Origin of the sequence: Nostoc sp. NMS9, from assembly GCF_017114995.1 — a bacterium.
Classification (GTDB): Bacteria; Cyanobacteriota; Cyanobacteriia; order Cyanobacteriales; family Nostocaceae; genus Nostoc.
Genome location: NZ_JABXKL010000102.1, coordinates 1 through 42869, shown reverse-complemented (window position 1 = coordinate 42869; position 42869 = coordinate 1). Strand labels below are relative to the sequence as shown.

At 40.2% G+C, this 42869-nt stretch carries 33 protein-coding genes, 2 pseudogenes and 3 CRISPR repeat arrays; of the genes and pseudogenes, 19 read left to right on the top strand and 16 right to left on the bottom strand.

The genetic code is table 11. The features are described from left to right. The 3 genes and pseudogenes from HWQ40_RS33870 to HWQ40_RS33860 all read left to right on the top strand — a co-directional run. Nucleotides 1-528, top strand: a pseudogene (locus HWQ40_RS33870) (hypothetical protein); the annotation flags it as partial. Beyond that, complete coding sequence (locus HWQ40_RS33865; protein ID WP_292786654.1) at nt 491-769, top strand: AAA family ATPase; 279 nt, start codon at nt 491-493, stop codon at nt 767-769. The pseudogene HWQ40_RS33870 and the gene HWQ40_RS33865, both read left to right, overlap by 38 nt. Nucleotides 770-800: 31 nt before the next feature. Then, nucleotides 801-2108: a recombinase family protein gene (locus HWQ40_RS33860; protein ID WP_292786652.1), complete on the top strand. Its 1308-nt coding sequence runs from the start codon at nt 801-803 to the stop codon at nt 2106-2108. 13 nt (nt 2109-2121) lie between these two features. Here HWQ40_RS33860 and HWQ40_RS33855 read toward each other — a convergent pair whose 3' ends face one another. Beyond that, entirely contained in the window at nt 2122-3291 is a 1170-nt protein-coding gene (locus HWQ40_RS33855; RefSeq protein ID WP_292786650.1) for a hypothetical protein, read from the bottom strand. 599 nt (nt 3292-3890) lie between these two features. Between HWQ40_RS33855 and HWQ40_RS33850 the strand changes: the two genes are divergently transcribed. Both HWQ40_RS33850 and HWQ40_RS33845 read left to right on the top strand, forming a co-directional pair. Further along, complete coding sequence (locus HWQ40_RS33850) at nt 3891-5510, top strand: glycosyltransferase family 39 protein (protein WP_292786648.1); 1620 nt, start codon at nt 3891-3893, stop codon at nt 5508-5510. A gap of 129 nt (nt 5511-5639) precedes the next feature. Then, entirely contained in the window at nt 5640-6647 is a 1008-nt protein-coding gene (locus HWQ40_RS33845) for a hypothetical protein (protein WP_292786646.1), read from the top strand. Nucleotides 6648-6823: 176 nt separating this feature from the next. Here the strand turns inward: HWQ40_RS33845 and HWQ40_RS33840 are convergent, their stop codons facing one another. From HWQ40_RS33840 to HWQ40_RS33820, 5 genes are all read right to left on the bottom strand, one after another. Further along, nucleotides 6824-7105 carry an adenylate/guanylate cyclase domain-containing protein gene (locus HWQ40_RS33840; protein ID WP_292786644.1) on the bottom strand — a complete coding sequence of 94 codons (282 nt, stop codon included), beginning with the start codon at nt 7103-7105 and terminating at the stop codon, nt 6824-6826. Between the two features lie 202 nt (nt 7106-7307). Further along, nucleotides 7308-8714: a pentapeptide repeat-containing protein gene (locus tag HWQ40_RS33835; protein ID WP_292786642.1), complete on the bottom strand. Its 1407-nt coding sequence runs from the start codon at nt 8712-8714 to the stop codon at nt 7308-7310. A 10-nt stretch (nt 8715-8724) separates the two neighbouring features. Beyond that, on the bottom strand, nt 8725-9042 hold the full coding sequence (locus HWQ40_RS33830; protein WP_292786640.1) for a hypothetical protein: 318 nt from the start codon (nt 9040-9042) through the stop codon (nt 8725-8727). 217 nt (nt 9043-9259) lie between these two features. Then, nucleotides 9260-11272 carry a histidine phosphatase family protein gene (locus HWQ40_RS33825; RefSeq protein ID WP_292786638.1) on the bottom strand — a complete coding sequence of 671 codons (2013 nt, stop codon included), beginning with the start codon at nt 11270-11272 and terminating at the stop codon, nt 9260-9262. A 718-nt stretch (nt 11273-11990) separates the two neighbouring features. Beyond that, nucleotides 11991-12377 carry a hypothetical protein gene (locus HWQ40_RS33820; RefSeq protein WP_292786636.1) on the bottom strand — a complete coding sequence of 129 codons (387 nt, stop codon included), beginning with the start codon at nt 12375-12377 and terminating at the stop codon, nt 11991-11993. Between the two features lie 473 nt (nt 12378-12850). On the opposite strand from HWQ40_RS33820, the pseudogene HWQ40_RS33815 reads away from it, so the two are divergent. Further along, nucleotides 12851-14754, top strand: a pseudogene (locus HWQ40_RS33815) (chloride channel protein). 127 nt (nt 14755-14881) lie between these two features. Here the strand turns inward: HWQ40_RS33815 and HWQ40_RS33810 are convergent. Beyond that, the gene (locus HWQ40_RS33810; protein ID WP_292786633.1) at nt 14882-15295 is read right to left on the bottom strand and encodes an AbrB family transcriptional regulator; all 414 of its coding nucleotides are present in this window, start codon (nt 15293-15295) and stop codon (nt 14882-14884) included. A gap of 454 nt (nt 15296-15749) precedes the next feature. Between HWQ40_RS33810 and HWQ40_RS33805 the strand changes: the two genes are divergently transcribed. From HWQ40_RS33805 to HWQ40_RS33790, 4 genes are all read left to right on the top strand, one after another. After that, nucleotides 15750-16190 carry an Rrf2 family transcriptional regulator gene (locus HWQ40_RS33805; RefSeq protein ID WP_292786631.1) on the top strand — a complete coding sequence of 147 codons (441 nt, stop codon included), beginning with the start codon at nt 15750-15752 and terminating at the stop codon, nt 16188-16190. Between the two features lie 57 nt (nt 16191-16247). Then, on the top strand, nt 16248-17219 hold the full coding sequence (gene cbiB / locus HWQ40_RS33800) for an adenosylcobinamide-phosphate synthase CbiB (RefSeq protein ID WP_292786629.1): 972 nt from the start codon (nt 16248-16250) through the stop codon (nt 17217-17219). Nucleotides 17220-17308: 89 nt separating this feature from the next. Further along, nucleotides 17309-17845 (top strand): bifunctional pyr operon transcriptional regulator/uracil phosphoribosyltransferase PyrR, encoded by a 537-nt coding sequence (pyrR, locus tag HWQ40_RS33795; protein ID WP_292786626.1) that lies wholly within the window; start codon nt 17309-17311, stop codon nt 17843-17845. A 480-nt stretch (nt 17846-18325) separates the two neighbouring features. Further along, on the top strand, nt 18326-20908 hold the full coding sequence (locus HWQ40_RS33790; protein WP_292786624.1) for a GAF domain-containing protein: 2583 nt from the start codon (nt 18326-18328) through the stop codon (nt 20906-20908). A 42-nt stretch (nt 20909-20950) separates the two neighbouring features. On the opposite strand, the gene purN is transcribed toward HWQ40_RS33790, so the two are convergent. Continuing rightward, the gene (gene purN, locus HWQ40_RS33785) at nt 20951-21613 is read right to left on the bottom strand and encodes a phosphoribosylglycinamide formyltransferase (RefSeq protein WP_292786622.1); all 663 of its coding nucleotides are present in this window, start codon (nt 21611-21613) and stop codon (nt 20951-20953) included. Between the two features lie 24 nt (nt 21614-21637). Between purN and HWQ40_RS33780 the strand changes: the two genes are divergently transcribed. Continuing rightward, nucleotides 21638-22519: a carbohydrate ABC transporter permease gene (locus tag HWQ40_RS33780; protein WP_292786621.1), complete on the top strand. Its 882-nt coding sequence runs from the start codon at nt 21638-21640 to the stop codon at nt 22517-22519. Nucleotides 22520-22793: 274 nt separating this feature from the next. Here the strand turns inward: HWQ40_RS33780 and HWQ40_RS33775 are convergent, their stop codons facing one another. From HWQ40_RS33775 to HWQ40_RS33755, 5 genes are all read right to left on the bottom strand, one after another. Next, complete coding sequence (locus HWQ40_RS33775) at nt 22794-23360, bottom strand: thermonuclease family protein (RefSeq protein ID WP_292786620.1); 567 nt, start codon at nt 23358-23360, stop codon at nt 22794-22796. 206 nt (nt 23361-23566) lie between these two features. After that, entirely contained in the window at nt 23567-23845 is a 279-nt protein-coding gene (gene cas2 / locus HWQ40_RS33770; protein WP_292786617.1) for a CRISPR-associated endonuclease Cas2, read from the bottom strand. Next, a complete protein-coding gene (gene cas1, locus HWQ40_RS33765; protein ID WP_292786615.1) occupies nt 23846-24838 on the bottom strand; it encodes a CRISPR-associated endonuclease Cas1 in 993 nt (330 codons plus the stop codon). It lies immediately after the preceding gene. Between the two features lie 46 nt (nt 24839-24884). After that, nucleotides 24885-25148 carry a CRISPR-associated protein Csx18 gene (gene csx18, locus HWQ40_RS33760; RefSeq protein WP_292786612.1) on the bottom strand — a complete coding sequence of 88 codons (264 nt, stop codon included), beginning with the start codon at nt 25146-25148 and terminating at the stop codon, nt 24885-24887. Nucleotides 25149-25447: 299 nt separating this feature from the next. Further along, nucleotides 25448-26579: a CRISPR direct-repeat array (repeat unit 36 nt; unit sequence GTCGCTTCTCTTCGGAGAAGTGGAATTAATGGAAAC). Nucleotides 26580-26836: 257 nt separating this feature from the next. Then, nucleotides 26837-28990 carry a WYL domain-containing protein gene (locus tag HWQ40_RS33755; RefSeq protein ID WP_292786611.1) on the bottom strand — a complete coding sequence of 718 codons (2154 nt, stop codon included), beginning with the start codon at nt 28988-28990 and terminating at the stop codon, nt 26837-26839. 636 nt (nt 28991-29626) lie between these two features. Beyond that, nucleotides 29627-30242: a CRISPR direct-repeat array (repeat unit 36 nt; unit sequence GTTTCCATTAATTCCGATTTAACCCAATCGGTAGGG). A 779-nt stretch (nt 30243-31021) separates the two neighbouring features. Between HWQ40_RS33755 and HWQ40_RS33750 the strand changes: the two genes are divergently transcribed. The 7 genes from HWQ40_RS33750 to HWQ40_RS33720 all read left to right on the top strand — a co-directional run bounded on the left by HWQ40_RS33750 (nt 31022) and on the right by HWQ40_RS33720 (nt 40221). Then, the gene (locus HWQ40_RS33750; RefSeq protein ID WP_292786610.1) at nt 31022-32587 is read left to right on the top strand and encodes a type III-B CRISPR-associated protein Cas10/Cmr2; all 1566 of its coding nucleotides are present in this window, start codon (nt 31022-31024) and stop codon (nt 32585-32587) included. Continuing rightward, the gene (locus tag HWQ40_RS33745) at nt 32572-33564 is read left to right on the top strand and encodes a CRISPR-associated protein (protein WP_292786608.1); all 993 of its coding nucleotides are present in this window, start codon (nt 32572-32574) and stop codon (nt 33562-33564) included. The genes HWQ40_RS33750 and HWQ40_RS33745 overlap by 16 nt, the downstream gene beginning before the upstream one ends. A gap of 1 nt (nt 33565) precedes the next feature. Continuing rightward, a complete protein-coding gene (gene cmr4 / locus HWQ40_RS33740; RefSeq protein ID WP_292786606.1) occupies nt 33566-34402 on the top strand; it encodes a type III-B CRISPR module RAMP protein Cmr4 in 837 nt (278 codons plus the stop codon). 4 nt (nt 34403-34406) lie between these two features. Continuing rightward, nucleotides 34407-34817: a hypothetical protein gene (locus tag HWQ40_RS33735; RefSeq protein ID WP_094343327.1), complete on the top strand. Its 411-nt coding sequence runs from the start codon at nt 34407-34409 to the stop codon at nt 34815-34817. Next, nucleotides 34810-36420, top strand: a complete 1611-nt coding sequence (locus HWQ40_RS33730; protein WP_292786602.1) for a hypothetical protein — start codon at nt 34810-34812, stop codon at nt 36418-36420. Before HWQ40_RS33735 ends, HWQ40_RS33730 begins: the two co-directional genes overlap by 8 nt. A 2-nt stretch (nt 36421-36422) precedes the next feature. Next, complete coding sequence (locus HWQ40_RS33725; RefSeq protein ID WP_292786600.1) at nt 36423-38042, top strand: hypothetical protein; 1620 nt, start codon at nt 36423-36425, stop codon at nt 38040-38042. A 411-nt stretch (nt 38043-38453) separates the two neighbouring features. Then, nucleotides 38454-39156: a CRISPR direct-repeat array (repeat unit 36 nt; unit sequence GTCGCTTCTCTTCGGAGAAGTGGAATTAATGGAAAC). A gap of 723 nt (nt 39157-39879) precedes the next feature. Beyond that, nucleotides 39880-40221 carry a helix-turn-helix domain-containing protein gene (locus HWQ40_RS33720; protein ID WP_292786598.1) on the top strand — a complete coding sequence of 114 codons (342 nt, stop codon included), beginning with the start codon at nt 39880-39882 and terminating at the stop codon, nt 40219-40221. A gap of 84 nt (nt 40222-40305) precedes the next feature. Here HWQ40_RS33720 and HWQ40_RS33715 read toward each other — a convergent pair whose 3' ends face one another. The 3 genes from HWQ40_RS33715 to HWQ40_RS33705 form a co-directional block, all read right to left on the bottom strand. Continuing rightward, on the bottom strand, nt 40306-40701 hold the full coding sequence (locus HWQ40_RS33715) for a hypothetical protein (RefSeq protein ID WP_292786596.1): 396 nt from the start codon (nt 40699-40701) through the stop codon (nt 40306-40308). Between the two features lie 27 nt (nt 40702-40728). After that, on the bottom strand, nt 40729-41334 hold the full coding sequence (locus HWQ40_RS33710) for a VWA domain-containing protein (protein WP_292786594.1): 606 nt from the start codon (nt 41332-41334) through the stop codon (nt 40729-40731). Nucleotides 41335-41476: 142 nt separating this feature from the next. Next, entirely contained in the window at nt 41477-42082 is a 606-nt protein-coding gene (locus HWQ40_RS33705) for a VWA domain-containing protein (protein ID WP_292786591.1), read from the bottom strand. A 367-nt stretch (nt 42083-42449) separates the two neighbouring features. On the opposite strand from HWQ40_RS33705, the gene HWQ40_RS33700 reads away from it, so the two are divergent. Further along, nucleotides 42450-42833, top strand: coding sequence for a PAS domain-containing protein (locus HWQ40_RS33700; RefSeq protein WP_292786589.1), 384 nt, complete (start codon nt 42450-42452; stop codon nt 42831-42833). The last annotated feature ends 36 nt before the right edge of the window (nt 42834-42869 follow it).

Below are 42869 nucleotides of genomic sequence, written 5' to 3'. Positions count from 1 at the left end.
ATGGGATATCACGATTACTCCAGTTTGATTGGGATCTTATTTTCTTGCAAGTCCCTTATTGGTTGGTCTTTATTAAGTGGGTTAGGCTTGGCGTTGCCTTATGTATACGTAATCCAGGGAGTGCTAGGTGGAACCCATACATTAGGAGATTTGGCCCTTTACACTGGGGTAATTTTGGAAGTGCGCCGGAGTTTGGATAATCTGATGTCTGGCGGGTCAGAGTTATATAATATTGCACTAGCAACAACGCCGATTTTCCAGCTTTTGGAGTTAGAGCCGCAGTTGTCCTCTTCTCATGCAGAGTTGCAATCAAAGTCAGTAACAAAGGTATGGAAAGAAGTCAGAGAATCGGCTGCTAACAATCAGAGCTTTCAAAGAAATGGGAATCATCATCGGCAAGTTTTATCAGCTGTGAATGCAACTGAGTATGAAGCATTGCAAACAGGTATTTACATCAGAAATCTGGCAAAGATTAGCAATCGCTCGTGCCTTGCTGCGACTCTCTCCAGCCGAATTAGTCATCCTTGACGAACCAACAGCAAACCTCGATCCGAAAACAGAACATGAGATTTACAATATTTTGCGTAACCTAGCGAAGGCTAGAATAGCCGTTGTAGTTAGCCATCGCCTCGCTTTGGCAAAACTAGCAGATCGAGTAGTAGTACTAGAACACGGTCAAATTATCGAAGTAGGCACTCATGATCAACTCATGGCACTAGGCGGACAGTATCACTTAATGTTTTGTCGTCAAGCTAGTAGTTATAACTGATACCATTTCTTTGTAAGGCTGCACTAAACCTTTGAAAATAATTGCCTACTCTTACACCGATCCGCTATTAGAATCTTCTCCCGATCTAGCCGATTGGGGATGGGAGGTGGATCGGGTTTATGAAGATTTGGGCAAGCCAGACTCTTCTGCACGATCGCAATTACAACAATTATTTACCGATTGCCAAACTGAACCAGCAGATTATCTCCTGATTCGTCGGTTGGAAGAATTGGGCGATACTGTAGAGGAAATTAGCGATCGCCTTAATCAACTCGAAGTCATGGGAATCGCAGTAATCGCCACTGAACAGCCCTACACTTCCGAAAATTACCCTCTGGGTGCTAACTTGCTGAATTTGCTACACGCAATCCAACGACAGCAACGTAGTCGTCGCATCCGTCAAGGACACGCCCGTAATCGTCTTGAGGTTGCACCGCCACCCGGCAAAGTTCCCTACGGCTATCGCAGAGGTAAGGGAAAATATACCATTGACCGCAGTACTTCACCAGTAGTAAAAGATTTTTTTGAACACTTTTTACTCTATGGTTCCCTGCGGGGTTCAGTGCGTTACTTGGCGAAAAAATACGGCAAGAAAATCTCTGTAACCACAGGAAGACGTTGGCTGACTAATCCAGTTTATCGCGGCAATACAGCCTACCAAAATGGTGAAATTATCTCCAATACCCATATTCCGATAATTTCTAAGGAAGAAGCAGCCCAAGTTGACCGACTTTTACGCCGTAACAGCCGTTTACCATCCCGAACTGCTAGCGCACCGCGTTCTCTGGCTGGGTTGGTTCTCTGTGCTGAGTGTCAGTCACATCTGACAGTTACCCGTGTTACCCAACGCAACCAAGATAAAGAGTATCTTTATTTACGTTCTACTAGCTGTCCCCAAAGCCCCAAGTGTAAGGCTATTCCCTACCAAGAGGTGTTGGAACATACCATTGAAACCGTTTGCCGTGATTTACCTCTGGCGGTAGCAGGAATGAATTTTCCTCAGTTGGATGCATTCAAGAATAGTTTAGGGCAAGCGATCGCTCGTCAGCAAGAAATACTTGCTCAGTTACCCGCTTTAATTGAAACTGGAATTTTAGATGCCGAAACAGCAAAGTTAAGGGCTTACAAACTCCGCACAGAAATTTCTGCACTTGAAGCAAAGCTAGCAACTCTCCCTCCAGTTAACTTGCGTTCTGTTGCTCAAGCTGTTTCTATACCACAATTTTGGTTAGATTTGTCGGAAACAGAACGACGATTTTACTTTCGAGAATTTATCAGACAAATTGACATTACTCTTCAGAATCAAGAATTAAAACTCCAAGTTATTTTTATTTTTTGATTTAATTGAAACGCTATTTTTGAGACGGTTGATCCTTAGTATACGCAACAGGTTTTGGCCCTGCATTCCGCACATTGATAACTTTATTAAGGATATCAAACCAAAAAGGCGCACCCATAGCAATAGCAAAACCACTCACTATCCAACCGCAAATTAATTTAAAAACCTGTGAAGTTCTGATATAAACTCTATTCGATTTCGTCGTATCTAATAACTCAAACTGTTGATTAATATTTTGCCATCCAATCGGTATAGAAGCATTTCCTAATAGTTTCTCAATATCCCTTCTGGCTGCTTCATCATTGATATAATCGATTCGTTGACTTGCACTTTGAGTAATGGTAGAGCGGATAACCGAATCCTCCGATAGTCTTTTAACCAAGTGAAATGTATCAGTATTGGTTAAAAAGGCAACTGATATTCCAATTAAAATAGCAACTCCTTTGGCATTGCGCTTATAAACACCGCTTGCTCGATCCATAGAGCGATCAAACCATGTTTCTACTTCATTTTTAAATTGATTCGCTTCCTCTGTGAGATCGCCAATCTTTATCCTGCTACGTTGAGCAATTACACTAAGGCTCTTGATTAAACTATTAGGGACTTCATCAGGTAACTCATTATTAACAAAATCTATAAATTTCTGGTCAATCTCTCCATAAATTTCTTGAATTTTTGTGTAACTTGCACTATTTGGATTATTAATACCTTTTTTAAGTTCTTTATAAGAGGCTAATATCATCTGCAAGTTGGTTTTTGCTTCTTCACTAGGATGTTTAACATGATTAATTAGCTGGGGAATTTTTAAGGTATCTAATAAAGTAATTGCAAATGTTTCAGAAGGAAGATAGGAAGGGCCACTTTGTTTTTCTAGTACTAGTTTATCAGGGTTTTTGGTAATTTCCTGGAAATGCTTTTCTACTTTACCCTTGGCTTGTTGATTCAATGTATTAATCAAAGGATCGTTATAAAGTTTCTGTACCAACTGGATTGCATTAATAATATCTGATTTTTCACTTTCACTACCACCTGATAAAAGTAATTCAATCGAAGTTCTTAAATGTTTAGCTCTCCATTGTAATAATGTAGCGATTATTTCCTGGATTTCCGAAGCTAGCAAGCTCAAAATCAAGTAAATAAAAACTAAGCCAAGAGTAATATCTACAACTACAGGTAAATTCATTGACAGTCTCCAATAAGTTTTTAGCTGTTTATTGTTATCAAAAGTATTTAAAATATTGTATATCATATCTATTATATACAATATTTACTTAATTAAATTTAAAATATATTTTTTCTTTATTTAGATAATTTTATTCAACCAAAATAAATTTTCAATTCTTAAATATACTTTTAATCAAGAAATAATTATATTTATCGTAAAATTTTTATTAAAAAGCATTATATATAGTTCTTGAAAGGATTCAACAGACTATTGAATTAGTGTAGAGATCGCTTATTAAGTTTATGAAATTATAAAAACTAAGTAGATAAAATTAAAACCAATGGTCACATACAAAATAAAATACAAGTTTATTTACGGACTATATAACAGGTAATAAATTATTTATCACTTGTATTATTTTTATCATTTATTAGCTTAAATGTTATTTAAATAACCAATATAATTTTTTTAAAAAATAGCGCTAATTATAAAAAATTGAGTTAATCTTGGAAACTAGCAATTGTTAAAAACATACGTTGTTACTGGGTGGCAACATTGGAGATTCGCTAGATGTCTCTATGTAATCAAACCAGCAAGTAAAATGATTACCAGAGAATATGCAAGAAGGAAGCTTTATTTGGAGTCATCTGGAAAAACAGCATCGCACGGTTGGAAAATGGATTGATTGGGTATGGCTAATAGTATTGCTGTTGGCAGCAGTATTACTGTTTAGCATCAATCTGGGAGGGTTGCCGTTGCGAGATTGGGATGAAGGTACTGTGGCACAGGTTGCTCGTGAAATTTGGCACGCCCCAGCTGGTTCAATGCCTTGGCTTTACCCAACGTTAGGAGGCGAACCATATCATGACAAGCCGCCTTTGATGCATTTGCTAATAGCTTGGGCTTATTCTCTAGGAGGCGAAAATGAGTTGACAACACGCCTACCTGGAGCAATTTTAACAGCAACATCTGTACCTTTACTGTATTGCATTGCTCGAGAAATATTTCGCCAACGTTGGGCTGCTATTTATAGCGCCTTGATTTACCTAACAATGCTACCCGTGGTACGTCATGGGCGGTTAGCAATGTTGGATGGGGCGATGGTAAGTTTTTTGATGGTGATGATGTTGTGCGTGTTGCGATCGCGCCGAGATTTACGTTATTGTCTTGGTATTGGTGTTAGTTTTGGGTTTATTTGTTTAACTCAAGGATTGCTAGGTGTATTACTCGGTGCGATCGCACTTGTATTTCTGTTTTGGGATACGCCACGACTGCTCACTTGTTACTATCTCTGGATAGCAATCTTAATTGGCATTCTACCTGTAGCTGGTTGGTATGGTGCCCAACTAATTCACTATGGTTATACTTTCGCCCAAATTGGTATTGCAAACCCATCACTAGGCCGAATTGGCTCAGTTGTAGAAGGGAATTCTGAACCACCTTGGTACTATGTGATTGAACTTCTCAAATACACATGGCCGTGGTTATTATTCTTACCACAAACTGTCCGCTTAACCTGGGAAAATCGCAACCTTAGCTGGGCAAAACTAGTAATGGCGTGGAGTGGGGTTTATCTGCTGGTAATTTCCTTCATGATTACGAAAGTTCCCTGGTATCTATTCCCGATTTACCCTAGTTTAGCTTTAGCTTTTGGTATCCAATTATCAGAAACGGAAAATTCGCCTTTACTCTCATCCTATCCCCGTGCTTGGGTTGCTGGTTTGGCAATACTTGCTGTGGCTGCTTCTGCTGGTAGCATTTATTTCAGTGCGGGTACAACACCAAAAACAGACTTACAACTGATTTTTGCCGCCGTAGCTTTAACTATGACCTTAGCAGCTATATTGGCAGAACGAGGCGACGGACAATTTCTGAAGATTTTGTTTTGGGGAAGTTATATTTCGCTGCTACTGTTAATGAAATCTAACTACTGGGTTTGGGAATTATCTGAAGCCTATCCAGTTAAACCAGTCGCCGCTATGATTGTACGAGCAAATCCAGCGACGAGGAAGATTTACACTTCTTTTCCCTACCATCGTCCTTCGTTGGATTATTATAGCGATCGCACCATCATTCCCGCTTCTGTTGGTGAACTGGAATATTATTGGCACTACAACGGCCAACCCTACTTTCTACTTCATGCATCTGATTTCAACAATCTTGAACTAGAGTCGATGAAGCTAATTGACCAAGCTGAAGGTTGGAAGTTAGTCACAAAAGATACTAATCGGCTGTAAAAAGTCCAAGATTTAGTTTGAAGAAATGATAAACTCCGTAATCTTGCGGTTTTGCCCGCGAGATTAATTTTTCTATGCTGATAAATATTACGAAATATTTTATTCATTAAATTTAGCAATCAGGTGCTTATGGAGTTACAAAATATTTCATTCTTATCAGAAGAAGTAGGAGAGCTTGAGACAGCAGCAAACCAATCATTTTCAGAAGCCTGGGCGAAGAAATATTTGCGAAAGCTAGCTGAACAAGACGATCGCGTTGAAGTTATCAAGCGCAGTGGAATCGCAACTGAGATTGCAAGAACGTTAATGCAAACACTCAGAACCACGAGTATTCAAGCATGGACAAAAACGGAAGCACTTTTGTCTCAAGAGGTGATTCGGCATCAAATTGACCCTCAATTGATCGATCCGTGGGCAGTCACAAAGGATGCTCACCAGATTTATCAAACTGCCCTCTCAGCCTATGCTGAACAAATTCCCCCACCGAAGTTTTCTACTTGGATTGCCAAAGATTTGGGAAACATTCGGCAGAAGTACATGGCAGATGATTCTAGAGCGATCGGATTTATTAGTATGCAGTTCCACTACAGCGGACAAATGCTGCTCAACTTGACACCGCCGGCGCAGCAATCATCGCTGAGTGCTTACTTCAAGGTGATTGATGACCATCTCTATATGCCTCTCCAGCGTGCTTACCAGGCAGCAGCCCAATATGCTTACGACGCACCACCGTTACAAGCTGTCCAGCAACTTTTACCGTTGTGCAGCGAGATTGCAATCAAGATTGTGGAACAGGCGATGCAGTTATATCCCAATTATCATTGCTACACAGGTCGTTTAGATGACACCAACATTCAAATTTCGAGTCTTCGTGATATAGAGATGTTTCAGGTCTATCTATGGGTCTGTGTTTTGGAGAACAATATTAGCGCCGTACAACAAGAGCTATTTCCCCTGTGTATCATGCTCTATCCCCGATTAAAGGTACGCTGGGAATTGGTTCGGCACTTGATTCACTCGCTCGGCACTGAGATCCGTTCTCGTCTGGAACCGCAACAGGCTGCTTATTTTCTCCCTTACTATAAATCTTTGTGGGCAATGTTTTCACCCCAAGTATTGCCGGATAGTAAATTATAAATGCTTTAGTGTCCCGATTTTCCAATTGCACAATAAATTAGATAGGTATAAAAAAAATAGGCAAACTGGAGTATTTAAGCATACTAAGTACTGACAAATTTCAATTACTTCAAAATTTTAATAGGCAATTCAACCTCAGCATTGGACGAAACATCTGCCTGTTGAGCCATATTTACCTACTCATAAACTTCTTCCTCTCGAACACTTACTGTCTGCTTAGAATTTTTGAGTTGCCAAGCCACTAGCTTTTCTTTTCCAGGTTCTTGAATTTCACCAAAGAGCTTAAAATCGTAGATATCGTGCAGGCGATCGCAGACCTTCTGAGAAACTAAGATAGCTTCTGGCGGACAAGCAGACTTCAACCGATTGGCAATATTTACGGTATCGCCCCAAACGTCGTAGAGCAATTTATTTTTGCGGGCAAATGCATCTAAAGTATAAAAATCCTTTAATAGCAAGGGTTTCGGCGTTTTTTCATTTAGCCTGTTTTTTCGTCAAGATCCTTATCCAGCAGGGGTTTCAGAAATCCCGTGCGTTCACCCTGCCAAATTCATCTTGCGAACCCGATTTCACAACCGCATCAAATTCCCCAGCCCCCACATTGCAAGCGCTTTCGATTAAAGTATTGATGGGTTTGACAAAGATTGCGGAATTGTAACTTCAGCGATCGCTAAGTGAAGATTTATATCGTGAGCCATTAGGCATAATCGCACCTTCCAGGAAAGCATTACTCAGTTCAGAGTCGCTCACTTTAGCATTCTTGAGATTAGCACCAGTTAGATAAGCTCCTTCCAAATTAGCACCACTCAAACTAGCATCTCTCAAATCTGCACCACTCAGATTGGTATGACTCAAATCTGCACAAATCAAATTAGCGCCACTCAAATTTGCACTACTAAGATTAGCCTGATTCAATCGAGAAAAACCCAGTTTTGCATAACTTAAATTTGCACCACTAAGTTTAATCTGACTGAGATTAGCATTATCTAAATTGGCATAGCTGAGATTGGCATTAGTAAAATCGCTTTCCATTAAATTAGCTTTACTGAGATTGGCATGGGAGAGATTAATATCTACTAACTCCGCACCAGGAGCATCCAAACCTCTTAAAGAAACACCATCCTTATTCAAATCTTGCAGTGCCAAAATTCTGGCATAACTAACTTTCACACCGTGTGCTGCATCAATCGTACTCCAGGCTTGATAATGAAATTGTTTTCTGCGATCTGGAGCTTCCTTAATGAATAGAACTAGCGCCACCACCAAACTGATAGTGTCAGCAGCACCCAAAGCCTTTGCCAGCAGCGAATTCTCATCGACAATTACAACAACTACGGTAAAAATGACTACTGAAACTATACAGACTAACCATGTTGGTGCTATCCAGAAAGTATCAATAAGTTTTTTGGGAATTTGTTTGAGGACTTCACTTAATGGCTGTTCTGATATTTTGGTCTGAAATTGCTGATAATTAACGGTCAAATCATTGATAATTTCTTTTAAAACTTCACCATCTAACTGAACTGATATCAGAGATTTTTTCTCTGCTTCTGCTGTAGATTTAAATAGTTGATATTCTTTTTGAATTTCTGTTTTTAATATTGCAGGTTTTGCTAAAGTTTCAGTTTGTTTTTCAGCTTGGACAGGTTTTGGTGAAGATTCTTCTCCCGCGCCTTTTAACATCAACGCAGTAATAGCTCTAAAAGCATCTAGCCAAGCTTTTTTGACTTCAGTAGTCCAATCTTGCTGGAGATATTGCTCAAACGTTACCAGTAGTGCTTCCACAACTGGTCCATAATGTTTGGGAATAGCTCCATAGCCGACGTGTCTAGCTCCTAGAGCCTTGAGAACTGGTTCTAAAGCTTCTGGGTTGCGGAGATTTTCTACTACTAAAACCAAAGAACTTAATAGTTTTTTCTCTTGCTTTTTCATATCTGTTTTAGTAAACAGTGGTTTCATTTCTGGGTGAGCTTGAAAAAGATTATCGTAGAAACTGGCTGCAAATTCATCAGCGCGTGGTTTAACTTTTTCAAAGCTTTGCTCTAAAAGTTCAACATTTAAAGACATACTTTTTCTTTTACAAACTCAAATTTTCTAATTCCTGCCATAAAGTAGCCATAAAATCATTAGCATCCTTAATACCCATATTTGCCAGTGCTTTCCACTCTTCAGTAGTGTAATCTAAATCCTGTCCCATAATGTCTTGAGTCCAATAAGGTAACTTAGATGGATTTTCTATTAGGTCATAAGTCATTTCTAATATTTTGGTTCCTGGAGTATTTTTCCCAGCCTTTGTAGTCAGGCAAAAAGCCAGTAATTTAGCTAGATTGCTTTCCGGGGGAATAGATATCAGGAAAGCCATATTTTGTGCTAAGATAAACTTGTCTAATTTCATATTTATTTTTTCTTAATTTACAAACACTTTCACAAAGGCTTTTTATTCTAGATTTAGCAAGTAAAAATGTACCTTTTCCAAATTTATATTAGAAGAATGATGTTGATTGCGGTACAAAATACTTTTCATGATAGAAGAAAGGCTTTTTTTAAATCCCATTCACGATGGGATTTAAAAAGTCTTTCTCAGCTAAATCTGTTGAGAGAGCAATAATTAATTATCTTTCTACCGGGGATGCAGCAGCAGAGACAACGTTAAGGTTAGCAACTAACCCGTAGGTTGATACATACTCTTCTAACTCTACTAAATCGACTGTGCCATTTTTATCGGCGTCAAGAATGTTGAAAAGAAAATCAGTTACGTACCTCCTGACATCTTCAGAGCTACGTTCGCCTGTTGTCATATCTTCTATTCGACCTAAAAGCTCCATAATCTCGTCTTTATCGAGTGCATTGCTGCCATCTGTATCCAATTGCTGGAACAGTTTTCTCACATCTTCTGTTGCCATTCTCGAAGAACGCAGTGTTTCTCGCAATAATTCATTACCAAATGAATTCATAAACAATATCTGCTCAACAAGTGGTATGCAGAAGAATCCCAGTGCTGCCCAAAAAATTGCATATCTTATGGCGTCGGGATTTGCAGTTGCACTAACTCCGAGGAAAAGAGCAGCCCAAAGGAAAAAGTTGGGATTAACAAGCAGGATATAAGCATCTCTAGCTTCTGCCTTATTCAGCTTGCCTTTTGTAAACACTGAAGTTAATACGGCAAAGACGCGCATTAAGATAAAGACTAATGTTGCCACTGCCAGTTGTTGCAGACAAGCTAGCGATCGCGTTGCATCCGTTGAGAAAAATAAATCGCCCAGGAATGTTGATGGAGTAAACTGAAACCCAGTTGCCAAAGCCATTAATGCGACAGCAAGCACTCCAATAAATTTCCAGTTCTTACTGTGGTGATTTGATTCAACAGGAGATTTGTCACGCCAAAATTGAGCGATCGCTCCCGGTATTGCCAAACCAACAATTAGAATGACACCGAAAAATATCAGGCTTGAACTGTTAATTGGTAATTGTTTTGCCAAGCCAAATGTCACAATCAGTGCAGCTGGAGCGATGATTGATAACGTCCTTGATAAGATAGCCGAGGGATAAAGATTACCGCCCCAGAGTACTGATAAAACTGGGGAAGTAAGGGCGGGTGGAACCATCCAAAAAAGCACCCACATAACTTTGTACAAATCCCCTGGATTTTGATACAAGATTCCAGAAAATATTAAAAGTAGCCCAACTACCCATCTCACCAACATCCAGGCGTAGACTATATACTTCACTGTTGAAGTTACTTTGCGTTTACTCGCTGCAAAGTCAATATCCAGGTAAGTATAAAACGTTGAAGCCGCCAGACAGACAACGATGATCGCTCGAAATAGTTCTGAGGGAATTCCAACTGAGGAGGCGCTAATTGCCCTTACCAAGCATCCCAGTAAGAACGCAGCAGCATAGAGCAAAATTGCCCACATAATTGACAGATCGTTGATCTGTTTACGTTTTTCAGCTGCACCACCGGATTCCTTGTCGCGAAACTTGACTAGCTCCTCACCACTGAGAGCTTTACCATTAGGGAGTTTTAGATGTTTATAATCAGTCGGTGGTAAATCACTTAAATAAAGTGCTAAAGGCTCCAATACATATTGGTGGCAGACTACTAAAACAGTTTCGCCCCGTTTCAAGTGCGGTACAACCTTGTCCTCGTAGAAACGTTCAGCGCGATAGTAAACTTGTGAAATCTTCTCGCCAGCCGGAGGTGCTTCGTTATGGGAATGCAACATTTCCTCGAAGCCTTCGTAGCCAAGGGCAAGACGAAGTAGATTTAGGTTACGTCCTGCAAAAATGCCAAAGGATTTCTCGCTAATCCGATGGTCAATCTCAACAGGAATATCGGGCGACTTCAACGCCTGACTTTCAGCAAGGGCGATTTCACAAGTTTGCCGCGCCCGCCTCATGTGAGATACGTATACTGCATCAAACTTCACACCCTTTTTCTTAATGTCAGCACCTGCACGGCGTGCCTGTAACCTACCAAATACGGTGAGGTCAACATCTAGTATTCCTGCAAAAATGTTGCGTTCGTTGCTAGTGCTTTCACCATGCCGAATAAAGTATGCACGTCCTGGATAATCATCCTTTTGTGCAACAGACGCGCTGGTAGAATTATTAGTTTTTACCACAATTGTTAATAGTTTGAAGTTCGATATGTTAACCCTCTTCCATCACTCTCACTAACTAAAAATCGAAGCTAACTTTTAAACCTCATATAATAGTCAGAGGGTTAAAGCCTTTATTTTTTAACACAATGTTAGTACTCTTGATTTTTTGGTCAAAAGTCTTGTGCCATAAGAAATTTACATTTATTCTCTGGCAAGAGTAATTAAGGGCGTTAAAGTAGAATAAGGCTAATTCACAAATTTCTCAATGGCTTTTTAAGTTAACTTTTTACAAATTTAGTAAAGATTTAATGCTTTTTCCAAAATAGGGAAATATTTACTAGCATAGTTTGGCGGAAATAAAGAGATCATACTTGTGGAACAAGAAATCATCAGGTTAATAACTGTTGTTTGGGTGCATTATATACCTGCACTTTTGAGAATGGTTTCCCTGACAGCACCCAAATTAAAATTATCGGGGGGACTGCATTCAACACTTTTGTTCAACTAATAGAGATACGACTAAAAATAAATGTAAAGATGTAGCACTGCTACATCTTTACAAGAGTTATAGATAACGCATATTTAATTTCATTAGATGTCTAATGGGCGATCACTCTTTAAAGGGACATAATATAAAACCGTGTCCTATTTGGGGTAATAAGACACGATTTTATAAGAGCATTTAGTTATAATATTACAAAAATCAAAGTAGAATTTGATTTATACCAAAGTAATCGATTTACTGAGATTTGTTTCCTGGGTCATTAACTTTCTCTGTTGTGGGAAGAATTTGGCGATCATAGCTTGTCTTTTCTTGGGTCAAAGCGATCGCACTAAAAAAAATGGCACTACCTACAGCCAAGGCTACCATAGGACGCTTGAGTAGGACAAAATCTCTGATAATCCTCGCTAAAGGTCGGCTTTGACGACGTAGCGACGAAGACATCATCAATTGTCTCCAAGTAAACGGATCGCGGACATAATGACCACTTTGGCAAACTACTAGCCTTTCCTGGCAATAGGGACAGCAAAACAAGCCCATGCGCGTTTTAACTGGTTTTGGCGTGGCATTTCTTTGGCAAATTGGGCAAGTAACATAATGATTATCAAAAGTGTGTATATTCATTTACCTCATCCGCCTAGTCCATTTACTCGCTCTATAACAATAGCTATATTGAATTGGGATCAATTTACGATCTAACATCAGGCATCAATCATACATACATTCTATTACTACCAAGGATGGCTTAATGGTCGCAACACGAGTATAGCTAGATTTAAGCAAGGATGACTCATAGTTAATGTTTACGGGTGCGTCCACCCAGCCGAAAAAACTTTGTTGTCTCTAGAAAAAATAGCGTTGGCGATCGCTCGCACCCCACTAGCCGCAGCTACGCCTAACTTAGGTATCGCTGACCCTTAAATAATTCTCTCTCATTTAACCATTCTCCCCACAAAAATTTTGCACAATGACGTTTTTAGTTAAAGCTTTGTAAGTTAAGCAAATAAAGTCTACTTGTCCGGTTGCTAAATAATGGCTCACAATGATAAGTAACAGATAAAAATTTAAATTTTTTCTTACATTTACCCCGCCTCTCAATGACTCTCTTGCCTCCCACTCAACTGAGGAAGGTAACGGAACAACCTGCCTTTCCTACACCTTCCGCTCATCTAGCTCACCTAATTAATCGTTTTCAACCATCCCCAGAAACAGTTGTGCTGTTTTTAGCCATGCTCATTGGCGGTGGTACTGGTATGGGTGTAGTCACCTTTCACTATTTAATCCAGTTGGTTCACCAGCTGATGCTGGAAAATTTAATGGGTCAAATTGGCGCCTGGGGTGCTTGGACTTTAGCCTGCGTTCCCACCCTTGGCGGATTAATTGTTGGCTTGATGCGTTGGCGTACTCAAGACTTTGGCCCTGGACTTTCATCTCTCATCGCCGCTTCTCAGGGAACAGAGATTAAGCGACCACTACGACCAGTGACAAAAATGCTGGCTGCATCTGTTTCTTTGGGGAGTGGTGCTTCTTTGGGGCCAGAGGGGCCGAGTGTCGAAATTGGCGCAAATTTTGGAATGTTGTTCTCTGTGATCCTCAATGTATCTCAAGAACGACAACGTTTGCTGTTAGGTGCTGGCGCGGCGGCTGGACTGGCTGCGGGATTTAATGCTCCCATCGCTGGAGTCTTTTTTGCCCTAGAGGTGGTGATGGGAGCTACATCTTTTGCTACTTCTGCTGTCAGTGTGGTGCTGCTAGCAGCGGTGGTAGCAGCATTAATTGCCCAAATTGGTTTGGGGGCTCAACCTGCTTTTGATTTACCTGTTTACCAAGTTCGCAGTCCCTTGGAATTACCTCTTTATCTTGGTTTGGGTTTAGGGGCCAGCCTAGTTTCTCTGGCTTATACTCAATCAATTCGTTTAGCAAAAGCCTGCTTTGCTGGGAAGGTTCCAGGTTTTGATTTTTTGGGACGAATTCCTCAGCCAATTCATCCAATTATTGGCGGTGCGATCATTGGCGCTGTTGCTTTGCACTTCCCGCAAATTCTGGGTGTCGGTTATGAAACTGTAGAAGCAATGCTTCAAGATGTGGAGTTTCCACTCTACTTATTGGTGGTGTTGTTGGTGGTGAAGTTATTGATGACTGCAATTAGTGCGGGTAGTGGTTTCATCGGTGGTTTGTTCGCACCAGCAATGTTTTTAGGTGCTTCTTTTGGATCGGCTTACGCCAAAATGTTAGCCGTAGCATTCCCCACAATTTGCGATCAAATGGCGGCTCCCCCAGCTTACGCAATGGTGGGAATGGCAGCAGTGCTGGCTGCTAGTGTGAGAGCGCCGTTAACGGCTATTTTAATGCTGTTTGAATTAACCCGCGACTATCGAATTGTTTTACCGTTAATGGCAGCTGTAGGTTTGAGTGTTTGGCTAGTAGAAAGGATTAAACCAACTTTTAACTCTAACTCTAATCTACAACAGATTGGGCTTTCGGAATTGAAAGATGAACAAGCGGAAATTGTGCAGCAAATTTTGGTCGAAGATGCCATGTACCCCTGTCCCAAAAAGTTACCTGCAACCCTGGGAGTATTAGATGCAGCTGTGGAAATGACCCGCGATCGCGTCCTTAGTGCTTTAGTATTTGATCAAGCAGAACAATTAGTTGGTATACTTTCTTTGGAAGATATTAACCGTGCCCTTGCTATTTGGCAAACATACTCAAATTCCCTAAGTGAAATTCCAGATAATTTATCCAGTCAAACTCTCATAGACATTTGTACTACTGAAATTCTCTATGCATGGCAAGATGAACTTTTATCTGAGGCTTTAGACCGGATGAGTCTTCGAGGTTTACATCAATTACCAGTGGTAGCACGAGACAAACCCGATCGCATTTTGGGTTTATTAGAAAAAGAGCAAATTGCATTAACCTGTAATTTAGCAGTAACACGCAAGGCACTTCGCCACTATTACCAGTCTTACCCACTACACATATAGTCATTAGTCATTAGTCATTGGTCATTGGTCATTGGCTTTCACAAAGGACAAATGACACTTGACTAATGACTGTTTATAGTCATTTTTTTTCACAAAGGACAAAGGACAAATGACAACGGAGAATTGACTAATGACTATTTATTAAGCCGTGGCTTCTATGGCTTCATCATCTTCGCGATCTTCTGGATCTACCTGTCTCAGACGAATGTGCTTTTTGCCTAAAGTGATCAAAAACTCATCTCCTGGTTTAAGATTCATCTGTTTTGTATAAGCTGAACCTATGAGTAAGTTACCATTCGATTGCACACTAATTCTATAGCTAGCACTACGTCCACCACGCCCATTAGCGCTGGGTGTACTGTCTAACTGAATGCCTTCAGCATCAATTAGGGCATTTAAGAACTTCATCATATTGACGCGCTCTATACCATTTTTGGTAACGGTATAGTAGCCGCACTTCTTGGCTTTGTCTTCTTTGCTCTCGCTCTCTAGCTCTTTGACTTTTTTGAGCAGTTCTTCACCGAGTAGGGGTTCAATTTTTTTCTGTTTAGGCATCAACTTAGGTCGAAAATGAATGTTTGAAGTGTTTGAATCGATTTTATTTTAGCTGAGGTTGAGCTAACAGGAACATAATCCTTTAGTTTTTATCTCAACCTAGCCAAGTATATTACACTCAGATGCACAATTGTTATGCCATTACCAATATTGCTAAGACAATCTATTTTAGATAATGCTGGCAATGCTGATAACTATATATATGTATATAGTTTGTGAATTACTGCTAGACTATATTTGTTTTAAGTTTTCTAAACTAACGCTCTAAAGGTTGTCTCTTTCTTAAGGATGAGAACTGAGTCATAGAATGATAAGCAAAACTGATCCTTAGTCATTGGTTATTTAGAAACGACAAACTAAAGAAGTTTAAGAGTCGGAAGCCGACCATCAGAATTTCTTTTCAGGGAGATGCAGTGCCAACGAAGACAAAGGACAAAGAACAAAGCTTGCCAAAATGAAATTAACTACCAGAGGACACTATAGTGTGAAGGCGTTGCTAGATTTAAGTTTACAGCCAAGATATGGGCCTGTATCTGTGAGAGCGATCGCTAAACGCCAAGATATCCCAGCTCCTTACCTCGAAAAACTACTAATAGAAATGCGTCGTGCGTCTTTAGTGAAATCAATTCGTGGTAGCATCGGCGGATATCAATTGGCAAGAGAGCCTGCACAAATATCTATAGGACAAATTTTAGAAGCTGTTGGCGAGACTAGCCATTTACCTCATCACACCCCAGCACCTACACAAGCCGAAGATTGGGTAACGTTTAGCCTCTGGCAGAGACTCAACCAAAAGGTTAAAGAAGCTTTATACAGTATTACTCTGGCAGACCTTTATTACGATGCTCGGAGTCGGCAAGCTTCCCTTGGAGAAGAAGCTAGTTTTGTGGTTTAGTCAAGAGTCAATAGTCTAAATATTGACCCTTGACTTTTAACCCTTAACTCGTGACTTATGACTAATAATATCTATATCTTAATAATTGCAGCATTTTTAGATTACTTAATTGGCGATCCTTGGGATTGGCCTCATCCAGTGCAAGTTATGGGGTGGCTAATTTCTCGCCTAACCAAATTTTTTCTCCAATTGTGTCAAAGTTCTCTAACACAACGCCTAGCTGGAATTTTACTAGGTATTATTTTAATAATTGGTAGCGGTTTTGTTGGCTTTTTGATTATTCAAATTGCCAGATGGGTTCATCCACTCTTAGGAATTGCAATAGATAGCATTCTTTTGGCTAGTTGTTTTGCTGGCAGAAGTTTGCGAGCAGCAGCGGAGGCTGTTTTACAACCTTTAACAGTGGGAGATTTGGAGAAGGCTCGAAAAATTTTAAGTAATTACGTTGGTCGAGATACCCAAAACCTCTCACAAGCAGAAATTTCACGAGCCGTTTTAGAAACGGTTGCAGAAAATGCCACCGATGGGGTCATGGCTCCGCTTTTTTATGCAATTGTTGGTGTCTTTATACCAGTTATGGGGCCAACTCCCTTGGCTTTAGCATATAAAGCCAGCAGTACCCTTGATTCAATGGTAGGCTATCGAGAAGCACCCTATACTTATTTAGGATGGTTCTGTGCGCGGTTAGAAGATTGTTTGACTTGGCTACCTTGTCGGTTAACAGTCGTGACTCTGGCGCTGCTATCGGGCAAACCGATGCATATTTGGCAAATTTGTCGTCGGGATGCAATTAACGATCCTAGTCCCAATTCTGGCTGGAGTGAGTGCGCCTATGCGGCATTTTTGGGTGTGCAAATGGGGGGTACAAATTGGTATCGGGGAGTAGCTAAGTACAAACCACTGCTAGGAGATGCTATTTATGCCATTACTGCAACTTCTATTCAGAATGCTTTACAGCTGACTCGATATTGTTTTTTGCTATGGTTAGGGATAGCGATCGCAATATTCTTAATGCTCCCAAATAGGTAATGAGAAATATAAAGTTAGGAGTTAGGAGTTAGGAGTTAAGAATAAAAACTCCTAACTCTTAACTTATCACTCCTAACTGATGACTTGCTATGTCTGCCAAAGTAGTTGAAATTCTCTCATCCGAAGAAATCCGTCGTACCTTGACTCGCCTTGCCTCTCAAATTGTCGAAAGGACGCGTGATTTGTCTGAGCTGGTACTTCTTGGTATTTATACCAGGGGTGCGTTATTAGCCGAATTATTGGCGCGTCAAATTGAGACGCTCGAAGGTGTAGCAGTGTCAGTCGGTGCTTTGGACATTACATTTTATCGAGATGACCTTGACAAAATTGGATTGCGGACTCCAACGAAAAGCGAAATTCCTTTTGACCTTACCGGGAAAACGGTTGTACTCGTGGATGATGTGATTTTCAAAGGACGGACGATTCGCGCTGCTTTGAACGCAGTCAACGATTACGGTAGACCAGAAGTGATTCGTTTAGCTGTGTTAGTAGACAGAGGCCATCGAGAATTACCAATTCACCCAGATTTTATTGGCAAGAAGTTGCCTACAGCTAAAGAAGAAATTGTCAAAGTTTACTTACAAAATTCTGATGGACGAGATGCAGTCGAGTTGATTGCAGATTAGGCTATGGGGGCAGGAGGCAGGAGGCAGGAGGCAGGGGGCAGGAGGCAGAAGGCAGGGGGCAGGAAGTACAAACTTTTTGTGTCTGATGCATAAATCCTGCATTTTGTCCCTCATGTACTTGAAAACTAATGTAAGTAATCAAGCGGACATGAGATTACGGGTAAGGGTAACTGTGAAAAGAAGTCTGTAGAACCTCGTTAAAAAATAAAGATTGTTTGGCTGTCTTGTCAGCAAACCACAACTTCTAATGAGAAAATAAGACATTACAACCAAGCGATCGCAATTTGATTGTTAACAAGCTCGTTAATCAAACCCGACTTTTTTGAGGTCAAAGAGCAAAAAAGCCTTATCGGACATGAAGTAGAAAGCTTGTGCCATAAAATACTCCTGAAAGCCAGTCCTTATTGAATAAGGTTTGTGTAGAATTTGGTGGTGAGGTTATTTACTTGATTCTCAATTGCAACAATCCAGGTTTCATTTATGAGTCAGTCTTTTTCTCAAAACCAAGCAAGACGAAATCGTCAACAGAGACTCTGGCAACAAAAATGGAGTTTAAAGACTAAAGCAATGGTTTGGGCACTAAGTATCAGTGTCCTTCCTGTAGTTGCAATTGGAACAGCTACTTACAACTATGGCATTGATTTAATTAACACACAAATTCCGCAAGTCAGCCAAGAGAGTGCACAAAGTTCAACAGAAACTGAACTTGTCCTACAAAGACAATTGTCACTCTTGTTAACTGGTATGGGAGTGACAGCAATTTTAGCAGGTGCGATCGCTATTTTTGTGACGAATCGAGTTATGAGTCGAGTCAGCAATGTTGCTACAATCTCTAATAATATTAAAAAGAGGCTACGTCCAGACAGTGAGTTTACTCAAGTCTTCATTGCTAGCCAAGATGAATTAGTGATGTTAGAGAGAAACATCACCTTATTTACAGACCTGCTTTCGGTTTTAGTACAGGAGAAAGAAGCCGAAGCTGATTACTCCCAACTATTAATAAAAATTACCCGTTGGGTTCGAGAATCATTCAATCAAGAAGATGTTCTCAAAACTACCTCAGAAGAAATTCGTAAAGCTTTAAGCATCGATCGCGTAACCATCTTTTGCTTCGACTCCAACTATAATGGAACCTTCATCGCCGAATCGGTAGCACCTGGTTTACCGAAAATATTAGGGGTTACAGTCTCTGAGCCTGGATTTGAGGCAGAGTATATAGACAAATATCAGAATGGTACTATCCATGCTATTGATAATATCCATAAAGGCGATCTCAGTGATGGTGATATTGAATTGCTGGAGCAATTTGCTGTCAAATCTAATTTAGTCGCACCTATTCTCAAAGGCAAACAGCTATTCGGTTTGTTGATTGCACATCAATGTTCTAGACTTCGCTTTTGGCAACAGTCTGAGATTGATTTGTTGGCTCAGATAGCCATGCAAGTAGGATTTGCCCTTGACTACGGCAACCTTCTACAACAAGTAGATACCAAGGCAGATAACGCTCAGGTATTTATCGAAATTACCCGCAGCATTCGCCAATCCCTCAACGAAGAAGATGTCCTCAAAACCACTGTGGAAGAGGTTCGTAAAGTACTGAGTACTGACCGAGTGCTGGTTTATAGCTTTGACGCTAATTGGTCTGGAATTATAATTGCCGAATCAGTGATTCCAGGTTATCCCAAAGTTTTGCGGTCTGAAATCCAAGACATCTGCTTCGGTCAGGGTTATGTAGAAAAGTATCAGTCTGGTCGCGTTGTAGCCACAAACAACATTTATGAAGCTGATTTGGCTGACTGCCATATTAACTTACTCGAATCCTTTGCTGTGAAAGCAAATTTGGTCGCCCCCATTCTCAAAGATGAACAGTTATTTGGCTTATTAATTGCACATCAATGCTCCAGACCCCGTGATTGGCAACAATCTGAGATTGATTTATTTGCCCAGATAGCGATGCAAGTGGGGTTTGCTCTCGACCATGCAAGACTCCTGCAACGAATCGAGGCTGAGGGTGTGCAAAGTCAGTTGTTAGCAGATACTATCGGCAGTATTCGCCAATCACTCAACGAAGAGGATGTCCTCAAAACCACTGTGGAAGAGGTTCGCAAAGCTTTGAGTACCGACCGAGTGATGGTTTATAGCTTTGATGCTAATTGGTCTGGAATAGTGATTGCTGAATCAGTTGTTCTCACCTACCCAAAAGTTTTGCGAGCTGAAATCCAAGACCCATGTTTCGGTCAAGGCTATGTAGAAGAGTATCAGTCTGGTCGCGTTCTCGCAATAAACAACATTTATGAAGCAGGTTTGGCTGACTGCCATATTAACTTGCTCGAATCCTTTGCTGTGAAAGCAAATCTGGTCGCCCCTATTATTAAAGATAAAGAGCTATTTGGCTTGTTAATTGCACATCAATGCTCCAGACCCCGCGATTGGCAACAAGCTGAGATTGATTTATTTGGCCAGATGGCAATGCAAGTAGGATTTGCTCTCGACCATGCAAGACTCCTGCAACGAATCGAAGCTGAAAGGATGCGAAGTCAGTTACTAGTGGATATTATCCGCAGCATTCGCCAATCCCTCAAAGAAGAGGATATCATGAAAACTACTGTGGAAGAGGTTCGCAAAGCACTGAGTACTGACAGAGTGTTGGTTTATAGCTTTTACGCTAATTGGTTTGGAATTATTATTGCTGAATCAGTGGTTCCAGGTTATCCCAAAGTTTTGCGGTCTAAAATCCATGACCCCTGTTTTACTCAAGGCTATGTAGAAAAGTACCAATCTGGTCGCGTTGTCGCAATCAACAACATTTATGAGTCTAGTTTGGCTGATTGTCACATTAAACTGCTCGAATCTTTTGGTGTGAAAGCAAATTTAGTAGCACCAATTATCAAAGATGAGCAGCTATTTGGCTTGTTAATTGCACATCAATGTTCTGAACCCCGTGATTGGCAACAATCTGAGATTGATTTATTTGCCCAAATAGCTATGCAAGTAGGATTTACTCTCGATCATGCTAGGCTCTTACAAGCGTATCAAGCTGCTGAAGCTAATTCTGATGAATAGTAGGGGCGCGCAGCTGTGCGCCCCTAATTGATATATGTATTTTTACGTTACGCTTAATGTGACTTTTGACGAAGAAGCTGCCAGAGCGATCGCTAATGGTAAAATTCGATGTTCCTGAATTTGAATCCTGGCGTGGAGTGTTTCTGCTGTATCATCCGGCAGCACTGGTACTGCGGCTTGCATTAATATTGGGCCGCTATCCATTTCTAAGCAAGCTATATGCACTGTACAACCAGTGATTTTTACACCAGATACCAAGGCTTGTTCTACAGCATGAATTCCCTTGAAACTAGGTAACAAACTAGGATGGATATTAATAATCCTCTCAGGAAAGGCATCAATGAAAACTGACGTTAATAGTCGCATCCATCCTGCCAAAATCACCCATTCTACATCGTAGTGCCGCAATGTCTGCACAATTTTTTCATCAAACTCTTCTCGATTTTGATAGTTGCGGTGATTTAATAAGACAGTTTCTACACCTCTATTAGCTGCTCTGACGGCTGCTTTCGCCGAGGGGTTATTGTAAATTAAAACTTGAATTTGGGCATTTAGCCGCCCATCTTGGATAGCTTGGGCAACTACATCAAAATTGCTGCCATTTCCAGAAGCCATAATTCCCAGTTTTAAAGGAGCGAATTGTTGGCAATTATCGCTAATGTTGGGAGAAATTAAGCTCAGGGTAGAATCAAGGCAAAGAGTCATAACAGCTAGGAGGGTTAATTATAGATGGCAAAAATATATACTAAGTCGTGGTTGGATAATGATACAGTAGCGGCGTGGATTTTTCTCGCACCAGCATTAATTTTGCTGGGTGTTTTTATCATTTGGCCGATTGCCTATTTGTTCTACCTCAGTTTCACTGCTGGTAGTTTCACCTTAAAAGGTATTTATTGGATAGGCTTAAAAAACTATTGGCGCTTGCTACTCAACCCCGACTTCTTGCAAGTGCTGGGTAACACCTTTTATTTTACGATCGCCACTATCATTCCCAGTTTAGTTATCTCCTTGGGATTGGCAGTACTATTAAACCGTTCTATTCCCTTGCGGGGCATCCTGCGAAGTGCTTATTTTCTACCTTCAATTATCTCACTTGTGGCAGCAGGTTTGGGGTTTCGCTGGCTGTTTCAAACATCAGGGCCAGTTAACGGACTTTTAGATTTTTTTGGCATTTCAGAAATACCCTGGCTAGGAGACACATTTTGGGCAATGCCGGTAATTATTTTAATGAGTATTTGGAAACAACTCGGTTTCAATATGGTAGTTTTTTTAGCAGGATTGCAAGCAATTCCCTCTAGTCGTTATGAAGCAGCAGACTTAGATGGAGCAAATGCTTGGCAACAATTTTGGTATATTACTTTGCCGGGATTGCGCCCGACTGTCATATTTGCAATCATCACTACTGGAATTTTTACATTGCGGAGTTTTGAGCAATCTTATGTGATGACTGGCGGTGGACCACTGAATTCGACTAATTTGCTGGTTTACTACATTTATCAAGAGGCTTTTGGTCAGTTTGATTTTGGTTATGCAGCAGCAGGAGCGACTGTGTTACTAGCAGCAACGTTGGTACTAGTTTATTTGCAACTGCAAACTTGGGGAGAGGAGTAGGGGGAGACAGGGGAGCAGAGGCTACGGTGTACACACAAGTCAAATTACCCCCCTCAATCCCCCGATGCATTGGGGGAAGCCGGAAATCTAGTTCCCTCCCCAATGCATCGGGGAGGGTTAGGGTGGGGTAAAAACCAGATTCGTAAACTACTTCAGACTTGTGTGTACACCGTAGGGGGCAGGGGATGGGGGAGTTTTGGAAGTTGCTAAATCATCCCGCTTTCTCTGCAATGTTAAAAAATGTCGTGCATTTAATTAGAAATAGCTAGAGTTTCTATTTCTTATATAGGCTGCGATATTCCCAAGGATTCACAAATTTAGTATCGCTCCAAACGCCGAGCCGTTGTTCCTTGGCCTTAACTTCGGCTTGTTGAACTAAATCTTTACTAGGACACTTGTTTAAATAAGGACGATACACTTTTGCCAACCCTTCTTGCAACAATACCTGTTGCACAAAAGTGCCATTTTTTAAACGGACTTCGGCAATTTTACGCCCATAGCGATCGCTATCGGTGATATTCAAAGTCACGCGATCGCCTCCTTGTTGTACCAGTTGTTGCACCCGTTCTTGAGCTTTCACACCCCAAGTAAATTGATTGCGATCGCTAGTGCGTCTACTCTGTTTTTCTTTGTTTGTATGGGCTATTTCTGGCGCATCTACACAAGCAAAGCGCACGGTAAAGTTTTTGCCATTGGTATCTTTCACTACTAAAGTATCGCCATCACTGACTCGCTCAACCGGTTCTCCAGAATTACCGATAAAGCGATCGCAGCCCATCAAATTCAAAATTATGATAGTTGCACAAAGCCAAAATCGCACTGGTTTAGTTAATTTCTCCATCCAAACTTACCTGCATTACCTCTGTGGAATGATATTAGCAAAATACAAAGATATATTTTTTTCATTGCACCTTACTACCTATTTTTATGTCAGTCAAGGTGATAAAGAAAAGTTTTGTCACCTGTAGTACCGTAAATAATACTCATCTAATATGGTAATTATTTAAACTAATTTTCCTTCTCTCAGAGTAACCGAAGAGGAGTAAATCAGATAATAGTTGAACCTGGAAGTTCTGTAACTGGTGGTTCTCCCCAAGTTTCAATTTGGTTAAACGTGTGTCGGCTGAGGGGATAAAACCGCACGCTGTCTTCTGAAACTTTCACTTGTTTATGAAGTCTTTTTCGCAGTTCATTATATTTATTTTGGTCAAGAACACATTCAAATACTGAATATTGCACTCGTTGACCATATCCTTCTAATAAATCAGACACTTTTTTGCGTCTTTTATCGCAAGATATGTCATATACTATTACATAAAATAGCATTCAACGAATTTCATAAGGCTTATAGAGTTTGCTAGGCTGATAAACGAATTCTTTAAAAGATTTAATTTGCTGTGTCATTAAATCCCAACGAGGTTGTTTTTCTCCCTGAGAATTTTGTACTTCTTCTGACAAGCGTTGTAAAAAATATTTGATATATTTTGGGCGACCAGAGTTATTCAGATAGCAACCCCCATCATGATATTCAAAATCGTTTTGAGTATCCATGACTTTGCTATTGATTAACCAAAGTACCAGAGAATCAATAATTGGGGCACGAAATTCTTCAATTAAATCGGAAGCAAGAGCAGCATGACGTTCTGTGCCTTGATGTAGACAAGCGTAGTAAGGGTCTAGTCCTTGGAGTTCAATTATTGTCAACAGGTGATTCCATAAGATTTGGTAGCCAAAACTCAGCATCGCGTTCACCGGATTTCCTGGGGGACGGCGGCTACGCGCTAAAAATACAAAATCGGGATTATTCAAACATTCACCAAAGGCTGAAAAATACTGCGCTGCACCAGCCCCTTCTAATCCCATCAATCGCTCTGTCGTTTCAGCTTCTCCTGATTTTTGTCCTAAAACTTCTAAACTTTTGATGGCAATTTCAGCCGTTTCGGACGGGTTACGCCGTTGTTGTCTCTGTAAAAATGTGCGGCTATTTTTCAGTTTGGCTTGGACAATTTTTCTAGCTGCTAACAAGCGTTCGATTGCTGTTAATTGTTGCTGATAACGAGATAATTGACGATATCCCCGTTCAATTGGCATGAGCCGACCATAGCAGTATCCCATCCGGGATAGATAGGCAATGGGGATATCTCGCCATAGACAAGTACGAATCGCCTGGGTAGTGATTTGAGATTTACCAAATATTAGTATTTGTTCCAGCAATGGTAATTGTACTTCGCCATGAATAGTTTCTCCTTGTTTAATAATTAGGGTTTCTGCTTTGAGGCTGATATAACAACCTTGTCGGGAGACGTAGAGTGTCCGCATAAAATTTCTAAATAATATCAAAAGAAAAGGGTTAAAATGTTGTTAGTTATTTTTTACTTTCTTTGGTCAGTTGTGACTGTTGGGAAATGATTTCGGCTTGCAACTTTTTAATTTGGGATGGTTGCAAAAAATTCACTACAGCATCACCTGCTGTAGCGTTGACAAAGCTGGCGACGGCGATCAAGATTGTATTGATGATTACTGCTGCTAGCCCCAAAGGTGCTATTAACAAGATAATTAGAGTGATAGCACCGTTGAGTAAGGCTATCCCAAGATTACGGATTAATGCAGCGCGAGAAGAGATATACATAAATATGATGTTTGATGGTTGTTTCTGTTTTTTCTCTATACCTTAAAAGTAGGTGCTGGTTTGAGATCCTGCTAGTGGTTTCATGCGAATGACAAATTTACTAAGTTTTTTTACTTTCCCTGCGGCGGGGTCGGCAAAACTGGGAAATGCCTATGTTCTCGTTGACCCTGCCGATGTCTCTCTGTACAAGGATTCCAGCGTTTTTATATTTCCTTGTAAAGGTAAAAATTTCTCTATTCACCGACCCCGTCGCAAAGAGCATCTGGACATCAGGCACCATAAGAGTTTAAATAAGAGGGGTCGCTTCTCTTCAGAGAAGTGGAATTAATGGAAACGTGACAGGCTCGGGTTCACCCACGGCCAGGTCGGGTCGCTTCTCTTCAGAGAAGTGGAATTAATGGAAACTTCTGCATGGCTTGGATGGTCAAATTTGTCGATTGCCCATGTCGCTTCTCTTCAGAGAAGTGGAATTAATGGAAACTGTACAAGACCTTAAACCACCTAACACTAGACCACCAGTCGCTTCTCTTCAGAGAAGTGGAATTAATGGAAACCCTTAGTTTCATTTAAATCAAACTTTGGTTTAGGAGTCGCTTCTCTTCAGAGAAGTGGAATTAATGGAAACTGTTCCCTGGATTCTGATTAATTAATTTGTGACCCGTCGCTTCTCTTCAGAGAAGTGGAATTAATGGAAACAGTATTTACTCCATCCCCAGTAGTTGTAAATTCTACACCGTCGCTTCTCTTCAGAGAAGTGGAATTAATGGAAACTTGAGCTGCTTGCGCTCGGCACTCTCGAAATCAAACGTCGCTTCTCTTCGGAGAAGTGGAATTAATGGAAACCTGAATTTTTCATCAAAGCATTTTCTGATGAAGGCGTCGCTTCTCTTCGGAGAAGTGGAATTAATGGAAACTTTCGCTTACGTGGTTGAATTTTTTGTTAACCTCAATTCCTGTCGCTTCTCTTCGGAGAAGTGGAATTAATGGAAACGAAGGTCAACAGCATCCAAGTAAGTGAAAGTATAGTCGCTTCTCTTCGGAGAAGTGGAATTAATGGAAACAGAACCATGCTGTAGATTGGGTTAATCATATCTACAGGTCGCTTCTCTTCGGAGAAGTGGAATTAATGGAAACCTTAACCACTTTACTCCCTCTGCTTTACCATTTTTGCAGTTTGTCGCTTCTCTTCGGAGAAGTGGAATTAATGGAAACTCTTGGATGATGCCAAAAGTATCCTCTAGTTGCTCAAGTCGCTTCTCTTCGGAGAAGTGGAATTAATGGAAACTAGAAACTGCATAGATTGATCCGCGTCGGTTTTTAAGTCGCTTCTCTTCAAAGAAGTGGAATTAATGGAAACACAATTTCGTTGTCCACTACTGCTGTCTCCACATTCATGTCGCTTCTCTTCAAAGAAGTAGAATTAATGGAAACCGAATCGCGCACTCCATAACTTCCGAGCGGGAGTCAGAGTCGCTTTTCTCTTCACAGAAGTGGAATTTCTCTAAATAAAAAGGTCGAGATGTAAATATCCCGACCTTTAAAAGTATTTTGGAATATATATTTTTATTTATCGTACAATCAAGGGTTTAAGACCCCTACGTCTACACGTAGTATCAGTTGAGTTGGGGTTTAAATCCCCAACTCCAACTGTCTTTAATTTTGAATTTTGAATTTTGAATTTTGAATTGTTAATACTGCTCATAAACTTTAACAATCGCCTCACCAATTCCTTTAACCTTAACTAACAATTCCTCTGGTTGCACTACCTTCACATTACCGCCAAAACCAACAATCCACCGCAGAAACTCCACATCACCCAAATACCATATAGGCAATACCACCCGAAAGCGATTAGGAAACTGTTTATTTGTGGTTTTTTTCAGGCAGAAAATTGACTTAGGTAACATTAATCTTCCGCCCTCTACAGGTGGAGACATATTCATTTGTCTTGCAGGGAATCTCTTAGTTCCTTCTGTAATAAACCGGAACATAAAATCATTAAACCACAGTTCTACTGTAATACAAGCTTGGGAATGTTCTTGTTTATCTTTAGAAAGGAATTGGCGCTGGTTACTGGCACTATACCCCAAAAAAATCCCCACGCTAGCAGCAGAAAGCTTCTGTAATTTCTCTAATGATTTTTCTTGTTCCTGTTTAGAACGGAATCTTCCTTGAAATTGACCTATGAACAATCTATCCAAACGCTCAAACCGGAACAGTCCTGCATACTTTCCACCTTCACACTCAAAACCTAAATACCACGCTTGGTTACAAAACACGATTTGCAAGGGAAATGCTAAAAAAAAACTTTCTTCATCAAGAACAAACTTACCGCCGCCAGAAAAGCGATTTAATTCCAGTAATTGTCCTTTAGCGATCGCCTCTTCCAATTGCTCTAAATTCCTAGACAGAGCATCGGTTGGTAAAAACTTTGGGTCAATCATACTGCGATTAGCGATCGCCCGTACCGGATACACATGATTTACCCCTAACTTACTTTTTACCATCCGTGTGGCAAATATTTCATAAATCTCCAACGCTACAGGATCATCAAGGCTTTTAGCCTGAGACTGGAGAACATCAAACACTTTGGTTAATTCATGTGTTGATAAAATCGCTGTCCCTGCAAAGTAGCCATCTCTCAAGGGAAATTCTGGCAATATTTTATAAGGCTTGAGAACCTTTTCAATGTCCTTGCGGACAGTATCTAAACCATCGCCATCGATAATCCCATTTTCCTTGAGTGCAGACACGAGCGTTTGTAGGCTTCCCTTCCCTGTATCTTGCAAAAATGGGTGGTGGAGAATCAAGCGAATGATTTGTATCAACCTCCGAAAGCTGTCGCAGTCAGAATAAGCATGAGTTACAAAAGTCGATGGTGTAATGGAGCGATCGGGTGGTACAGTGATGCCAGAAGAAGGGGCAATACTATTGACTCCAATGAGGGAATTTTGTTGTAGCCAGTGTAAGTCAGATGCGATCGCATTTTTATTAGCGTAAATAGTACCGCATAATTTATCCATGAAAGCGGTAACTTCCTCTAAAGAACTTGCAAACGCAGGAGCATTACCCAAAATGCTTTCTAGTAAACTGGGGTGAGTGGTTTGCAGATTCCCAATTCCTGGATAGCGAATAATCAGGGAAATTAAATGCATTAAGCGCTCAAAGTCCAGCAGCTTACTGTAACCGTGTAAAGTAGTGTGGTGATTACGATTAGCGCGGTTGGTAAGGGTACGCTTAAGCTGTTGAATTTGGGTTGGAATTTGTTGAATATCAAACTTGAGGGAGGTGACATCAATTTCTTTTACAGATACAAATCCCTCTGCTGCTACTGGCGGAAACTCTTGCAGAGATTTGTGCATATTCTCAATTATGATCTCTGGAACTTGTCGGGTGCGCTGTTGATTCCATCCTTTACAAGTTGCCAAAGGAGTTTGCAAATACCACCCCATCCACAGAACCTCTTCCCCATGCTGTCCAAGGCAAGCAACAGATGAATTTAGCTTTTTTAACAAATCCATCCGCCATACACGCTTGGCATTGGTAGCGTCATAGATTACAGAATCACCTTGAGCAATTGCATCAGCAATCTCAGAAATTACTTTTTCTTCTATCTGACTCCATTCACCCTGGATACCTGCATCGCCATAGAGTTGTTGGCGAATTGCATCAGTGGAGACAATGCGATAATTCCCCAGTTTTGCTAACTCGACCGCGAAAGTGGTTTTCCCACTACCGGGGATACCGATGACGAAGTGACAGATCATTAGGAGTTCAAGGATAAAAGTTTTTCGGCGTTGCTGAATCAAGGGATGATTCTTGTGGGGTGGGCATCCTGCCATTGGTGTCAAGTTAAGGCAGAAGCCCAAATGTCAAAGGTATGTTCATCGAATTCGGGGTGTCGTTTATTGAATTCGGGTAGCCGTTTATTGAATTCGGGCAGTCGTTTATTGAATTCGGGCAGTCGTTTATTGAATTCGGGGTGTCGTTTATTGAATTCGGGGTGTCGTTTATTGAATTCGGGGTGTCGTTTATTATTTTTGTTCAATTTTAAAGGACTTCCAGAAATTAAATTATTCAATTGTGAGAGCGAAGACTATTGTGAAATTCTTCCTCCCCTGCTCCCCCTGCTCCCCCTGCTCCCCCTGCTCGCCAAAGGGATGGGATGTTTTTTTAGTTGGAAGTCCCTAATTTGAGGAGAATAAAACCTAAACACAAAAAGACTTTTCATCCAGTCTCCAGTCCCCAGCTATACTAGTTGACCCCAGTGATTTCATCTTAACTTGACACTAATGGCAAGATGCCCATCCCACAAAACTAGTAAAATCATCCCGCAATTATGCAACGCCAGTTTTTCTACTTTAACTTTTAACTGTTATTTGTTTGTTGTCTAGGCTTTTCAAGCGAATGACGACGGTATTAATGAAGGGTTGAATTAATTTTGCTTCTCAAACAGAGAAGCGAGTAATCGGATTGTTTTTCCATTTTCTACCGATTTAACCCAATCGATAGGGAATGGCTTCGGCTGGAATGATGACTTGGGTGACGGGGTTTCGATTAATTCCGATTTAACCCAATCGGTAGGGGCAAGCCGCGCAAGCTTCACGGGAGTATCTGGCTAAAAAGTTTCCATTAATTCCGATTTAACCCAATCGGTAGGGCCAAATGCTTCTGAAGGTTCCACCGCTAAAGAGGTTTCCATTAATTCCGATTTAACCCAATCGGTAGGGTGCTTGAATCTCTTTATGGCGGCAGGAATAATGTTGTTTCCATTAATTCCGATTTAACCCAATCGGTAGGGCCTAAACGACATGTATTGCGAAGGATTGATGGCTACTTGCGTTTCCATTAATTCCGATTTAACCCAATCGGTAGGGCACAGTAACACATGTAGGAACTGTTTACGGAACGCGCGGTTTCCATTAATTCCGATTTAACCCAATCGGTAGGGTTTTGATGATTTTTTGAAATTATCTAATAACCAGTTTCCATTAATTCCGATTTAACCCAATCGGTAGGGTCTTAAGAGAGGCCCACACCCATCCAGCCCTTTCTACCGTTTCCATTAATTCCGATTTAACCCAATCGGTAGGGAGTTCGTCTAGGAGGCTTTGCCCCGTAAGGCTTTCAGCCACAAAATCGACACCATTCTAAAAAACATTATATATGTTGTGTAAAATTTAAAAACACGCATACCTCAAATCCTTACCCAGTAAGCAATCGACACCACTCAACGAAAAATATAGGGTTTTGGCGATTTGGTGAGTGGTGTCGATGAACGTCTCAAATTTCCCGTTGACAGTCAACAGTTAATAATTGCACAAACAAGCAATTAAATTAATGTATTGAAATTTAAAACTCCTCATACTCTCTCCGCCTCTATACCTCTGCGTGAGATACAGCATTTTGCATCTAAATGAAGTACATTCTTTACCCCCCTTAATCCCCCCGATGTATTTCCTAATCTAGTTCCCTCCCCTTTCCAAGGGGAGGGTTAGGGAGGGGTATTTTTGTACTTCATTAATTTGCAATCTGCTGTAAATCATCTCACAAATATGCAACGCCTTAACAGAGTACACAATTAATCTTGCTCAGACATCCAAAAAATATTTCGTCATTCGCATGAAAAGGTATTTACATTCTCGATTTTTCGGAGAAGATGTAAATGTCACAATAATTCCCCCAGTCCTACATAACTCCAAGCTTGTACAAAGTGCTTAAGTACTATATGTGCTTAATTGGCTTATTTTATTACTAGCTTACCTCTGAAAACTAAGCTATTAATTGATAAACCAAGAATTATTACAAAGTATAACTACTGAGTACAAGTTCAATTTATTACTGTAATTTAGACAAGACCGCATCCAGTAACTATGGTAAACGTGGCCAAATATACAGCAATAACCTTTGCTCCGGTGCAAGGTTTTATCGAGAAATCCCGTAAACTCCGAGACTTATATGGTGCATCTCTGATTCTCTCCTATCTCAGCCAGCAGCTAGTAAAAGAAGCTGAAAAAACTACAACAGTCATTTCCCCAGCAATCCCTAACCTCCAAAAAGGAATGCCAAATCGCATTCTTATTAAAGGAGAATTTTCAAAATCAGAGGTAGAAAAAACCTTATTGTCCGTGTGGAAGGGAATGTTGCAGGAATGTCGGTGCTGGATAGAAGCGAAATTACCTGACTATACATACTACTGGGAGAGGGAGTGGGCAAACTGGGGAAACCACGCCTGGGAAATTTTTTGGGGAGAAGGCGACAGTATTAAAGCGGCGATGGATGATTTAGAAACCCGTAAACTTTGCCGTGGGTGGACTGCTGTCAACTGGATTGGGGAGAGTTCTAGTTTAACAGGTACAGATGGAATTGCATTTCCGGGATTAGGTGGAGAAGCGAGAAATCCTAAAAATCGCCAGTGGACTATAGAAAAAGACGATATAAAAATCTTCTATAAACGCCTTGCTTGTGTATTAGAAAATCGTTCTCAAGATGCAGAACCAGAGGGTAAGTTTTTTGCACTCAATGAAAAATTAAGTATTCCCGAATTAGTGAAACGTTTAGTCACCTTACCAGAAATCGCCAACAATTTAGGGATGTCTAAACTAGAAAGCTTCAACGAAATTTATCGAGGCCCCGAAGCCAAAAATGAGCAAGGTAAAGGACGCTGGACAGGTTGGTTTATGGGTGATGGCGATGAGGTAGGGAAACACCTAAAGGAATTAGCAGACTTAGAAAATGGAGATGATGAACTGAAAAAGTTTAGTCAAGCCATGCGTAAGTGGGGGGAAAGTTTTAGCGATAAATTTCCTAGAGAAATCGGTCGGGTAGTTTATGCAGGTGGAGACGATTTTTTAGGCGTAATTTATCGAGACAAAGATCAAGAACCGATTACAGCCCAGCAAGCTTTTGCATGGTTAATTACATTACCCAAAATTTGGGAAAGACATGACCAAAAGATAGGCTTAAGCGTCGGATTTGTTTGGGCAGGTTCTAGCGTCCCCCAAAGAGATATTTTACAACATTGTCGTGAGGCAGAAAAGCTAGCTAAATCTTCAGGGCGTGGGCGAGTCACCATCCGAATTGTCTTTAACAGTGGTCAATATGTGCAGTGGACTTGTCCTTGGGATTATTTAAATATTTTGACCAAGTATCAAGACAGAGAAAAAAAAGCCAACTGGAGTCATATTTATCAAGATTTAGCTCAATTAGAATCCCGACGTGCTTTTAATCTTGATAAAAAGAGCTTTGTCGAAAAATTCGCTATTGAATTCTTTGATATTTACTTTCCAGGCGAAGGCAAAAAATTACTAAATTATGAACATGCTAAACGTCTCGTGGGTTTTGATGATGAAGATGTTCCTTATGACAGAGCAAAAGCCACAATTGATTGGATTAGCAATTTAATTAAAGTAGGCTGGCATTTATGTTCAAATACCTAATTACTATTCGTCCCTTGGGATTAATGTATGGAAGTGCGGGTGCATTTCTTTCACCAGAAAACCTAGTGGGTCGTTCTGGTGCTAAATTCCCACCAGAAACTGCGACTCTCTCAGGTTTGATGTTTAGTGTTAACAAGATCAAAGAAAAGGTTACTCAAAGTGAGTTGAGTAATAACCTATGTGTAGCAGGCCCATTTTGGGCAAAATACAAGGAAAGACAAAATTTTTATATTCCCATTCCTTGGCATAAAATAATTGCCAAAAAAGCCGTTGATGAGTGGCAATTAAAGGATGGTAAATGGGAGTTAGAAAATAAAAGCGAGAAACTAGAACCAGATTATCGTTGGCAAACAATCGATTCTTGGGGAACTCCAGCTAAAGCAATCAGGACTAATGATTATAAATCTGTTGCTGATAATCCTTGGAAATACGTTTCTTTTTTGCATCCCAGAATTAAAGTAACTGAACGGTCTGTAGAAAACTCCGACGGACTTTTTCTAGAAAATTCTGTCCAAATGGCAGACGATACCTGTTTAGTTTATCTATCAACGTATCCTATAGAAAACGGCTGGTATCGTTTTGGTGGTGAAAATCACGTTGTCGAAATAGAATGTGAGGACATTACAAATAAGAAATTTTTAAATCTATTAAATCAGCCAATAGAACGCACCTTTGCCTTAATTACACCAGCTATATGGGGTTCTAACCGTTTTTCTCACCGCCATCCTCAACATGAAAGTTTTCCCGAAACTCTAGAAATGCTAACAGATAAACCAGTACCCTACCGTTACCGCACCAAAGGGAATTTAGGAAGGGGACGTTACGCAGTTCCGGCTGGTAGTGTTTATGTGCTTGCAGAACCGTTAAATAAACCTTGGTGGTCATGGGATGAAGCATGGTTTCCCAAAGAAGGTTACAGCCTTAAACGTGTAGGATGCGGTTTATGTTTACCAACAGAAATTAAAGGAGTCGCCTAAAATGTACAAAAAAGCTTATGGAATTATTGAAACCTTAGCACCTTTGCACGTCGGTGCAACTGCTGGAGAAGAAAGCGGTAATTTAAACCTCATCTTCCGTGACCAATTTACTCAAACTGGTATTCTTCCCGGTAGTTCGATTCGCGGTCGCCTGCGTTCAGAAATGCGCCTGCTAGATGGAGAACAAGCAGCAAAATATTGGTATGGCAATGAAGCAGGTTCAGAACAATCAGAAATTAATAACGAGTCTATTATCAAATTTGAATACGCTTCTATTCTCTGGCTACCGGTCTTTTGTCCCGGTCAACCAATTGTCTGGGTAACTAGCCCACGTTTACTCCAACGCTACCAAAGAATTGCTGGCGATACTGTCAAATTTAATGGTAAATCTCTCAAAGAAATAGATATACCAGACCCCTATACAGGCTCAAAGAACTTAAAAGCGCGGGAATCTCAAGGTAAAAAGACCCTGTTTTTCAATTTAGGATTTTTGACTATCAACAAAATCGTAGACTTATCCCTTTGGTTTCCATCAGGAAAAGAAAAGCCAGCAGTGATAGTAAACGATAGCGATATTTCTATGATTCATGATATGGCTTTATATCGTCAAAGTCGCGTGCGCTTAAAACCTGACCAAAAGGTTGTTGATGGTGGTGGCTTCTTTAACACTGAAGCCTTACCAGAAGGAACTATTTTAGTCTTTCCCATCGCCATCAAAGATGATAAATCAGGTAAACAATGGGAACCCTTAAATGGTACTCAAAGCACAGATATTTATCTTGGTGGTTTAGAATCCATTGGTTTTGGTCACTGTAGTTTAACTTTAAATGGGGTGTGAATATATGACTTGGAAATCTTACGACTTAGACCAAGAAGCACAACGCCTAGTCCTCAAACACCGCGACCAAAAAGGTGTTATTGGTCAATCTCACAAAATGCGAATAACTGTAGCTTACGGCTTAGAGAGGTTTTGGGGAGAACAATTGCGACTTTTAGACAAAGAAAAAGCCAAAGGCGAATATTGGCGCGATACATGGAAAAGCTTTGTCAAAATCATGCAACTGGCTGGAATTAAGCTTCCTCAAGAAGATGTCAGCAATAATGAAACCTTAAAAATTCAGCAGTTCGCCGCCAAATTATGGGAACTTCCCATTGAAGACCAAAGAATTTGTTTAGCTGTGCTTACTCAATTCTGTGACAGTTTGGTTTGGTGGACTCAGCGCTACAAGAAATCAGGATTTGCAGATGAATAATAGTAATGAAGTTCCCTTAATGTTTCAAGCGCAAATCTCAGGGCGCGGGCAGATTCAATATATCAGAAATCCCGAACAGTCTGAGAGATGGGTTGATGAATGGGTAGAAGGTTCTGCAATCGACCCTCCCACATTTAACACCAATGTTAAAACAAAAGAATATAAAATAACTTGGCGCTTTGTTTCTAATAGTGGGCAAGACGAAGATATAATTCGGCCAGTCATCGCCGCTAAGGGATTTCCATTTTACCCAGGCGCAAGCATGAAAGGCGCTTTTTTACGTGCTTGTACCTCAGAACAGGGTGCAAGATATTGCGGTGGTAAACTGACTGACAACGATGCCATACCGGGAATTCTTCGCTTTCATGGCGGTTATCCTAAAGACGCAACTTGGGTTGACCAACCATTAATTGATGTAGTTCACCCTCAACAAGATTGGCAAATTAAAAATAACGGTAGCCACTCGGCATTTATTCAGATATCCCTCTATCAACCTACCTTAGTATTTGGCATTTCCAGCACCGAAGCACTAGAAGCCAGTGAATGGGAGACTATCTGGAGTATTTGGGATAAAGCTATAGAACGAGGTATTGGTTCTAGAGTTAGTGCTGGTTATGGTCAACCGATAAATCACCCAGAAACCAAATTATTCACTGTTAATCTGCGTGGACAAGGATTAGCCTCACAATTAATTGATAAAACAGGCGAGTTTCGTCCCAATATTTTTAAAGCTGCTTTACGTGGTCACACCCTGCGGTTATTTAGCGGCATTACTGATGAAAATACAGCCGAAGAATTAACTAGAGAGCTTTGGGGAGGATTTGCAGGGAGAAATGGTGCTATTGTCGGACAGCTAGGAATTGCTTTTAATGCTGTTGATTTAGAAATGGATGTATATCGGTATGGTAATGTAACCATGCCTATTTATGAATTAAATGCAGGAACTTTAAATATTCTTAGCATGGGTGATACCTCACAAGAATACAAAAAAGAGTTAAAAACATTAGCAACACAAATTTTAAGATTTGCTATGCTGCTTGGTGGCTTTGGTAAATCGTGGCGACGCATTGACCATCGTCTATTCTTTCCAGAATATTTAAATGGTAAACCCATGATAGGTTGTCATTGGCAATTTACACATCAATCAAATCAATACTATTTCCCAGTAAATAACATCAACCATATCACTAATATCCTAAATGATATTCATAAGACTGTAAATAACTGGCTAAAATTAAAAAATAAAACCCCAAGTAATAAATTAACTTCTTGGCGTGAATCATTTCATCCGCAAAAAGTTCAAGTCTGGGGACGCCTTGCACAAGATGAAGATGATAGTTTAGCTGTGAGATGGTTTCACGGTAATTACCAAGGAAGTAAATCAATTAAAGGCTCAAGTCTTACAGGTAGAATGAGTCAGATTGGTAGAATTTGGCATCGAATGTACCCTCGGTACATGATAAATAGGGAAGGAGAAATGAAGCGGAGGGGAAAAGAATTTGTAGAGTTACTCACCATTTTTCCTGATAAAAAAGATGAGAAAACACAAGAATTTTTAACTTTCTTAGCAACCAGCGAGTTTACCAAACTTTGGGGAGAGTAAATATGAGTATTTGGATTGTCACAACAGGTAATAGCGATGTTCTCCTCAAAAAGGATAAAAATTGGGGAAGTTTATATAGTGAAGTTAGATATAATTTGGAGTGTACAGAGTTTGCTTCACCTACTCAGAAAGATACCTATAATAAAGAGGCTGGATATACAGTACCTGCTAGAGTTTTAGGTCTAGTATATGAAAATAAGCCTGATTATTACGAGTCAGATTTAGAGTTTCCACTGCTTGATACTTATTATCAATATTTTGTAGAACAAAGTATCAAGCCGGAAAGAATTATAATTCTGCTCACAGACCAATCTCAAATATTCAATCAAGACAAATTAATTTATGAAAAATGTCCCTACTGGCAAGACACTTGTACACTTAAGCCTCTATTAGAGTGGTACTTACAAAGAAAATTTGACTGTCAATTAGAATTTTTATATCTTGCACCAAAAAATGATAATAACGGTATAGATAATTGGAATGAAACCCTTTCTTTGGTAGAAGAAGCATTCTGCAAGTTAGACTTTAATCCACTAAAACCTGTTTATGTTAGTCATCAAGCTGGAACACCAGCTATATCTTCTGCTATACAATTTGTTAGCTTAGGCAGATTTCAGAAAGTTAAGTTTTTAGTTAGTAATGAATATTTTGATGAAAATTATGAGCATCAATCTAAATCAGAAGCTATTGAAAGCTCTAATTATTGGCGAGGAATGCAGATTCAAAAAGCAAAGCAATTAATTATCAAAGGATTACCTGCTGCTGCAAAAGAAATTTTGACCGATATAGTTGATGATGAGGTAATGGATGAAATAAATAAAGTTGTTGATTTATTTAATATCAAGAGTTCCTTTCCCAAAGGTCAAGAGTTTGAAGCTAAATCAGCAGTTAGTAGAATAGTTATTTCTCTTGATTTAATTGAGATATTCTTTAATCAAGAAAACTATATCCAGGGAATAGCACTTTTAAACGCCACTCAAGAGACATTTTTAAAACCTGCTATTATTTCGCAAAAAAGAAAAAATAATGATTCTCTTCTCAACCTATCAAGTATAGTAGATTGGGATAGAGATGGATTATTTATTAAATCTCAAAATAATCTTAGTCAATTGAATATTCCCCAAAATATCACATTATTTTTAAAGAGTTTAAATTTTCCTATTCCTGTATATAATGAATATGATTTTCCATTTTGGGAAAAATATCAAAAAGAAAGTCATAGAAGGTTTAAGCTGAATAATACCAGACAGTTTAAATGGCTATGTGAACTTAAACAGGATTTTAAGCCTTGGGAAGTTTTGTCATGGTCATGCCAATATCAGAGAGAAAGAGAAGATGACCTTCGTAACCAATTATTACACAATTTACTTGGTGTAGATAAAACAGAACTGCTTGATTATATTTTGGGATATAATAAAGGCTCAATTAAGGTTTTTTTAGGAGATATTCAACAAAAAACTGATGAATCTTCTAAAAAGATTAATGAAGTTGAAGTAGCTTATCAACAAAATGTAAAAAGCAAATTTTTGAAATCTTTAAAACTCTTTGGTCTTTCACAAGAAACCACGATTGAAAATAAATTGCAGATTAAATTACGACAAATAGCTGATCATATTAATTAATTGTGCAGTTATCTAGCTTTTAGGGGATTTTTATATGTTCATCGACACTATTTATAGAATCCCCGAACCCTTCCCCTACATTTTTCGTTGAGTAGTGTCGATTGCTTACTGGGGGAGGATTTTAGGTATGTATTTTACTAAATTGGCTCTATGTCTTAAGGTAGTATGTGTCTGGGATTATACTAAAGTTTTCATGCGAATGACGAATTTTTGATCTTCGCCTAATTTTTCTGTGGCGGGGTCGGCAAAAGCTGGAAATGCCTATTGTCTCGTTTACCCCGCCGATGCCTTGCTGTCTAAGGGTTTTAGGAGTTTTATCTGTATGTAATATGCTTGAATTTGGCTGTAAGTTTATACCCCGTCGCAAATGGCATCTGGACATCAGACTGCGTAAGGGGTTAAATAAGAGGGGTCGCTTCTCTTCGGAGAAGTGGAATTAATGGAAACGGAACAGCGACAGCAGCGGCGCGATGAAGGTCAAGTCGCTTCTCTTCGGAGAAGTGGAATTAATGGAAACCGCGCAACCGCGAACAGAACTTCGCGCTGAACCTGCTGATGGATCCGGAGTCGCTTCTCTTCGGAGAAGTGGAATTAATGGAAACCTGAAAGTGGTGGCGGACTTCGCGTTCGGACGCCTGTCGCTTCTCTTCGGAGAAGTGGAATTAATGGAAACTTTTAGTGTCTGAGGCGGTTGATTTTTTAAGAAGTCGCTTCTCTTCGGAGAAGTGGAATTAATGGAAACGTGGAGCTAATTCAACAGAGAAACAATTAGCTAACGTGTCGCTTCTCTTCGGAGAAGTGGAATTAATGGAAACTTTCTAAAGGGAAAGTTTACACAGCAGATAGATACGGTCGCTTCTCTTCGGAGAAGTGGAATTAATGGAAACTTCTTGTGTCAATTCAGCCAAGAAAGAGTCAATTTTACGAGGTCGCTTCTCTTCGGAGAAGTGGAATTAATGGAAACTTGACGAACGCGCCTTCCGGCAGATCCTGCGCCGCGCGCCAGGGTCGCTTCTCTTCGGAGAAGTGGAATTAATGGAAACAACCTATATGCCGTTCAGTTCTATTAATTGTGCAGGTCGCTTCTCTTCGGAGAAGTGGAATTAATGGAAACTTGGTTTAGATTATGTCGCCCACAATGAAAGCAATATTACTGCACGCAACCAACTTTTTACTGCAAGAGCAACATAAGCTGATGTTACCAATTCAATTGCTTTTTTCGCGTCTTCTCCTCAGTAGAAAACCCAATATCCGTCGTCTAAAATTTCCTTTAAAAGGAAATTGGATTTGACAAAGTATAGTACTGTTAGCTCCCCAACGCTAGCTCTGTCACGAATTTTTTCAACAGTTTGACAAGTCTATGAAGTTTTTGTTGAAGTTGAGCTATCTCTTGTGTAAGCTCATCTTGCGAGATCCCTCTAGTGTTGACTATTTCAGCGAGTTTGGCGCTCGCTTCATGTTGTGCATTAGGAAAATCCAGGTATTGCTGAAACCGCTCTACTTGTGCTTGAAATGTTGAGATTGTTTCCTGTGTGAGTATGAAGTTTGGAGCGATCGCCTTGTTGGAAGGCTCTACTTGATTGGATAGCTAGTTATCCAATTATAATAAAACAAGCGATGCCTACGGCGGTAAACTACGCACTTTGCAGATTACTGTAACAGTAACAATCAAACATCCGCCTCCCGTTGACTGCGGAAGACAGCAAGTATCTACTGTATTTTCATATTCCCGCAGCTGCTACACTAGTCATGGAAGACCTAAAACAAGTAACAGATAACTAGCGGTATATCCAGCTATCCAGCAAACCTGAGTTGGGTTATTCCTAGAAAAAAAACTATGAAAGCTGAAGCAGAAAACCATTTCAGGCTGACTTGTGAAGTAGAAACTACCCTAAAAGTGATTGGCGGACGCTGGAAAGTTTTGATTATTAGAGAATTAATGGTAGGTGTCAAACGCTTTGGTGAGTTGCAACGCGCTTTACCTGGAGTTACGCAAAAGATGCTAACCCAGCAACTCAGAGAAATGGAAGAAGACGGCATTATCCATCGAGAAGTTTATCCCCAAATTCCGCCTAAAGTAGAATATTCTCTAACACCTTTAGGAGAAACTTTGCAACCAATTCTTTATGCTATGCACGAATGGGCTGTTCAACATTTAGCTCGAACAAATCACCATTAATATTGAGCATAGATAATAAATAATAATTAGCTACCTTATAATTTTAGTTAGCAGATTTCTCCGAATTAGGAATTACTAATTACTTTATTCATTGCTTCTTAAATATTCAATCGCTGCCTCTAATTTTGAGGGGTAACTTTCAGCAAACCTTTCAAACCAAAGTCCTTCAGACGAAAGTGGATCTACTTTAGATAACCATTCTTTCGCCTGTACTTGCAAAGCCTCTAGTTGTTTGGCTTTGAGTTGTTCTTGTCGAATTCGTTCCTGTTCTAGTTCTTGCTGTCTTTTTAATTCAATAGCAGCATCCTCTTCGGCAAAATCAGCCTTAACTTCTGCCAAAAGGTTATCCATCAAAGATGCCGACTTTGGCGATGATGGAATAAACGATTTGGCTACAACTGATTTTGACTGCTGCTGTTGTGGTTGTACTTCTTGACATTCAGTTTGGAGTTCAGCTAATAGCTTATCAATGGAATCCATTTTTGCAATTCCTCATAAATAGTATAGCTAGTCATTAATGGCATTGAGTAGCACTTCCGATAGACTCAAATCTTCCATATCTTCCATAGTAATGGTGTCACATATATCAAACTTAGCACCAGCACTTTGGAGTTCATCATCTAAGACTTTGAGAAAGCGGGTAGCTTGTTGATCTGTGCCAACTTGAATAAAAGAAATAGCTAATTCTTCATCTCGATCGATGCGACGAGAAGCTTCAATAATCACCCTCATGACTGCTTTGCGATCGTCCGGCTCACCATCAGTAACTACTAAAATTGTTTCACCATTTGGCTTGGTTTGACCGGCTGTTTTGCGTTGAAGATAATCATCAGTTGCATGTTTTAACACACTTGCCAAGTCAGTTGTACCAGAGGGATCGTTCTCTCGAAAAATTTGTGATACCTTGCTGGATGTGACGTTTTCGTATCGCTTGAATTTGCCAGAAAATACATAGATAGTGATGCCATCCGGGTCAAATTGCTCACACTTACTAGCTAAAGCTAAAGTTGATTCTTGGGCTGCAACCCATCTAGTTCTACCACCCTTTTGATCTTGGGTTGCCATACTACCGCTTTTGTCAATAATCAAGGTATAATCACGATTTTCTAGCATTATTGAATTCTCCAATTAAGAATTAACAGTTACTCAACTATGGGCGATCGACAAACATACAGCAGAGTTTAAATTGGTAAGGTACACAAGCGAAGTCTGTTACCTAAATATAAAGCGTGTTTTACTCCTGAATTCTGCTGTATTAGTCAGTTATTGCGTTCGTCAATACATCTACAAGACTCATTTCTTCTAAATCGTCTAAAGTGACGGTATCGCAAATATCAAATTTAGCGCCAACACTTTGTAACTGGTCATCCAAAGCTTTGAGAAACTTAGTTGCTTGGGCATCTGAACCTACTTGAATAATCGAAATTGCTAATTCTTCATCACGTTCCATTTGGCGAGTAGCATGAATGATGACTTCAAACACAGCTTTGCGATCGTCTGGTTCACCATCAGTGATAACTAAAATTGTCTCTCCGTTTGGCTTGGTTTTACCGGCGGCTTTGCGTTGAAAGTAGTTATTGAGCGCATCTTGAAGTACACCTGCTAAGTTTGTTGTGCCAGAAGGGTCATTTTCGAGAAATATTTGGGCGACTTTGGCTGAGGTGACATCATCGTAGCGTTTAAATCTCCCAGAAAACACGTAAACGGTGATGCCATCGGGGTCAAACTGTTCGGCCTTTCTGGCCAAAGCGAGAGTAGACTCTTGAGCGATTTCCCATCTACTTCTACCACCCAGTTGGTCGGGTGTAGACATACTACCGCTTTTGTCAATGATTAATGTATAGTCGCGATCGCTCATCATAATCTTCCTTTGATTGTTACCCTGTGGTTCTAGTCTAATCTACGAATTTGACGATACCGCAAGCATTTTAAGGTTTTGTATCAATTATGCTATTCAAAAAAGCCGCGTCACAGTTGATGAATGCGTTGGCGTAGCCGCCGCAGGCATCGCCGAACCTAACCTAATCTCTTTGTTCCCCTAGAGAACAAAATCTTACCAATCTCCAGTGATGCACAGAGCGGCTGGTGAGCGGAGTCGAACCATGTCGAAGTGTCCCCAATTCCCTGTTGCACCCGTAGTGACTTTGGGAATAATAAATACTAGTCATACTGGCATATAGGGAGCTAAACAAAAGCTGTTTAGCTAAATTTTAGAGATAAATTCGGGTATGAACCATCCTAGTTTCTTAGATAACCCCGCGCCAAAACAAAACACGCAGCAGCAAAACTTTTCTTTGGCATTTCTGCATCAGACAATCAACGGCATATCTGACCCAATTTTTGTCAAAGACCGTCAACATCGCTGGGTATTACTTAACGATACCTACTGCGATTTCGTCGGTCATAGCCGAGAAGAATTAATTGGTAAGTCAGACTATGATTTTTTTCCGCAAGCAGAAGCTGATGTGTTGCGGGAAAAAGATGAACTGGTTTTCACCACAAATATTACTAATGAGAACCAGGATATTTTTACTGATGCTCAGGGTATAAACCTCATCCATCTTGAGAACTGGAGTTTTTCAAGAAGATATATCCTACCTTCCGCACCCTAACTGTCACACATCAACAAAAAACCGATTAAATAGTAC

Excerpts from the sequence above, each read along its gene's own strand:
- HWQ40_RS33810 (WP_292786633.1), bottom strand. The coding sequence starts at position 15,295 with ATGCCTAAACAGAAAAAAATTGAACCCCTACTCGGTGAAGAACTGCTC.
- HWQ40_RS33700 (WP_292786589.1), top strand. The coding sequence starts at position 42,450 with ATGAACCATCCTAGTTTCTTAGATAACCCCGCGCCAAAACAAAACACG.
- HWQ40_RS33855 (WP_292786650.1), bottom strand. The coding sequence starts at position 3,291 with ATGAATTTACCTGTAGTTGTAGATATTACTCTTGGCTTAGTTTTTATT.
- HWQ40_RS33805 (WP_292786631.1), top strand. The coding sequence starts at position 15,750 with ATGAAATTAACTACCAGAGGACACTATAGTGTGAAGGCGTTGCTAGAT.
- cas1 (WP_292786615.1), bottom strand. The coding sequence starts at position 24,838 with ATGCGGACACTCTACGTCTCCCGACAAGGTTGTTATATCAGCCTCAAA.
- HWQ40_RS33750 (WP_292786610.1), top strand. The coding sequence starts at position 31,022 with ATGGTAAACGTGGCCAAATATACAGCAATAACCTTTGCTCCGGTGCAA.
- HWQ40_RS33730 (WP_292786602.1), top strand. The coding sequence starts at position 34,810 with ATGAATAATAGTAATGAAGTTCCCTTAATGTTTCAAGCGCAAATCTCA.
- csx18 (WP_292786612.1), bottom strand. The coding sequence starts at position 25,148 with ATGTATATCTCTTCTCGCGCTGCATTAATCCGTAATCTTGGGATAGCC.
- cas2 (WP_292786617.1), bottom strand. The coding sequence starts at position 23,845 with ATGCTATTTTATGTAATAGTATATGACATATCTTGCGATAAAAGACGC.
- HWQ40_RS33710 (WP_292786594.1), bottom strand. The coding sequence starts at position 41,334 with ATGCTAGAAAATCGTGATTATACCTTGATTATTGACAAAAGCGGTAGT.
- HWQ40_RS33755 (WP_292786611.1), bottom strand. The coding sequence starts at position 28,990 with ATGGCAGGATGCCCACCCCACAAGAATCATCCCTTGATTCAGCAACGC.
- HWQ40_RS33705 (WP_292786591.1), bottom strand. The coding sequence starts at position 42,082 with ATGATGAGCGATCGCGACTATACATTAATCATTGACAAAAGCGGTAGT.
- HWQ40_RS33745 (WP_292786608.1), top strand. The coding sequence starts at position 32,572 with ATGTTCAAATACCTAATTACTATTCGTCCCTTGGGATTAATGTATGGA.
- HWQ40_RS33820 (WP_292786636.1), bottom strand. The coding sequence starts at position 12,377 with ATGAATATACACACTTTTGATAATCATTATGTTACTTGCCCAATTTGC.
- HWQ40_RS33850 (WP_292786648.1), top strand. The coding sequence starts at position 3,891 with ATGCAAGAAGGAAGCTTTATTTGGAGTCATCTGGAAAAACAGCATCGC.
- HWQ40_RS33735 (WP_094343327.1), top strand. The coding sequence starts at position 34,407 with ATGACTTGGAAATCTTACGACTTAGACCAAGAAGCACAACGCCTAGTC.
- HWQ40_RS33725 (WP_292786600.1), top strand. The coding sequence starts at position 36,423 with ATGAGTATTTGGATTGTCACAACAGGTAATAGCGATGTTCTCCTCAAA.
- HWQ40_RS33835 (WP_292786642.1), bottom strand. The coding sequence starts at position 8,714 with ATGTCTTTAAATGTTGAACTTTTAGAGCAAAGCTTTGAAAAAGTTAAA.
- HWQ40_RS33845 (WP_292786646.1), top strand. The coding sequence starts at position 5,640 with ATGGAGTTACAAAATATTTCATTCTTATCAGAAGAAGTAGGAGAGCTT.
- HWQ40_RS33780 (WP_292786621.1), top strand. The coding sequence starts at position 21,638 with ATGGCAAAAATATATACTAAGTCGTGGTTGGATAATGATACAGTAGCG.
- pyrR (WP_292786626.1), top strand. The coding sequence starts at position 17,309 with ATGTCTGCCAAAGTAGTTGAAATTCTCTCATCCGAAGAAATCCGTCGT.
- HWQ40_RS33790 (WP_292786624.1), top strand. The coding sequence starts at position 18,326 with ATGAGTCAGTCTTTTTCTCAAAACCAAGCAAGACGAAATCGTCAACAG.
- HWQ40_RS33775 (WP_292786620.1), bottom strand. The coding sequence starts at position 23,360 with ATGGAGAAATTAACTAAACCAGTGCGATTTTGGCTTTGTGCAACTATC.
- cbiB (WP_292786629.1), top strand. The coding sequence starts at position 16,248 with ATGACTAATAATATCTATATCTTAATAATTGCAGCATTTTTAGATTAC.
- HWQ40_RS33830 (WP_292786640.1), bottom strand. The coding sequence starts at position 9,042 with ATGAAATTAGACAAGTTTATCTTAGCACAAAATATGGCTTTCCTGATA.
- HWQ40_RS33715 (WP_292786596.1), bottom strand. The coding sequence starts at position 40,701 with ATGGATTCCATTGATAAGCTATTAGCTGAACTCCAAACTGAATGTCAA.
- cmr4 (WP_292786606.1), top strand. The coding sequence starts at position 33,566 with ATGTACAAAAAAGCTTATGGAATTATTGAAACCTTAGCACCTTTGCAC.
- HWQ40_RS33720 (WP_292786598.1), top strand. The coding sequence starts at position 39,880 with ATGAAAGCTGAAGCAGAAAACCATTTCAGGCTGACTTGTGAAGTAGAA.
- purN (WP_292786622.1), bottom strand. The coding sequence starts at position 21,613 with ATGACTCTTTGCCTTGATTCTACCCTGAGCTTAATTTCTCCCAACATT.